Source organism: Phycicoccus sonneratiae, from assembly GCF_016887965.1.
In the GTDB taxonomy this organism is placed as follows: Bacteria; Actinomycetota; Actinomycetes; order Actinomycetales; family Dermatophilaceae; genus Phycicoccus; species Phycicoccus sonneratiae.
In genome coordinates this window covers 172,692-226,560 of sequence record NZ_JAFDVD010000012.1, presented here as the reverse complement: position 1 = coordinate 226,560, position 53,869 = coordinate 172,692, and the positions used below count along the sequence as shown (strand labels likewise).

The 53,869-nt window shown below is 73.9% G+C and carries 58 protein-coding genes (2 of these 58 only partly in view); 29 read left to right on the top strand and 29 right to left on the bottom strand.

All coding sequences use genetic code 11. The features are described from left to right. Positions 1 to 562, bottom strand: partial view of a phospho-sugar mutase gene (locus tag JQN70_RS11700; protein ID WP_204131517.1) — the 5' end (the start) only. Its footprint begins 1,115 nt before the window's first position; 562 of the gene's 1,677 nt are visible here — the first part of the coding sequence; it begins with the start codon at positions 560 to 562; its stop codon lies beyond the left edge, outside the window. An 11-nt stretch (positions 563 to 573) separates the two neighbouring features. Further along, positions 574 to 1,413 (bottom strand): purine-nucleoside phosphorylase, encoded by an 840-nt coding sequence (locus JQN70_RS11695; protein ID WP_307835937.1) that lies wholly within the window; start codon positions 1,411 to 1,413, stop codon positions 574 to 576. 179 nt (positions 1,414 to 1,592) lie between these two features. Between JQN70_RS11695 and JQN70_RS11690 the strand changes: the two genes are divergently transcribed. The 4 genes from JQN70_RS11690 to JQN70_RS11675 all read left to right on the top strand — a co-directional run bounded on the left by JQN70_RS11690 (position 1,593) and on the right by JQN70_RS11675 (position 4,195). Then, on the top strand, positions 1,593 to 2,006 hold the full coding sequence (locus JQN70_RS11690; RefSeq protein WP_204131516.1) for a MarR family winged helix-turn-helix transcriptional regulator: 414 nt from the start codon (positions 1,593 to 1,595) through the stop codon (positions 2,004 to 2,006). 2 nt (positions 2,007 to 2,008) lie between these two features. Then, positions 2,009 to 2,491 carry a DUF2306 domain-containing protein gene (locus JQN70_RS11685; RefSeq protein WP_204131515.1) on the top strand — a complete coding sequence of 161 codons (483 nt, stop codon included), beginning with the start codon at positions 2,009 to 2,011 and terminating at the stop codon, positions 2,489 to 2,491. A gap of 91 nt (positions 2,492 to 2,582) precedes the next feature. Then, complete coding sequence (locus JQN70_RS11680; protein WP_204131514.1) at positions 2,583 to 3,098, top strand: SigE family RNA polymerase sigma factor; 516 nt, start codon at positions 2,583 to 2,585, stop codon at positions 3,096 to 3,098. Next, on the top strand, positions 3,095 to 4,195 hold the full coding sequence (locus JQN70_RS11675) for a hypothetical protein (protein WP_204131513.1): 1,101 nt from the start codon (positions 3,095 to 3,097) through the stop codon (positions 4,193 to 4,195). The genes JQN70_RS11680 and JQN70_RS11675 overlap by 4 nt, the downstream gene beginning before the upstream one ends. Positions 4,196 to 4,221: 26 nt before the next feature. Here the strand turns inward: JQN70_RS11675 and JQN70_RS11670 are convergent, their stop codons facing one another. From JQN70_RS11670 to JQN70_RS11655, 4 genes are all read right to left on the bottom strand, one after another. Further along, a complete protein-coding gene (locus tag JQN70_RS11670) occupies positions 4,222 to 5,295 on the bottom strand; it encodes an ABC transporter ATP-binding protein (protein WP_204131512.1) in 1,074 nt (357 codons plus the stop codon). After that, the gene (locus JQN70_RS11665) at positions 5,292 to 6,143 is read right to left on the bottom strand and encodes an ABC transporter permease (RefSeq protein ID WP_204131511.1); all 852 of its coding nucleotides are present in this window, start codon (positions 6,141 to 6,143) and stop codon (positions 5,292 to 5,294) included. The genes JQN70_RS11670 and JQN70_RS11665 overlap by 4 nt, the downstream gene beginning before the upstream one ends. Further along, positions 6,140 to 6,958 (bottom strand): ABC transporter permease, encoded by an 819-nt coding sequence (locus JQN70_RS11660; RefSeq protein WP_307835936.1) that lies wholly within the window; start codon positions 6,956 to 6,958, stop codon positions 6,140 to 6,142. The genes JQN70_RS11665 and JQN70_RS11660 overlap by 4 nt, the downstream gene beginning before the upstream one ends. A gap of 67 nt (positions 6,959 to 7,025) precedes the next feature. Further along, positions 7,026 to 8,168, bottom strand: coding sequence for an ABC transporter substrate-binding protein (locus tag JQN70_RS11655; RefSeq protein WP_204131510.1), 1,143 nt, complete (start codon positions 8,166 to 8,168; stop codon positions 7,026 to 7,028). A gap of 149 nt (positions 8,169 to 8,317) precedes the next feature. Between JQN70_RS11655 and JQN70_RS11650 the strand changes: the two genes are divergently transcribed. Together JQN70_RS11650 and JQN70_RS11645 are read left to right on the top strand one after the other, a co-directional pair. Next, the gene (locus JQN70_RS11650) at positions 8,318 to 9,730 is read left to right on the top strand and encodes an NAD(P)H-quinone dehydrogenase (protein WP_204131509.1); all 1,413 of its coding nucleotides are present in this window, start codon (positions 8,318 to 8,320) and stop codon (positions 9,728 to 9,730) included. Positions 9,731 to 9,807: 77 nt separating this feature from the next. After that, positions 9,808 to 10,092 carry an Rv0909 family putative TA system antitoxin gene (locus JQN70_RS11645; protein WP_204131508.1) on the top strand — a complete coding sequence of 95 codons (285 nt, stop codon included), beginning with the start codon at positions 9,808 to 9,810 and terminating at the stop codon, positions 10,090 to 10,092. A 316-nt stretch (positions 10,093 to 10,408) separates the two neighbouring features. Here JQN70_RS11645 and JQN70_RS11640 read toward each other — a convergent pair whose 3' ends face one another. After that, complete coding sequence (locus tag JQN70_RS11640) at positions 10,409 to 12,202, bottom strand: acetyl/propionyl/methylcrotonyl-CoA carboxylase subunit alpha (RefSeq protein WP_204131507.1); 1,794 nt, start codon at positions 12,200 to 12,202, stop codon at positions 10,409 to 10,411. A gap of 56 nt (positions 12,203 to 12,258) precedes the next feature. Then, entirely contained in the window at positions 12,259 to 12,744 is a 486-nt protein-coding gene (locus JQN70_RS11635) for a MarR family winged helix-turn-helix transcriptional regulator (RefSeq protein WP_204131506.1), read from the bottom strand. A gap of 39 nt (positions 12,745 to 12,783) precedes the next feature. On the opposite strand from JQN70_RS11635, the gene JQN70_RS11630 reads away from it, so the two are divergent. The 3 genes from JQN70_RS11630 to JQN70_RS11620 all read left to right on the top strand — a co-directional run bounded on the left by JQN70_RS11630 (position 12,784) and on the right by JQN70_RS11620 (position 15,680). Next, positions 12,784 to 13,779, top strand: a complete 996-nt coding sequence (locus JQN70_RS11630) for a DMT family transporter (protein ID WP_204131505.1) — start codon at positions 12,784 to 12,786, stop codon at positions 13,777 to 13,779. Between the two features lie 141 nt (positions 13,780 to 13,920). Continuing rightward, positions 13,921 to 15,192, top strand: coding sequence for a DUF2157 domain-containing protein (locus JQN70_RS11625; protein ID WP_204131504.1), 1,272 nt, complete (start codon positions 13,921 to 13,923; stop codon positions 15,190 to 15,192). After that, positions 15,189 to 15,680, top strand: coding sequence for a GDYXXLXY domain-containing protein (locus tag JQN70_RS11620; protein ID WP_204131503.1), 492 nt, complete (start codon positions 15,189 to 15,191; stop codon positions 15,678 to 15,680). Before JQN70_RS11625 ends, JQN70_RS11620 begins: the two co-directional genes overlap by 4 nt. 70 nt (positions 15,681 to 15,750) lie before the next feature. On the opposite strand, the gene JQN70_RS11615 is transcribed toward JQN70_RS11620, so the two are convergent. The 7 genes from JQN70_RS11615 to JQN70_RS11585 are packed head-to-tail and all read right to left on the bottom strand — an operon-like array spanning position 15,751 to position 22,863. Continuing rightward, positions 15,751 to 16,740, bottom strand: coding sequence for an ABC transporter substrate-binding protein (locus JQN70_RS11615; RefSeq protein ID WP_204131502.1), 990 nt, complete (start codon positions 16,738 to 16,740; stop codon positions 15,751 to 15,753). Between the two features lie 56 nt (positions 16,741 to 16,796). Beyond that, entirely contained in the window at positions 16,797 to 17,849 is a 1,053-nt protein-coding gene (locus JQN70_RS11610; RefSeq protein ID WP_204131501.1) for an ABC transporter permease, read from the bottom strand. Further along, positions 17,846 to 18,610, bottom strand: coding sequence for an ATP-binding cassette domain-containing protein (locus tag JQN70_RS11605; RefSeq protein WP_204131500.1), 765 nt, complete (start codon positions 18,608 to 18,610; stop codon positions 17,846 to 17,848). The genes JQN70_RS11610 and JQN70_RS11605 overlap by 4 nt, the downstream gene beginning before the upstream one ends. After that, entirely contained in the window at positions 18,607 to 19,509 is a 903-nt protein-coding gene (locus JQN70_RS11600) for a hypothetical protein (protein WP_204131499.1), read from the bottom strand. Before JQN70_RS11600 ends, JQN70_RS11605 begins: the two co-directional genes overlap by 4 nt. Continuing rightward, the gene (locus JQN70_RS20960; protein WP_204131498.1) at positions 19,506 to 20,921 is read right to left on the bottom strand and encodes an FGGY-family carbohydrate kinase; all 1,416 of its coding nucleotides are present in this window, start codon (positions 20,919 to 20,921) and stop codon (positions 19,506 to 19,508) included. Before JQN70_RS20960 ends, JQN70_RS11600 begins: the two co-directional genes overlap by 4 nt. After that, positions 20,918 to 21,925 (bottom strand): LacI family DNA-binding transcriptional regulator, encoded by a 1,008-nt coding sequence (locus JQN70_RS11590; RefSeq protein ID WP_204131497.1) that lies wholly within the window; start codon positions 21,923 to 21,925, stop codon positions 20,918 to 20,920. The genes JQN70_RS20960 and JQN70_RS11590 overlap by 4 nt, the downstream gene beginning before the upstream one ends. Then, the gene (locus JQN70_RS11585; RefSeq protein ID WP_307835946.1) at positions 21,922 to 22,863 is read right to left on the bottom strand and encodes a 1-phosphofructokinase family hexose kinase; all 942 of its coding nucleotides are present in this window, start codon (positions 22,861 to 22,863) and stop codon (positions 21,922 to 21,924) included. The genes JQN70_RS11590 and JQN70_RS11585 overlap by 4 nt, the downstream gene beginning before the upstream one ends. A 192-nt stretch (positions 22,864 to 23,055) precedes the next feature. Here JQN70_RS11585 and JQN70_RS20675 point away from each other — a divergent pair, with 192 nt between their 5' ends. From JQN70_RS20675 to JQN70_RS11565, 4 genes are read left to right on the top strand one after another with little or no spacing between them, the layout of a single operon-like run. Beyond that, complete coding sequence (locus JQN70_RS20675; RefSeq protein WP_204131495.1) at positions 23,056 to 23,991, top strand: beta/alpha barrel domain-containing protein; 936 nt, start codon at positions 23,056 to 23,058, stop codon at positions 23,989 to 23,991. Between the two features lie 7 nt (positions 23,992 to 23,998). Continuing rightward, a complete protein-coding gene (locus JQN70_RS11575) occupies positions 23,999 to 24,553 on the top strand; it encodes a P-loop nucleotide/nucleoside kinase family protein (RefSeq protein ID WP_204131494.1) in 555 nt (184 codons plus the stop codon). A gap of 23 nt (positions 24,554 to 24,576) precedes the next feature. Then, a complete protein-coding gene (locus JQN70_RS11570; protein WP_204131493.1) occupies positions 24,577 to 25,437 on the top strand; it encodes a tryptophan 2,3-dioxygenase in 861 nt (286 codons plus the stop codon). A 23-nt stretch (positions 25,438 to 25,460) separates the two neighbouring features. Beyond that, positions 25,461 to 26,387 carry a PfkB family carbohydrate kinase gene (locus JQN70_RS11565; RefSeq protein WP_204131492.1) on the top strand — a complete coding sequence of 309 codons (927 nt, stop codon included), beginning with the start codon at positions 25,461 to 25,463 and terminating at the stop codon, positions 26,385 to 26,387. Between the two features lie 15 nt (positions 26,388 to 26,402). On the opposite strand, the gene JQN70_RS11560 is transcribed toward JQN70_RS11565, so the two are convergent. After that, positions 26,403 to 26,825 carry a MerR family transcriptional regulator gene (locus JQN70_RS11560; RefSeq protein WP_204131491.1) on the bottom strand — a complete coding sequence of 141 codons (423 nt, stop codon included), beginning with the start codon at positions 26,823 to 26,825 and terminating at the stop codon, positions 26,403 to 26,405. A gap of 100 nt (positions 26,826 to 26,925) precedes the next feature. On the opposite strand from JQN70_RS11560, the gene JQN70_RS11555 reads away from it, so the two are divergent. Further along, positions 26,926 to 28,113, top strand: coding sequence for an acyl-CoA dehydrogenase family protein (locus JQN70_RS11555; RefSeq protein ID WP_204131490.1), 1,188 nt, complete (start codon positions 26,926 to 26,928; stop codon positions 28,111 to 28,113). Beyond that, positions 28,110 to 29,693, top strand: a complete 1,584-nt coding sequence (locus tag JQN70_RS11550) for an acyl-CoA carboxylase subunit beta (RefSeq protein WP_204131489.1) — start codon at positions 28,110 to 28,112, stop codon at positions 29,691 to 29,693. The genes JQN70_RS11555 and JQN70_RS11550 overlap by 4 nt, the downstream gene beginning before the upstream one ends. 69 nt (positions 29,694 to 29,762) lie before the next feature. Here the strand turns inward: JQN70_RS11550 and JQN70_RS11545 are convergent, their stop codons facing one another. From JQN70_RS11545 to JQN70_RS11520, 6 genes are all read right to left on the bottom strand, one after another. Continuing rightward, on the bottom strand, positions 29,763 to 30,080 hold the full coding sequence (locus JQN70_RS11545; protein ID WP_204131488.1) for a winged helix-turn-helix domain-containing protein: 318 nt from the start codon (positions 30,078 to 30,080) through the stop codon (positions 29,763 to 29,765). After that, positions 30,077 to 30,562: a hypothetical protein gene (locus JQN70_RS11540; RefSeq protein ID WP_204131487.1), complete on the bottom strand. Its 486-nt coding sequence runs from the start codon at positions 30,560 to 30,562 to the stop codon at positions 30,077 to 30,079. The genes JQN70_RS11545 and JQN70_RS11540 overlap by 4 nt, the downstream gene beginning before the upstream one ends. Positions 30,563 to 30,622: 60 nt before the next feature. Further along, positions 30,623 to 31,279, bottom strand: coding sequence for a Maf family protein (locus tag JQN70_RS11535; protein ID WP_204131486.1), 657 nt, complete (start codon positions 31,277 to 31,279; stop codon positions 30,623 to 30,625). A 29-nt stretch (positions 31,280 to 31,308) separates the two neighbouring features. Next, positions 31,309 to 33,201 carry a cation:proton antiporter domain-containing protein gene (locus JQN70_RS11530; RefSeq protein ID WP_204131485.1) on the bottom strand — a complete coding sequence of 631 codons (1,893 nt, stop codon included), beginning with the start codon at positions 33,199 to 33,201 and terminating at the stop codon, positions 31,309 to 31,311. Positions 33,202 to 33,250: 49 nt separating this feature from the next. After that, on the bottom strand, positions 33,251 to 33,856 hold the full coding sequence (locus tag JQN70_RS11525; RefSeq protein WP_204131484.1) for a TetR/AcrR family transcriptional regulator: 606 nt from the start codon (positions 33,854 to 33,856) through the stop codon (positions 33,251 to 33,253). A 154-nt stretch (positions 33,857 to 34,010) separates the two neighbouring features. Beyond that, positions 34,011 to 35,699 (bottom strand): DUF885 domain-containing protein, encoded by a 1,689-nt coding sequence (locus tag JQN70_RS11520; RefSeq protein ID WP_204131483.1) that lies wholly within the window; start codon positions 35,697 to 35,699, stop codon positions 34,011 to 34,013. A gap of 70 nt (positions 35,700 to 35,769) precedes the next feature. Between JQN70_RS11520 and JQN70_RS11515 the strand changes: the two genes are divergently transcribed. Further along, positions 35,770 to 36,435, top strand: coding sequence for an MOSC domain-containing protein (locus JQN70_RS11515; protein ID WP_204131482.1), 666 nt, complete (start codon positions 35,770 to 35,772; stop codon positions 36,433 to 36,435). 103 nt (positions 36,436 to 36,538) lie between these two features. Here the strand turns inward: JQN70_RS11515 and JQN70_RS11510 are convergent, their stop codons facing one another. The 3 genes from JQN70_RS11510 to JQN70_RS11500 form a co-directional block, all read right to left on the bottom strand. Next, positions 36,539 to 37,468: a hypothetical protein gene (locus JQN70_RS11510; protein WP_204131481.1), complete on the bottom strand. Its 930-nt coding sequence runs from the start codon at positions 37,466 to 37,468 to the stop codon at positions 36,539 to 36,541. Positions 37,469 to 37,718: 250 nt separating this feature from the next. Then, the gene (locus tag JQN70_RS11505; RefSeq protein ID WP_204131480.1) at positions 37,719 to 37,934 is read right to left on the bottom strand and encodes an acyl-CoA carboxylase epsilon subunit; all 216 of its coding nucleotides are present in this window, start codon (positions 37,932 to 37,934) and stop codon (positions 37,719 to 37,721) included. Continuing rightward, positions 37,934 to 39,562, bottom strand: coding sequence for an acyl-CoA carboxylase subunit beta (locus JQN70_RS11500; protein ID WP_204131479.1), 1,629 nt, complete (start codon positions 39,560 to 39,562; stop codon positions 37,934 to 37,936). The genes JQN70_RS11505 and JQN70_RS11500 overlap by 1 nt, the downstream gene beginning before the upstream one ends. A gap of 23 nt (positions 39,563 to 39,585) precedes the next feature. On the opposite strand from JQN70_RS11500, the gene JQN70_RS11495 reads away from it, so the two are divergent. Genes JQN70_RS11495 through JQN70_RS11480 form a run of 4 tightly spaced genes read left to right on the top strand, consistent with a single transcriptional unit; the run spans position 39,586 to position 43,172 of the window. Next, positions 39,586 to 40,353, top strand: a complete 768-nt coding sequence (locus JQN70_RS11495; protein ID WP_307835935.1) for a biotin--[acetyl-CoA-carboxylase] ligase — start codon at positions 39,586 to 39,588, stop codon at positions 40,351 to 40,353. 13 nt (positions 40,354 to 40,366) lie between these two features. Further along, complete coding sequence (locus JQN70_RS11490; protein ID WP_204131478.1) at positions 40,367 to 41,488, top strand: adenylate/guanylate cyclase domain-containing protein; 1,122 nt, start codon at positions 40,367 to 40,369, stop codon at positions 41,486 to 41,488. A 13-nt stretch (positions 41,489 to 41,501) separates the two neighbouring features. Beyond that, positions 41,502 to 42,182, top strand: a complete 681-nt coding sequence (locus JQN70_RS11485; protein ID WP_204131477.1) for a response regulator transcription factor — start codon at positions 41,502 to 41,504, stop codon at positions 42,180 to 42,182. 6 nt (positions 42,183 to 42,188) lie between these two features. Continuing rightward, positions 42,189 to 43,172 (top strand): sensor histidine kinase, encoded by a 984-nt coding sequence (locus JQN70_RS11480; protein WP_204131476.1) that lies wholly within the window; start codon positions 42,189 to 42,191, stop codon positions 43,170 to 43,172. Between the two features lie 69 nt (positions 43,173 to 43,241). Here JQN70_RS11480 and JQN70_RS11475 read toward each other — a convergent pair whose 3' ends face one another. Next, complete coding sequence (locus JQN70_RS11475; RefSeq protein ID WP_204131475.1) at positions 43,242 to 43,718, bottom strand: GtrA family protein; 477 nt, start codon at positions 43,716 to 43,718, stop codon at positions 43,242 to 43,244. Positions 43,719 to 43,760: 42 nt separating this feature from the next. Between JQN70_RS11475 and JQN70_RS11470 the strand changes: the two genes are divergently transcribed. Beyond that, positions 43,761 to 44,945, top strand: a complete 1,185-nt coding sequence (locus JQN70_RS11470; protein ID WP_204131474.1) for a 5-(carboxyamino)imidazole ribonucleotide synthase — start codon at positions 43,761 to 43,763, stop codon at positions 44,943 to 44,945. Further along, positions 44,942 to 45,460, top strand: coding sequence for a 5-(carboxyamino)imidazole ribonucleotide mutase (gene purE, locus JQN70_RS11465; protein WP_204131473.1), 519 nt, complete (start codon positions 44,942 to 44,944; stop codon positions 45,458 to 45,460). The genes JQN70_RS11470 and purE overlap by 4 nt, the downstream gene beginning before the upstream one ends. 28 nt (positions 45,461 to 45,488) lie before the next feature. Here purE and JQN70_RS11460 read toward each other — a convergent pair whose 3' ends face one another. Next, positions 45,489 to 45,944, bottom strand: coding sequence for a CoA-binding protein (locus JQN70_RS11460; protein ID WP_204131472.1), 456 nt, complete (start codon positions 45,942 to 45,944; stop codon positions 45,489 to 45,491). Between the two features lie 166 nt (positions 45,945 to 46,110). Here JQN70_RS11460 and JQN70_RS11455 point away from each other — a divergent pair, with 166 nt between their 5' ends. Further along, positions 46,111 to 46,341 (top strand): hypothetical protein, encoded by a 231-nt coding sequence (locus JQN70_RS11455; RefSeq protein WP_204131471.1) that lies wholly within the window; start codon positions 46,111 to 46,113, stop codon positions 46,339 to 46,341. Between the two features lie 52 nt (positions 46,342 to 46,393). On the opposite strand, the gene JQN70_RS11450 is transcribed toward JQN70_RS11455, so the two are convergent. Together JQN70_RS11450 and JQN70_RS11445 are read right to left on the bottom strand one after the other, a co-directional pair. Beyond that, a complete protein-coding gene (locus tag JQN70_RS11450; RefSeq protein ID WP_204131470.1) occupies positions 46,394 to 47,941 on the bottom strand; it encodes an HNH endonuclease signature motif containing protein in 1,548 nt (515 codons plus the stop codon). A gap of 155 nt (positions 47,942 to 48,096) precedes the next feature. After that, on the bottom strand, positions 48,097 to 49,266 hold the full coding sequence (locus JQN70_RS11445) for a nucleotide sugar dehydrogenase (protein WP_204131469.1): 1,170 nt from the start codon (positions 49,264 to 49,266) through the stop codon (positions 48,097 to 48,099). Positions 49,267 to 49,357: 91 nt separating this feature from the next. Between JQN70_RS11445 and JQN70_RS11440 the strand changes: the two genes are divergently transcribed. The 6 genes from JQN70_RS11440 to JQN70_RS20955 all read left to right on the top strand — a co-directional run. Continuing rightward, entirely contained in the window at positions 49,358 to 50,419 is a 1,062-nt protein-coding gene (locus JQN70_RS11440) for a TIGR03560 family F420-dependent LLM class oxidoreductase (protein WP_204131468.1), read from the top strand. A gap of 1 nt (position 50,420) precedes the next feature. Beyond that, positions 50,421 to 50,969, top strand: a complete 549-nt coding sequence (locus tag JQN70_RS11435; protein WP_204131467.1) for a MauE/DoxX family redox-associated membrane protein — start codon at positions 50,421 to 50,423, stop codon at positions 50,967 to 50,969. A 1-nt stretch (position 50,970) separates the two neighbouring features. After that, a complete protein-coding gene (locus JQN70_RS11430; protein WP_204131466.1) occupies positions 50,971 to 51,795 on the top strand; it encodes a hypothetical protein in 825 nt (274 codons plus the stop codon). 86 nt (positions 51,796 to 51,881) lie between these two features. Then, on the top strand, positions 51,882 to 52,487 hold the full coding sequence (locus JQN70_RS11425) for a sulfite exporter TauE/SafE family protein (protein WP_204131465.1): 606 nt from the start codon (positions 51,882 to 51,884) through the stop codon (positions 52,485 to 52,487). Next, a complete protein-coding gene (locus JQN70_RS11420) occupies positions 52,484 to 53,020 on the top strand; it encodes a hypothetical protein (RefSeq protein ID WP_204131464.1) in 537 nt (178 codons plus the stop codon). Before JQN70_RS11425 ends, JQN70_RS11420 begins: the two co-directional genes overlap by 4 nt. Beyond that, positions 53,017 to 53,869 carry the 5' portion of an LGFP repeat-containing protein gene (locus tag JQN70_RS20955; protein ID WP_204131463.1) on the top strand. Its footprint extends 557 nt past the window's final position, so only the first 853 of its 1,410 coding nucleotides appear in the window; it begins with the start codon at positions 53,017 to 53,019; the stop codon falls past the right edge of the window. The genes JQN70_RS11420 and JQN70_RS20955 overlap by 4 nt, the downstream gene beginning before the upstream one ends.

The window sequence follows — 53,869 nt, the reverse complement described above, 5'->3', positions numbered from 1 at the left end:
TCTCGGCGGCGATGAGGCCGTCGACCGGCGGCACGATCTGCGACCCGTCGCCGACGTAGACCTTGTACCCGTTGTCCTGCGGCGGGTTGTGCGAGGCGGTGACCATGACGCCCGCGTCGGCTCCGAGGTACCGGATCGCGTACGCCAGCACCGGGGTCGGCAGGGGATGGGGCAGGACGACGGCGCGCCCGCCCATCCCGACGACGACCGCGCAGGTGTCGTGGGCGAAGACGTCGGAGTTGGTCCGGGCGTCGTACCCGACGACGACGAACGGCTCGGGGTCGAGGGTCTTCAGGTACGCGGTGAGGCCCGCCGCGGCCCGGATGACGACGGCCCGGTTCATCCGGTTCGGGCCACCCCCGAGCCTGCCGCGCAGGCCGGCGGTGCCGAACGCGAGCATCCCCGACATCGCGTCGGCGAGCTCGTCGGCGGCCGCGGCGTCCCCGGCGACGGCACCCTCCACGAGGCCCTCGAGCTCGGCACGGGTGACGGGGTCGGGGTCGTCGGCGGCCCAGGCCCGGGCGGCGGCGAGGAGGGTGTCGAGGTCGGTCGTCGTGCTCATCGCGGGAGTCCTCAGATGCGCCCGACGACGTCGGCGAGGAGGCGTCCGCAGCGCTCGGCAGCGGCGCGCCCGGCCTCGAGGACCTCCTCGTGGCTCAGCGGGTCGGGCGAGATGCCGGCCGCCGCGTTCGTCACGAGCGAGACGCCGAGCACCTCGAGCCCGCTCTGCCGGGCGGCGATCGCCTCGAGCGAGGTCGACATCCCGACGAGGTCGCCGCCGAGCACCTTGGCCATCCGGACCTCGGCCGGGGTCTCGTAGTGCGGGCCGCGGAACTGGACGTAGACGCCCTCGTCGAGGGTCGGGTCGACCTCCTGGGCGAGCGCGCGCAGCCGGGGGCTGTAGAGGTCGGTGAGGTCGACGAAGTTCGCGCCCTCGATGGGGGAGTGCGCCGTGAGGTTGATGTGGTCGCTGATGAGCACCGGGGTACCCGGCGCCCAGTCGGGGTTCAGCCCGCCGCAGCCGTTGGTGATGACGATCGTCGAGCAGCCGGCCGCCGCGGCGGTGCGCACGCCGTGGACGACGGCCCGCACGCCGCGGCCCTCGTAGAAGTGGGTGCGCGTGCCGTAGACGAGCGCCCGGCGACCGGTGTCACCGATCGCGACCGAGCGCATCGAGCCGCTGTGCCCGGCGACCGCGGCCCTCCCGAACCCGGGGACGTCGGTGTTCTCGATGGTCGCCAGGGTCTCGCCGATGAGGTCGCCGGCCTGGCCCCAGCCGCTGCCGAGGACGAGGGCGACGTCGTGGCGCTCGACCCCGGTGCGCTCGGCGATGACGGCGGCGGCGGCACGGGCGACCTCGAACGGGTCGGTCGCGGGGTCGGACAGGTCGTGGGCGGCGGCGGTGTCGGTCACGCGCGCAGCCTAGCGACGGCCGCGGCAGGCGTGCACGGCCCCCGCCCCGGCCTGTTCCGCGCACGTGCGGGGTTATCGCTGTCCGTTCTCGGTTGCGACAGCGATAACCCCGCACGTGCGCGATCGGAGCGCGAGGGGCGCAGGTTGCATCTGCAAGTTGCAGGTGCAAGTATGGGGACGTGCCCAGCCTCGCCCACGAGCTCCACGTCCTCGTCGCCCTGATGGACCGCCGCGCCGAGGCGCTGCTCGCCGCCTCCGGCGTGGGCCTGACCTACCGCCGCTTCCTCGTCCTCCTCCACGTCTCCGACCTCGACGGCCCGACCCAGCGCGAGCTCGCCGACCGGGCCGGGGGCAGCGAGGCCGCCACGAGCCGGATGGTCGCCGGGCTCGCCGCCGACGGCCTGCTCGACGTCGGGCGCGGCGTCGGCAACCGCCGCGAGCTGCGGCTCACCGCCGAGGGCGGACGCCGGCTGGCCGAGGCCGGCCACGTCCTCGGCGACCGCTTCGACCGTGCCGTGCGGTCCGTCGGCGCCGACCCGGCCGACCTCCTGCACACCGTCACCACCCTCACGACCGCTCTCCGGAAGGACTGACCGTGCACGCCTGGACCCTCCTCATCGCCTCGCACGTCGTCGCCGCCCTCGTCTCCGTGTCGCTCGGCGTCGTCCAGCTCGTCCGCCGCAAGGGCGACGCCCGCCACCGGCTGCTCGGCCGCGTCTGGGTCGTCCTCATGCTCTGGACCGCGTTCTCCTCGTTCTGGATCCGTCACCTGCGCGACGGCGCGTTCAGCTGGCTGCACATCCTCAGCCTCGTCACGCTCGTCACCGTCTCCCTCGGCGTCTGGCGGATCCGCAGCGGCGACGTCCAGGGGCACCGCGGCAACATGGTCGGCAGCTGGCTCGGGTCGGCGATCGCGATGGTCTTCGCGCTCGCGGTGCCGTCCCGGATGCTCCCGACGTTCGCGGTGGACGAGCCCCTCGGTGCCGCCCTGGCCCTCGCCTGCGTCGCCGCCACGGTGGTCGTCCTCGTGCTCGTCGGCGACCGGCTCGCCCGGCGGGCGGCCGCCGTCCCGGCCTGACCCCCATCCGCCGACACCCCCGAGGCAACCTTCCGGCCCCGCGCTGCGTACTTCCCGGTGAGACCATGTGCCGTCGACCGGAGGGGTGCCGATGGGTAGCGAGGGCAAGGCACGGCGTGACGCCGACTTCGCGCGGTTCGTCGCGGCCTCGACCCCGTCACTCCTGCGCACCGCGCGGCTGCTGACGGGGTCGAGGGATGCGGCGCAGGAGCTGGTCCAGGCCACGCTCGTCAAGACCTACCTCGCGTGGCACCGGGTGCGCGACGAGGACGCCCTGCCCTACGCGCGACGCATCCTCGTCAACCAGCGCACCGACCGCTGGCGCCGGACGCGGGGCGAGGTGGTCGTCGCCGAGCCGCCGGACCGCGTGCACGACGACGGCACCGGGTCCGACGACCGCGACCAGATCGTGCGGCTCCTCGCGACCCTGCCCGAGCGCCAGCGGTACGTCGTCGTCCTGCGGTACTACCACGACCTCTCCGAGCAGGCCGTCGCCGAGCTGCTCGGTATCTCGGTCGGCACGGTCAAGAGCGCGGCCTCGCGCGGCCTGGCGACGCTGCGTGCCGCCCACCCCAGCCCGGACCCCAGCGAGGAGAGCCTGCGATGAGCACCGCCTTCGAGGACACCCTGCGGGCCGAGCTGCACGCCGCCGTGGCGGGGGAGACGGGCGACTGGTTCGACACCGCCGCGGCCATCGGTGCCGCCGAGCGGGCGGCGCGCCGCCGTCGGCGGCGGCGCGCGACGACGCTGGCGGGACTGTGCACGGTGGCGCTGGCCGTCGGTGTCGGTGTCGGCCTGCGCGACGACGCCGGCCCCACGAGCCTCCCGGCCGGCCCGCTCCGGACGAACGCGAGCAGCGCACCGTCGGCGACGCCCACCGACGACCCGGGGACCTTCGGCTCCGCGGCGACCGTCCGGCCGACCGGGGGCGACGTGGCGTACACCGTGCGCGGGAGGGACATCAGCGGACGATCCTTCGCCGTGCTCTTCTCGTCCGACGGTCTCGTCGTCTCCGGCCTCCCGGTGGACGGGGCCGGTCCCGTGGTCGACGTCGTCGACACCGGCGGGCCGCTCGCGGTGCTCCTGACCACGGCACCGGCCTACGACCTCCGGCTGGGCGAGGGCGGGCCCCTCCTCGCGGACAGCGCGTCGGCGCGGGTCCCGGGCACGGACCGGTGGATGACCCTCGCGCTGCTCTCCCCCGACTGGCTCGACCCCTGGCCGGACCTGTACTGGACCGGGCCGCAGGGCACGCCGGGCCACGCGCCGGCCCCGGTGTCCGTGACCACGGACGTGCCGGCCAAGGATGGCGACCAGGGGTGGGCGCCGATCCACGTCCGCTTCACCTCACGACCGAGCGCGGGTGGGTCGGTCGTCACCGTCGAGCACGCCGAGGGCGGCATGCGCCCGTCGGCGACGCTGACCCTCGGTCGCGGCGCCACCCAGGCCTTCGTGCAGGGCGACGGAGGCAACTATGCCGCCGTGTACGGGCTGACGACGAGCGAGCCGGTGTCGGTGACCCCGCACGGCGACACCGCGTCCCGGTTCGCCGGCGGCTGGGAGTTCGCGACGGTCCGGCTCGACGAGGGCCTGTGGGCGACGGCCGTCCAGCTGACCGGGATGGACGACAGCAGCGTGCGCCCGTTGACCGGGCTCACGTGGACCGACCGGAGCGGGACGAGCCACGACGTCGACGTGCCCTGAGGGCGGGATCGGCGTGCGAGGGACCCTCAGTCGGCCGAGACGGCGAGCGCGGCGTCCCCTCGGGGTCCGAGGACGACCCGGTCACCGGGGCGGTACCGGGTGACGTCGGTGTTCGGCACCTGCACGGTGACCAGCTCGTCGGACCCGGTGCGCGCGACGACCCGCCCGTGCCCGCCGAGGAAGCTCGCGCTGACCACCGTCGCCGAGCCGGCGCCCGACTCGGCGTCGCCGGCCGGCCCCACGGTGACCCCCTCGGGACGGACGAGCACGACGACCTCCGGCCCACCCGCCGAGCCCTCGAGGAGCGGGACGCTGCCCCCGAGCACCTGCGCCCGCCCCTCCGACACCGTGGCCCGCAGGCGGTTGGTCAGCCCGACGAAGTCGGCGACGAACGGGGTGCGCGGCGAGGTGTAGAGGTCGGCGGGCGCGGCGAGCTGCTCGAGGCGTCCGACCGACATCACCCCGACCCGGTCGGCGACGGCGAGTGCCTCCTCCTGGTCGTGGGTGACGAAGAGGGTCGTCGTGCCGACCTCGAGCTGGATGCGCCGGATCTCGTCGCGCAGCTGCACGCGGACCTTGGCGTCGAGCGCCGAGAGCGGCTCGTCGAGGAGCAGCACCTGCGGCTCGATGGCCAGCGCGCGGGCCAGGGCGACGCGCTGCTGCTGGCCGCCGGACATCTGGTGCGCGTACTTGTCGGCGTGCTGGGAGAGGCCGACGAGGTCGAGCATCTCGGCGGCCCGGGCCCGGCGGGCCGCCCTGTCGCGGCCCCGCAGCTCGAGGCCGAACTCGACGTTCTGCCGGGCGGTCATGTGCGGGAAGAGGCTGTAGGCCTGGAAGACCATCCCCATGTCGCGCTTGTTCGTCGGGACGCCCGTGACGTCGCGGCCGCCGACCTCGATGGTGCCGGAGTCGGGGTCCTCGAGACCGGCGAGGCAGCGCAGGGCGGTGGTCTTGCCGCACCCCGAGGGACCGAGCAGGGCGACGAGCTCGCCGGGCTCGAGGTGCAGGGTCAGGCCGTCGAGGGCGGCGACGCCCCCGTAGACCCGGCGCAGGTCGGTCAGCTGGACGGGCGTGCCCTGCGCGGTGGCGGTGGCGCTCATGCGGACGGCTCCTTGCGGCGGCGGAGGCGGGCGAGGGGGGAGGTGCCGGCCCGACCGCTGCCGACGAAGGACATCGCGAAGAGGACGACGAAGGCGAACACGAGCGAGGCGAGTCCGACGGCGACCGAGATCTTCGCGTCGGACTTGCCGAGCTCGTACATCGCGACCTGGAGGTTCTTCTTGGAGAACAGGTTCGCGATGGTGAACTCGCCGAGGACGAGCGCGACGGAGAGGAACGAGGCCGACAGCACGGCGGTGCGCAGGTTGGGCAGCACGACCCGCCACATCACCGTGAACCACGACGCCCCGAGCGAACGCGCGGCCTCGGACAGGGTCCGGACGTCGATGGCGCGCAGCCCGGCGTCGAGCGAGCGGTACGCGTACGGGAGGACGAGGACGACGTAGGCCAGCGAGAGCCACAGCGTCGAGGAGCCGAGCAGGTAGTACACCCACGCGTACACCGGCGTCAGGCCGACGACGAGGACGATGGCCGGCACGGTGAGCGGCAGGAGGCAGATGAACTCGACGGTGCGGGACAGGCCCGGCAGCCGCAGCCGCACCCACGTCATCGTCGGCACGAGGACGAGCAGCATGACGACGGGCGTGATGACGGCCAGCCCGACCGAGGCGAGGAAGCCCTCGCGCAGCGCCGGGTAGTCGGTGGAGATCGTGTCGACGTTCGCGAGCGTGCGCCAGGTCTCGAGGGTGCGGCCCTGGCCGCCCGGGCCCTGGGTCGTGAAGTCGAGCATGCCCAGCAGCGGGAGGACGAAGAAGACGAGGACCACGGTGAGGACGACCCAGCGCAGCAGCCGCTGCCGGCGCCGGAACCGGGCGCGCTGGCCGGTCATCGCTGCATCCAGCGGCTGGCCCGCTTGTCGAGCCAGGCGTAGAGCGCCATGACGACCGCGACGACGACGACCATCTCGAGGGCCATCGCCTTGCCGAGGTTCTCCTGGCCGAGGAGCACCTCGGAGGTGAAGGTGCCGCCGATCTGCAGCGGGATGAGCGGCGAGCCCTGCGAGACGAGCGCCTTCGCGGTCGCGTACGCGGAGAACGCGTTCGTGAAGAGCAGGAGCATCGCGCCGACGAACGACGGGAGGAGGATGGGGGCCGCGACCCGGCGCCAGTAGGTCCACGTCGTGCCGCCGAGGGTCTCGGTGGCCTCGCGCCACTGCGGGCGCAGCCCCTCGACCGCCGGGAGGAAGACGATGAGCATCAGCGGGATCTGGAAGTAGAGGTAGACGAGCATCAGCCCGCGGTCCCACTCGTAGAGCCAGAACCCGGTACCGGTGCTGATGCCGACCTTCCCGAGCAGCAGGGTGAGCAGCCCGGTGCCGCCGAAGGAGGCGATGAACGCGAACGCCAGTGCGACACCGCCGAACTGGGCGAGCACACCGCACAGCGAGGTGACGAACCGCTTCGTGACCGACCCGTCGCGCGCGGTGCTCACGGCGTAGGCGAGCAGGCCGCCGAGCACCGCCCCGCCGACCGCCGTGACGGCCGAGAGGACGAGCGACTGCACGAGGCCCCGCACGACCGACGGCGAGGTGAGGCCGTCGAGGTTGCCGAGCGTGAACCGGTTGTCGCCGTCGAGGAAGGCGCCGATGACGACGACGAGCGTCGGGATCAGCAGGAAGACGGTCGTGTAGGCGAAGAACGGCACGACCCCCAGGAGGGCGCCGGACGGCCGCAGCCGTCGCGACGCCCCCGTGGGGCGTGCGTCCGCCGTGTCAGCCAACGGCGTTGGCCCAGTTGTCGGCGAGGTACTTCTTGCCGCTGTCGGAGTCGGCCTGGGTCGGGACGACCGGGGTGCCCTCGACGGCCGGCAGGGCTGCGGCGGCGGCCTCGTCGAGCGTGCCGGCGGTCTTCATCGCGTCGAAGCGCACCGGGCGGGCGCCGCCCTTGAGCCAGAGGTTCTGGCCGTCGTCGCCGTAGAGGAACTCCTGCCAGAGGCGGGCCGCGGCCGGGTGCGGGGCGTCGGCGTTGATCGCCTGGTAGTAGTAGCCCGCGACGACCGCCTCCTTCGGCACGACGACCTTCCAGGACGGCAGCTTCGCCGAGTAGGCGGCGTTGAGGTAGTCCCAGTCGATGACGAGCGGGGTCTGCCCCGACTCGACGGTGGCCGCGGTGGGGTCGACGGGCAGGAAGTTGCCGGCCGCCTTGAGCTGCTTGAAGAAGTCGACGCCCTTGGTGAGGTCACCGGCGCTGCCGCCCTCGGCGATCGAGACCATCTGGACGCCCGCGAACGCGGCGCCGGCCTCGGTGGGGTTGCCGTTGAGCGCGACCTTGCCCTTGTAGTCGGCCTTCATGAGGTCCTTGACGCTCGTGGGGGCCGGCACCTTGGCCGAGTCGTAGCCGATGCTCATGTAGCCGCCGTAGTCGTTGACCCACGCGCCGTCGGCGTCCTTGAAGTCGTCGCCGATGTCGCCCCACGTCGCGACCTTGTACTTGGCGTACATGTCGGTGTTCGCGAGGGCGACCGCCGCCCCGAGGTCGAAGACGTCCGGGGCGCCGGACTGGCCCTTGAGCCGCTTGGCGGTGGCGATCTCGTCGGCGCTGCTGGCGTCCGGCTGGTCGCTCGTCACCTTGATCTCCGGGTACTTGGCCTGGAAGGCCTTGATGACCTCGCCGTAGTTCGCCCAGTCCGGCGGGAGCGCGATGACGTTGAGCGCACCCTCCTTCTTCGCCGCCGCAACGAGGGCGTCCATGCCGCCCAGGTCCTCGGCGCTGGTGGCCGTCTTGGCCGACGACCCACCGCTCGACGAGGAGTCGTCCGACCCGCTGTCGGAGGGCGGGGAGCAGGCGACGAGGGCGAGAGCGGTCAGGCCGGCCGCGGCGAGCACACCGGCTCGGCTGCCGAAGGGACGGGACATGAGGACCTCCTCGACGAGGGACGGCGTGCGCCGGGGGCCGATGACGGCTCCGGTCGCACCCTAGGCGCAACCCATGTGGTTCGGAAAGGGACCTTTGCCACACCGTGACCTGCGGGTGCGTCGGAGGCCGCCGGTCGGTGGGTGGTTGGATGGGGGCCGTGAACGCGCGGTCGAGCAGAGTCGTTATCCTCGGCGGGGGTCCCGGGGGCTACGAGGCGGCCCTCGTCGCCGCCCACCTCGGGGCCGACGTCACCGTCGTCGAGCGCACCGGCATCGGCGGGGCGGCTGTCCTCACCGACTGCGTCCCGAGCAAGGCCCTCATCTCGACCGCCGACTACATGAGCGACTTCGAGACCGCCGCCGACCTCGGCGTGCACCTCGAGGACCACGAGGGCGACGAGGTCTCCGACGCGGTCGCCGACCTCCCCGAGGTCAACCGCCGGGTCCTCACGCTCGCCCGCGCGCAGAGCGCAGACATCCGCACCCGGCTCGGAGAGGTCGGGGTCCGGGTGCTCGACGGTGCCGGCTCCCTCGTGTCTCCGACGTCGGTGCGGGTCGAGGGCGCCGGCGCGGCCGAGGAGCTGACCGCCGACGTCGTGCTCGTCGCCACCGGCGCCTCGCCACGGGTGATGGACACCGCGGTCCCCGACGGCGAGCGCATCCTCACCTGGCAGCAGATCTACGACCTGCGCGAGCTGCCGCAGCGGCTCGTCGTCGTCGGGTCGGGCGTCACGGGTGCCGAGCTCGCCCAGGCCTACCTCGGGCTCGGCTCCGAGGTCGTCCTCGTCTCCTCGCGCGACCGGGTGCTGCCCGGCGAGGACCCCGACGCCGCCGCCGTCATCGAGGACGTCTTCCGCAAGCGCGGGATGGAGGTGCTCGGGCGTTCGCGGATGGCGGCCGTCGAGCGCACCGCCGACGGCGTCGTCGTCCGGCTCGAGGACGGCCGCGAGGTCACCGGCACCCACGCGCTGCTCGCCGTCGGGTCGGTTCCGCTGACCCGGGGCATCGGGCTCGAGGAGGTCGGGGTCGACCTGCAGCCGTCCGGGCACGTCGCCGTCGACCGGGTGTCGCGCACGTCGGTCCGCGGCGTCTACGCGGCGGGCGACTGCACCGGGGTGCTGCCGCTCGCCTCCGTCGCGGCCATGCAGGGACGCATCGCGATGTCGCACGCGCTCGGCGACGCCGTGGCCCCGCTGCAGCTCGGGGTCGTGTCGGCCAACATCTTCACCGACCCCGAGATCGCGACCGTGGGCATCACCCAGAAGGACGTCGACGAGGAGCGGGTCGACGCCGAGGTGCTGATGCTGCCGCTCTCGCGCAACCCGCGGGCCAAGATGCTCGGCATCACCGACGGGTTCGTCAAGCTGTTCGCGCAGAAGGGTTCCGGGGCCGTCGTCGGCGGAGTGGTCGTGGCGCCCCGGGCCTCCGAGCTGATCTTCCCGGTGACCCTCGCGGTGCAGCACCGGCTCAACGTCGACCAGGTCGCCTCGACCTTCACCGTCTACCCGTCGCTGTCCGGCTCCATCGCCGAGGCCGCCCGCCGGTTGCACCCCATCGCCTGACTGCTGCGGCCCCGTCGGGAACCTCGGCGGGGCAGAGTGGGTTGTCCCTTCACCGGACACCGACTCGAGGAGACGACATGGCCAAGGGCCGCGCTGCCGCGCTCGTCGCGGCGGCCACCACGCTGAAGAAGTACGTGCGCGAGAACCCGGACAGGGCGGCGGACGCCATCGGGAAGGTCGAGGGCTTCGTGCGCTCCAAGGCCGGACCGCAGCACGCCGACAAGGTCGGCAAGGGCGGGGCCGCGCTGCGCAAGGGCCTCGGTCTGCCCCCGTCGGGTGGCTCGACCGGCGCATCGGGCACGTCCGGCGGTGGCCAGGTGCCGCCGCCCCCGCCGCCGCCGTCGTCGGGGCCGACGTCATGAGCACGACCGACAGCGAGCCGGGACCCGACCGGCCACAGCCCCCCGACGAGGACCTGCCGCGCTCGCCCGAGGTCCCCGACCCCGTGGACCCGGACGCGCCCGACACCCTCGACCCCGACCCCGTCGAGCCGTGGCACCCCCACGACCCCGCCGACCCGTCGCCGGTCGCGCCGAACCCGGCCCCCGGGACGGGCGACGACCCCCAGCCCCGCCGCGACCTCGGCGGGGGCACACCCCGGGCGCGACACCCCCCCCCGCGGGGCCCCCCAGTGCTCACGCGGCGTGTTCTGTACTCTCGACGGCTCGTCGCGGTCGCTCAGGCCTCCGCGGGGGCCTCGGCGTCCGTGATGTCGCAGATGACCGCGCCGTTGGTGACGGTCGCGCCGACCTCGGCCTTGAGCCCGGTGACGACGCCCGCCTTGTGCGCGGTGATCGGCTGCTCCATCTTCATCGCCTCGAGGACGACGACCTGGTCGCCGGCCGCGACGGTGGCGCCCTCCTCGACGCTGACCTTGACGATCGTGCCCTGCATCGGGGCGGTGAGGGAGTCGCCGGACGCCGCGGCGCCGCCGCCCCCGCCACCGGAGCGGCGCGGGGCCTTCTTCTTCGTCGCGTGGCCGCCACCGCCACCTCCGAAGGAGAGGCCTCCGGGGACGGAGACCTCGAGGCGCTTGCCGCCGACCTCGACGACGACGGTCTGGCGCTCCTCGGCCTCGGGGGCGTCGCCGGACGGGCCCGAGTAGGCCTCGATGTCGTTGTCGAACTCGGTCTCGATCCAGCGGGTGTGGACGGTGAACGCCTCGGCGGGGTCGGCCGGGGCGAAGGCCGGGTCGGCGACGACCTTGCGGTGGAACGGCACGACCGTGGGCATGCCCTCGATGACGAGCTCGGCGAGGGCGCGGCGCGAACGCTCGAGCGCCTGCTGCCGCGTCCGCCCGGTGACGACGAGCTTGGCGATCATCGAGTCGAAGGCCCCGGCGACGGTGTCGCCCTCGACCATGCCGGAGTCCCAGCGCACGCCGGGGCCGTGGGGCACCTCGAGCCGGCTGACCGTGCCCGGCGCCGGGAGGAAGCCCCGGCCGGCGTCCTCGCCGTTGATGCGGAACTCGATGGAGTGCGCGTGCGGCTCGGGGTCCGGGTAGTCGAGGGTCTCGCCGTTCGCGATGCGGAACTGCTCGCGGACGAGGTCGATGCCGGTGACCTCCTCGGAGACCGGGTGCTCGACCTGGAGGCGGGTGTTGACCTCGAGGAAGCTGATGTCGCCCTGCGGACCGACGAGGAACTCGCAGGTGCCGGCACCGACGTAGCCGGCCTTGCGGAGGATCTCCTTGGAGGCCCGGAGCAGCTCGGTGTGCTGCTCCTCGGTGAGGAACGGCGCCGGCGCCTCCTCGACGAGCTTCTGGTTGCGGCGCTGGAGCGAGCAGTCGCGGGTCGAGACGACGACGACGTTGCCGTGCTGGTCGGCGAGGCACTGGGTCTCGACGTGCCGCGGGTGGTCGAGGAAGCGCTCGACGAAGCACTCGCCGCGGCCGAACGCCGTGACCGCCTCGCGGACGGCGGAGTCGAAGAGCTCGGGGATCTCCTCGAGCGTGCGGGCGACCTTGAGACCGCGACCGCCGCCGCCGTACGCGGCCTTGATGGCGACCGGGAGGCCGTGCTCCTGCGCGAAGGCGACGACCTCGTTGGGGCCCTCGACGGGGTCCTTGGTGCCGGGGACGAGCGGCGCGTCGGCGGCGAGGGCGATGTGGCGCGCCTTGACCTTGTCGCCGAGCGAGTCGATGGCCTCGGGACCCGGGCCGATCCAGGTGAGGCCGGCGTCGATGACCTTCTGCGCGAAGTCGGCGTTCTCGGCGAGGAAGCCGTAGCCCGGGTGGACGGCGTCGGCTCCGGCGGCCTTCGCGACCTCGATGAGCTTGTCCTGCAGCAGATAGGACTCGCCCGGGGTCGAGCCGCCGAGGGCGTGTGCCTCGTCGGCGACCTTGACGTGTAGGGCGTCGCGGTCGGGGTCGGCGTAGACGGCGACGGACGCGATGCCCGAGTCCTTGCAGGCGCGGGCGATGCGAACGGCGATCTCGCCGCGGTTCGCGATGAGGACCTTGCTGATCGGCATGCTTCGAGCCTATCGGTCCGCCCCGGGGGGCCGCCCGCGCCGCGGCGAGTCCTCGCTCACACCCCGAGCGAGCCGGCCAGCCGTCCCAGGAGGCGGGCGAGGGTGTCGCGGTCGCGCCCCGGGAGGCCGGCCAGCAGCCGCGCCTCGTTCGCCGCGTGCGCGGTCATCGCGCGGTCGATGAGCTCGCGCCCCGCCGCGGTCAGGGTCACCGGACGGGAGCGCCCGTCGGCAGCGCTCGCGTGACGCGCGACGAGGCCCCGCGCCTCGAGGCGGTCGAGCCGCTTGCTCACCGCGCCCGAGGTGACCATCGTCCGCTCGGACAGCTCGCCGGGCGTCAGGGTGAAGGGCTCGCCGTGGCGCCGGAGCGTGGCCAGGACGTCGAACTCGCCCTCTCCGAGGCCGAACTCGGCGTACACGGCGGTCAGCTCCGGGGTGAGGGCCGCGGCCAGTCGGTGGATGCGCCCGATGACGAGGACAGGCGTGGTGTCGAGGTCCGGCCTCTCGGCGAGCCACTGCTCGTGGACGGTGCTCACGTGGTCCATGGCTGAACTATATCTTCCTCGGAAGATAATATGTCTTCCATGGAAGCCAACTCCACCACCGTGCGGACCGTCCTCCTCACCGCGGTCGCCCCGGTCGCCTGGGGGTCGACCTACGCCGTGACCCAGCTCTCGCTGCCGCCGGGTCGACCGCTGTTCAGCGCCGCGATGCGCATCCTGCCGGCCGGGCTGCTCATGCTGCTCTGGCTCCGCGAGCTCCCGTGCGGCCGCTGGTGGGGCCGGTCCCTCGTCCTCGGCACGCTCAACCACGCGGTCTTCTTCGGGCTCCTGTACGTCGCCGCCTACCGCCTCCCGAGCGGCCTAGGAGCGACCCTGACCGCCGTCTCGCCGCTCGTCGTCATGGCGGTCGCCCGTATGGCGCTCGGCGAGCGCCAGCCGCTGGTCACCGTGCTGGCCGCGGTCGTCGGCATCGGCGGGGTCGTCCTGCTCGTCTGGCAGAACGACCGCTCCGGCCCGGTCGACCCGGTCGGGGTCGCGGCGTCGGTCGGCGCCGTCGTGTCGGCATCGGTCGGCTTCGTGCTCGTCAAGCGCTGGACCGAGCCCGGCCGGGTGCTCGTGACGACGGCCTGGCAGCTGGTCGTCGGCGGCGTGCTGCTCGTGCCGGTCGCGGCCGTGGCCGAGGGCGGGCCGCCCGCGCTCGACCTGCCCGCCGTCCTCGCCCTGGCCTACCTCGGGCTCGTGGGCTCGGTCGTCGGGTACGTCGTCTGGTTCCGGGGCCTGACCCGCATGGACGCCGGCGCCGTCGCCGTCGTCGGTCTCCTCAACCCGGTCGTCGGCACCGTGCTCGGCGTCGTCCTCCTGGGGGAGACGTTCGGCCCGGTGCACCTCGTCGCGATGATGCTCGTGCTCGGCAGCGTCCTCGCCGCGCAGGCCCCGGTCCGCGGAGCCGTCCTCGGACGGCTCCGGCCGCCCACCGTGCGGACATCGGCGCCGGACGAGATCCCGCGGCACGCGGAGGTCGCGCCCCCTCCGTCCGCACGCCTCGCGACCTCGACGGCGGCCGCGCGCCGCGGCTGAGGAGGCGACGGGTCCGGTGGCGTCGTCGTTCCGCCGCGCGCGTGGCGGACCTGGGTAGCGGTGCTCATGGCGTGCCGGGCACCGCTGCGGGAGACTGGAGGTGGCCCCACCGGGGTGCCCTCTCGCACCGAGGAGGACGCGATGTCCGCGCCACCCACCTCCGCCCCCTCCCACCCCTCGCCCGCTCCTGACGGACCTCCCCCCGCCGTCCCGATCCCGGCCACGCCCGGCCAGCTCGCCTGGCTCGACGCCCAGATCGAGGCCTGGCGGGCGGAGGGCCTCCTCGACGACGCCACGGCCGCGGCGGTCCGCGCGCGCTACGTCGCACACCGCCGCGTCACGCTGGCCAGCATCGTCCTCACCCTCGGGGCGCTCTTCGTCGGCGTCGGCCTGCTGTGGACCGTCGCCGCCAACCTCGACGAGCTGTCGCCCCTCGTGCGGTTCGTCGTCGTCGTGGCGCTCTGGGTCGGGCTGCTCGTCACCGCCGAGGTGCTGGCGACCCGGCGTGAGCGGCTCGGCGACGTCGCCTCGCCCGTGGTGGGCGCCGTCCGGCTGCTCGTCGCGGCCGCGTTCGGTGCGGTCGTCTTCCAGGCGGCCCAGAGCCTCCAGGTGGCGGCCTACGAGCCCGCGCTGCTCGGCGTCTGGGCCCTCGGCGCGCTCCTCTACGCCTACGCCGTCGCGGGGGTCGGACCCGCCGTCGTCGGCATCGCCCTCGGGGCCTCCTGGCTCGTCCGGCACACCGCCGACGCCTCGAACGACGTCCTCTCGGTCACCCTGGCCTTCGCGACCGCCGCCCTCGCCGCGGTCTCCGTCGGCGTGCTCCACCTGCGGCTGCGCGCCCGTGCCGACGCCTGGCGACCCCTCGGCGTCCCGTGGCGCGAGGTCGGCGGGCTGCTGACCCTCGGGGCGCTCTTCGGGGCCGCCCTGCCGTTCGCGCAGGAGACCCGGGCGGGCAGCCCGCTGCTGTGGGTCGTGCTGGGCCTGGCCGTCGTGCTGGCCGCCGCCGCGGTGGTCACGGGGCACCGCCTCGACCGGCTCGAGGTTGGCCTGGCCGCGCTCGGTCTGGTCCTCGTCGTCCTGCTGGCGCTGTGGCGACCGGAGGCCGACCCGAGCGTCGCGTCCGACCTCGCCCCCGGGGACTGGGTCCGGGCCGTCGTGGCGGTCGCCGTCTACCTCGGCGTCGCGAGCGGGTACGCCGTGCTCGGCGGCGCGCGCGACTCCGACCGGCTCACCTGGGCGGCCACCGCAGCCCTCGTCCTCTTCACGACGACCCAGGCCTTCGCGGTTTTCGTTCCGATCCTCTCCGGCGCCGTGCTCTTCCTCGCGGTCGGCGTGGTGCTCCTCGGCACGGGCGTGCTCGCCGACCGCGGTCGCCGCCGGCTGCTCGCCGAGCGGGAGGAGGGCGCGTCATGACGCCCCGCACCACCCGTGTCGTCGCCGCGGCGGCGGCCCAGCTCGTCCTCGTCGGCGTGGCCGTCTGGGCACCGCTGTCGGCCCGGCTCACCGGCGAGGAGGTGCGGCTGCGGGTGGCCGCCGTCGACCCCGTGGACCCCGGGCGCGGTGCCTACGTCGACCTGTCCTACCCCGACCTGCCCGGCAGCTCCGGCACCGGGGACTCGGTGCCGGTGGGGGAGGACGAGCGCGGTACCGCCTACGTCCCGCTCACCCGGCAGGGTGCGGTCTGGGTCGGCGGCGAGGTGCTGCGCCGCGCGCCGACCGGGGGGACGTACCTGCGCTGCGACGACTCCGGATGGCGGCTGCGCTGCGGCATCGAGAGCCTCTGGCTCCCGCAGGACGAGGCGGCCGCGGTGACCTCCGCGGTGCAGGCCGGGACGGCGGTCGCGACCGTGCGCGTGGACGCCCGCGGGAACGCGGCCCTCGTCGGCGTCGCCACCGGCTGACCCCGGACGCGCAGCGGGGCCGCCACGGCCCCTCACGGCACGTGGCGGCCCCGCGGTCGGGGGACCCGCGTCAGCAGGTCGACTTGTAGGCCGCCTGGCCACCCTCACCGGACAGGTTGTCCTTGGTGATGATGGTGAAGCCGGTCTGGATCTTCTTCTCCACCGAGCCGCCGGTCAGGGCGGCGACGGCCTGCTCGACACCGTCGGTGCCGATGGTGCCCGGCTGCTGGGCGACGAGGGCCTGGACGGTGCCGTCCTCAAGGGCCTTGATCTGGTTGGGACCGGCGTCGAAGCCGACGATGGTCAGGTCCTTGGCCCCGGCCTGGCGCACACCGGTCGCCGAGCCCTCGGCGGAGAACAGGTTCGTCGCGAAGATGCCGACGATGTCCGGGTCCTTCTGGAGGGCCGAGGAGACGAGGTTCGCCGCGGTCGCCGGGTCGTTGTGGCTGTACTGCACGCCGAGGTAGTTGAACGCGCTGTCGGCCTTGGCGGCGTCCTCGAAGCCCTTGACGCGCGCGTCGACGGTGGAGACACCCGGGTCGGTCGAGATGACGAGCACCTTGCCGCCGCTGGGCTTGGCCTGCTTGATGGCGTCGAAGGCGGCCTTCCCGCCGCCGACGTTGTCCGAGCTGATCTCGGAGACGGCGAAGGACGGGTCGTTGACGGTGGTGTCGACGAGGACGACCTTGATGCCCGCCGCGGCCGCCTGCTGCAGCGGGGCCTGCATCGCCTGGACGTCGGTGGGGGCGACGAGCAGCGCGGCGGGCTTGGAGGCGGTGACCGAGTCGACGATCGGCTTCTGCAGGGTCGGGTCGAACTTCTGCGGGCCCTGCGTCGTCACCGTGTACCCGAGCTCCTTGGCCTTGGCCTCGATGCCGCACTGCATGGTGATGTAGAACTCGTCGCCGGCGACGCCCTGGACGAAGGCGATGTTCTTGTTGTCGTTGCCGCCGCCGCTGGAGCCGCCCGAGGAGTCGGACGACGGCGCTCCGGTGGAGCAGGCCGCGAGGGCCAGCGCCGCTCCGAGCCCGGCAGCGGTGAACCTGAGGTTGCTTCGCATGGGTCGTGCCTTTCTGGGTGACTTCGTTGTCGGGTGGTGCAGGGTCGAGAGGACCGTCAGCCGCCCCGCACGGCGGCGGCCCGCCGGTGCTGGTCGACGTAGACGGCGGTGATGAGGATCGAGCCGACCGCCACGGTCTGCCAGTACGGGGAGACGCCGACGATGACGAACCCGGACTGCAGGACCGCGGGGATGAAGAGACCGACCATGGAGCCGAACATCGACCCCTGGCCGCCGAAGATGGACGTGCCGCCGATGACGACCGCCGCGATGACGTTGAGGTTGGTCAGGGACTGGCCGGCGATCGTCGTCGTCCCGTACTGGGCGAGGGAGAGGATGCCGGCGATGCCGGCGAGGAAGCCGGACAGCGCGTAGATCTGGACGAGCTTGCGGTCGACGTTGATGCCGACCCGGCGCGCCGAGGTCTCGTTCGACCCGATCGCGTAGGTGTAGCGACCGAACCGGGTGCGGTGCAGCATGATCCCGCCGAGCACGACGACCACGAGCGCGATGATCGTGATGGCCGGGATGCCCGCGAGCCGTCCGTAGCCGATGTTGTCCTGGAGGACCTGCGGCGCCGAGCGGATGTCGAGCCCGCCGGTGAGGATCTGGGCCACGCCGAGCGCGACCGACAGGGTGCCGAGCGTGACGATGAGCGGCGGCACCTTGGCCCTGGCGACGAGGAAGCCGTTGAGGGCGCCCCAGAAGATGCCGACGACGACCGCGAGCGCGAGCCCGACGAGCGCCGTCGTCCACCCGCTGTCGCCCATCGACTCCATGACCTTGGCCGAGACGACGGACGAGACGACGAGGACCGAGCCGACCGACAGGTCGATGCCGGAGGTGATGATGACGAACGTCATCCCGACGGCGAGCACGGCCCAGATGGACACGTTCTGCGCGATGTTCGTCAGGTTGCCGGTCGTGAGGAACGTGCTCGGCGACATCACCCCGAAGACGGCGACGATGACGACGAGGACCCCGAGGATCCACACCGACTGCATCGCCTTGACGCGGTCGGTGAGGTTGCCGTGGGCGGCCGTCGTCTCGATGGTCGACGCCGTCGGGGCGGTGCTGGTGCCGGTACCGGCTCCGGTGCTGGTGCTCATGCGGCTCCCTCCTTCGGGTCCAGGGCTCCGGTCATGGCGCCCACGAGCTCCTCGACGCTGGTGTCGGCGCCGCGGTAGGTCGCGACGCGCCGGCCGAGGCGGAGCACCTGGACCCGGTCGGCGACCTCGAGCACGTGGGGCATCGAGTGCGAGATGAGGACGACCGCGATGCCCCGGTCGCGGACCTTCTTGATGGTGTCGAGGACGTTGCGGGTCTGCACGACACCGAGGGCGGCGGTGGGCTCGTCGAGGAAGAGCACCTTGTCGGCCCACGCGACGGCCCGGGCGATGGCCACCGTCTGCTTCTGGCCGCCGGACATCGACCCGACGGGGACGACGACGCTGCGCACCGCGGACCCGAGCTCGGTGAAGGCCTGGGCCGAGCGCCTGCGCATCTGCGGGGTGTCCATGAAACCGAGGTGACCGAGCACGCCGGGGCGCATCACCTCGCGGCCGAGGAACATGTTCTGCGCCGCGTCGAGGTGGGGGGCGAGCGCGAGGTCCTGGTGGACGACCTCGATGCCGAGCCGCGAGGCGTCCTGCGGCGTGGCGAAGTGCACCGGCTCGCCCTCGAAGCGGACCTCGCCCGCGTCGAGGTCGAGGTTGCCGGTGAGCGCCTTGACGAGCGTGGACTTGCCGGCGCCGTTGTCGCCGATGAGGGCGACGACCTCGCCGGCGTCGACGTCGAAGTCGGCGTTGTCGAGGGCCTGCACCCGGCCGAACCTCCGGCTCAGGCCGGTGGCCTCGAAGCGGGGGCTCATGCCGCCGCCTCCCGGTACGAGCGGGCCCGGCCCTCGATGATCGAGCGGTACTCGTCGAGGCGGCGGCGCCCGGTGTCGGAGAGGAAGGCGACGCGCTCGGCGTGGTCCATCGCGACGGCCTCGCGCCACACGGAGCGGCCGGCGATGAAGCCGCTGGCGCCTCCCTCGTCGCAGCTGACGCGCAGGACGTCTGCGAACTCGTCGGAGGAGACGCCGGCCGACAGCACCGCCCAGGGGGCCGAGATGCGTTCGGCCAGACGGCGGCACGCCTCGGGACTGCCCGGGTACTCGAGCTTCAGCAGGCTCGGGTTCAGCTGGTCGATGAGCACCGCGGCCTCGATGATGGCGTCGGCCCGGGCCTCGGGGGAGAGGGGCTCCTCGCCGGACAGCGGGAAGACGAGGTTCTCGACGACCGACGGGATGCCGACCGAGGCGCAGTCGGCGACGAGGGTGCGCATCACCTCGACGGCCTCGGCCGTCGTGTCCCGGCCGTCGGCGCCGGCGGGGCGGTCGGCCCGCACCTGGACGAGGAACTTCATCGCGTGGGCGCCGCTGTCGCGCACCCACGCCGCGTCCTGGGCGGGGTCGAGGGTGACGACCGGCTCGCCGTCGTGGGTGAGCCGGTTCGGCGGCTCGGCCGCGAGGAGCAGGCCGAAGTGCTCGGTGGTCTCCGCGGCGCGGGCGCCCGGGAGGCCGAAGGTCGGGTCGACGAGGAAGGCCGAGGCGCTGCCGGCGAGCGAGGCGATCTTGTCGCGCTTGAAGGCGACGATCTCCTCGTCGGGGGTGTCGGCGCGGTCGACCGCGGCGAGCATGCGGCGCAGGGTGCCGCGCTGGTCCATCGCGAGGACGGCGAAGGTCCCTGCGTCGGTGGCGATGGCGTCGAGTCCGGTGGTGGTCATGCGGGTGCCTCCTGGGTGGGCTGCGGGGGGACGGGGGCGAGGTGGGCGGTGAACCACCCCGCGGGGGGTCGGGGGTCGGGGTCGGTGGGGTCGGCGTGCTGGGCCGCCCAGGCGCCGAAGCGGGCCGCGCCCCACGTGCCGGGCTGGTCGACGGCCGACACCTCGACGACGGGGGCGAGGTCCTGGCGGGCGGCGAGGACCGAGCGCATCCGGGTCCAGCCGCCCGCCACGACGAGCCGCTCGACGGGAACGCCCGCCTCGCGGAGCGTGCCGAGCAGGGCCCGGCCGCGGGCCGTGCCGCCGTCGATGGCCGCGCGCCAGACGTGGGCGGGCGTGTGGGCCTCGGACCCGAGGTGGATGTCGACCGCGTGGTCCTCCATCGCGTAGCCCGTGACGCTGACGTCGGCGGTGTCGCCGGGGGCGAGGGCCAGCGTGGCGGCGTCGAGGGCGGAGCGGGCGGGGTCGTGCTCGGCGCCGAGCACCTGCTGGACGCGCTTGAGGACCAGGCCGGTGCGCGTGCCGCCGATGAACCCGGTGGCCCCCCGCACGGTGTGCGGGTACACGGAGATGCCGCGCACCGCGAGGTCGCGCACGACGGCGGGGTCGGGGACGTGGGACGCGGACGCGAGGTAGGCCTCGGCGGTGCCGAAGCTGTCGAGCGCGGATCCCGGTGCGCCGCAACCGGTCGCGGCGGCCGCGACCGCGTGGTCGTGACCGGCGACGGTGAGCACGGCGCCGCGCAGGGCGGCGACCGGGTGGTCGGCGCGGACCGTGCCGGCGGGGGAGCCGGCGGCCACGACCTCGGGGAGGAGGTCGGGGCCGACCCCGAGGTGCTCGAGGGCCGGGAGCCACGGGCGGTTCGTGTGGACGTCGAGGAGGCCGGTGCGCCCGAGGAGGGAGAGCTCGGCGACCCGCCGGCCACCGAGGCGCAGGACGACGAACTCGGGCACCGAGAGCCACTGGAGCCCGCGCAGGTCGAGGCCTGCGTCGCGCAGGTGCAGCAGCTTGAAGAGGGAGGCGACGTGGCTGACCGGGAGCCCTGTGCGGGCGGGGAACTCGTCGCGCAGGGCGGCGGGGAGGGCTGCGGCCTGCTCGGTGCCGCGGGGGTCGTACCAGGCGATGACGGGCGACTGCTCGCGGCCGGCGGCGTCGACGAGGACGCCGGCCTCGGCCATCGAGGTGAAGCCGACGGAGCGGACGGTCGTGCCCGGTCCGAGGTCGGCGACGGCCCGGGCGAGGAGGAGCTCGACGGCCTCGACGACGGATGCCGGGCTCCGGTCGACGCGGCCCTCGCCGGTCTCGCGCCAGTCGGTGGCGACGGAGTGGTCGGCCAGCCGCCGGCCGTCGTCGGCGACCGCGCTGACCTTGGTGACCGTCGTGCCGAGGTCGAACCCGAGGTCGACGACGCTCACGACTCGGCCCTCGGGGCGAGCTCGCCCGAGCCGCGCGGCACGAGCAGGGTGGGCAGGACGGTGTCGAGGACCTCGGCGCCCGGGTCCTGGATGCGACGCGCCAGCAGGTCGAAGGCGGTGTCCGCCAACGCGGTCGGCCGCTGGTCGATGACCGTGGTCGGCGGGGTCATCAGCTCGGCGACGGGGTAGTCGCCGAAGATGACGAGGGCGACGTCCTGGCGGTGCAGCCGCTGCTGGGCGCGCAGCACCCCGAGGCCCATCATCGGGCTGGCGGCGAAGACGGCGGTGGGGGCGTCGGCGGTGGCGAGCATCGCGAGGGCGTAGGGGTAGGCCTCGTCGGCGGTCCACGCGCGCGTCTCGACGAGCCGGGCGTCGACCTCGATGCCGGCCTCGGCGAGCGCCTTCTCGTAGCCGGTGTACCGGTCCTGGAGGGTGTTGAACGCCGAGGTCTTGCCGAGGAACCCGATGCGCCGGTGGCCCCGCGCGACGAGGTGGCGCACGGCGTCGGTGGCCCCCTGCTCGTCGGTGACCCGGACGACGTCCTTGTCGGTGACGCCGCACTTGCGGTCGACGACGACGACCGGGACGTCGTCGGGCAGCGCGGCCGCGACGGTCCCGGGGTCGCCGAACGGTGCGACGACGAGGCCGGCGACGCCGCGGCGGGCGAGGCGCTGGATCTGCATCCGCATGCGCGTCTCGTCCATGCCGGTGGAGGCGACGAGGACGTCCATCCCGACGTCCATCGCGCGGGCCTCGATGACCGCGACGACCTGGGCGAAGAACGGGTCGTCGATGGAGTCGACGAGGACGCCGATGGTCGGCAGCTTGCCGCCGCCGAGGCGCTGCGCCGCGGGGTCCGGGTGGTACTGGAGCAGCTCGATGGCGGCCCGGACCCGGTCGACGGTCTCCTTGCGGACGTTCGGCGCCTCGTTGATGACGCGCGAGACGGTCTTGATGGAGAAGCCGGACTCGCGGGCGACGTCGTAGATCGTCGGGCGGCTCATGCGGGCACCGCCTCGGGGAGGGCCGCGAGGGCGGGCGCGACGAGCGCGGGGTCGAGCATTCCGCCCTGCTCGTGCTGGACGGCCGCCGCGGCGACGGCCATCCCGTAGCGGACGGCGTCGACGTCGGTGGCGCCCCCGACGAGGGCGGAGGAGGTGCCGGCGAGGAACGAGTCGCCCGCCCCGATCGGGTTGGCGACGGGGACCCGGGCGGCCCCCAGCCACCAGGTGCCGTCGGCGGTGGCCAGGGCCGCGCCGTGCGAGCCGGCGGTGACGACGGCGCGCCGGGCGCCGCGGGCGTGCAGCTCGAGGGCGGCCCCGAGGCAGCGCTCGGCGAGGTCGTCGCCGGACTCCTCGACGTGCTCGTCGGTGCGGCCGTGGAGCAGCGCCTCGGCCTCGCCGACGTTGGGGCTCACGAGGTCCGGGCCGCTCGACAGGGTGGCGGCGAGCACGGCGGGGGCGGCGTCGACGTAGGCCTCGACACCGTGCTCGTGGGCCGCCGCGACGACCTCGGCGTAGGTGGTGTCCGGGAGCCCGGGGGGCAGCGAGCCCGAGCAGGCGACGGCCGGGGCGCCGTCGAGCTCGGCACGCACCCGGGGGAGGAGGGTCGTGGGGTCCCAGTCCTCGGGGGAGGGGCCGCGGCCGTTGACGACGGTGACCCGACCGCCCTCCTCGAGGAAGATCATCGCGATCCGGCCCTGGCCGCGGTGCGCGACGGGGACGAAGGCGGTGCCCTCGGCGGCGAGCAGCTGCTCGAGGCGACCGTCCTCGACGGGCGAGAGGCCGACGAGGCGGGGCGTCCCGCCGAGGGTCCGCAGCGTGCGGCAGACGTTGACGCCCTTGCCGCCGGCGGTCGAGAGCGTGCGGGTCGAGCGACTCACGGTGCCCGGCGCGAGCGTGGCGAGCCACGTCGTCACGTCGATGCACGTGTTGGGGGTCACGACCAGCAACGGGGGCCTCCTCGCCCTGCGACAGCGCTGTCAACTCATGCCGACTCTTGTCGGCGAACCTGCTGTCTCGTAAGGTATGGCGGTATGACAGCGCTGTCAACACCCCGAGTCCCGACTCCGTCCACGATCGGCCTGCACCGGCGGATGTCCCGCCTGTGCGACGCCGCCGGCCACATCCGTACCATGGCCATCGACCACCCCGAGAACTACCTGAAACTCTTCGACGCCGACCTCGACGCCGTCTCCTTCGAGGAGGTCGTCGAGTCCAAGCTCGACATGGTGCGCGTCCTGTCGCGGCACGCGACCTCCGTTCTCCTCGACCCGATCTGGAGCCTCGGCCAGTCCGTCGCCGCCGGAGCGGTGCCCGGCGACGTCGGGGTGATCAGCGGAATCGAGGACCTCTACTACCGGCCCGACAGCGCCGTCGGCTTCGACACCGGGCTGCGGCTCAAGGAGGGCTGGGACCCCGCGGTCCTCGCCACGCTGGGGGTCGACGCCGCCAAGCTCGTCGTCTTCCACCGCGAGGACCAGGACGAGGCGGTCGTCGCCCAGCAGCACGCCGTCGTCGCCGAGGCGGCCGCGCAGTGCCGCGCCCAGCAGATGCCCCTCGTCGTCGAGCCACTGTGGTTCCCGGTCGGGGACGAGGACACCGCCGACCCCGCCGTGCGGGCGGTGCGTCGGAGCAGCGTGCTGGCGTCGGCCCGGTCGTTCCGCCAGGCGGGCGCCGACATCATGAAGGTCGAGTTCCCCGTGCTCGACCTCGACGACCTCGACGCGGCCCACGAGGCCTGTGCCGCACTGGACTCCGCCATCGACGGACCGTGGGTGCTGCTCTCGGCGGGGGTCACCTTCGAGGGCTTCCGCACCCAGCTCGACGTCGCCGCCGACCACGGCTGCAGCGGCTTCATGGCCGGCCGGGCCATCTGGGGCGACGCCGTCGGCCGGATGGACGCCGCCGCCCGCGCCGCAGGTGCCGAGCTCGCCGCCCGCCGCCTCGACGAGCTCGCCGAGGTCCTCGAGGGGCGTGGGGCGCCGGCGTGGACGCCGGTCGACCCCGGTGAGGTCGCCGCACTCGTCGGCCCCGACTGGTACCGGGGCGCGGTCGGCTCGCCCTCGTGAGCCGGTGATGGCCGCCGACGGACCGGGGCGGCTGCTCTGCGTGGGCGGCCCTCCGGGGTCGGGGAAGACCACCGTCGGCGCCCTCGTCGCGCGGGCGGCCGGCGTCGCGCTCGTCGACCTCGACAGCGTGACGACGCCGCTCCTCGAGGCCGTGGCCGCTGCGGACGGCCTGCCGGTCGACCTCGACTCCCCCCGGTTCGCTGCACTGCGCGAGGCCCGGTACGCCTGTCTCGCAGCGGTGGTCGCCGACTGCGTCCGGTCCGGGGTCGACGTCGTGGCCGTCGCGCCGTTCACCCGCGAGGCCGCGGACGGGTCGTGGTCGGCGTGGGGCGCGGCGGCCGGCGCGACCTCGGTCACGACCTGCTGGCTCCACGTGCCGGCGGACCTGCTCGCCACGCGGGTCCGGGCGAGGGGTCTGGCCCGTGACCTCGCCAAGGCCGGCGCGCCGGTCCCCGCCGCCACGGTGGCCCCCGCGTCCGTGGACCTGCTCGTCGACGCGGCGGGCGCGGGCCCGGACGACCTCGTCGCGCGGGTGCTCGCCGGGTGGTCGGCGCGTCCCTGAGGGGCGGTGGCACGATGGCCGCCATGAGCGACGACGCGGTCGACCGGGCCCAGCGGGCGCTGGAGGAGGGCATCTCGCGCGACTTCGGGTCGGCGATGTCCTACGGCGCCTACCTCGACCTCGACACGCTGCTGTCGGCGCAGCACCCGCGCAGCGAGCCGGTGCAGCACGACGAGCTGTTGTTCATCGTCCAGCACCAGGTGTCGGAGCTGTGGCTCAAGCTGCTGCTCCACGAGCTGCGGTCGGCCCGTGCGCTGCTCGCCGCCGACGAGCTGGCGCCGGCCCTCAAGCGGCTGGCCCGGGTCAAGCACGTGCAGCGCCAGCTCGTCGAGATGTGGGACGTGCTGGCCACCCTGACGCCCAGCGAGTACGCGCTCATCCGGCCGTTCCTCGCGACGAGCTCGGGGTTCCAGAGCGACCAGTACCGCGCGGTCGAGTTCCTCCTCGGCAACAAGAACGCCGAGATGGTGCGGGTCTTCGAGCACGACGAGCGCGCGAGGACGGGGCTGGAGACGCTGCTCGCCGAGCCCACGCTCTACGACGAGTTCCTCCGGCTGCTGGCGCGACGCGGCTACCCGGTGCCGGCCGCGGTCCTCGAGCGGGACGTCCGCCAGCCCTACCGGCTGGTGCCCGAGCTCGTCGAGGTGATCGCCTCGGTGTACGCCGCGCCCGACGAGCACTGGGGCGTGTACGAGACCTGCGAGGAGCTCGTCGACGTCGAGGACCTGTTCCAGCAGTGGCGGTTCCGGCACCTGCAGGTCGTCACGCGCACCATCGGGCACAAGACCGGTACCGGCGGTTCGAGCGGGGTCGACTTCCTCCGCAGGGCGCTCGACCTCACCTTCTTCCCCGAGCTCTACGAGGTCCGCACGGCGGTGGGCTGACCGAGCGGCACTAGGGTCGGCGCATGGCCGCCCCCCGCGTCATCCACACCGCCCAGGCGCTCGTCGACGCGGTGCTCGAGGTGCCGGTGCTGCCCGCTCGTGGCGGCAACGTCATGGCCGGCTCGTACCACCGGTACGCCGGGGGAGCGGTCACCATCCTCCTCGCGGCCGCCCGCTCGGGGGCCCGTGCCGTGCACGCCGGCGCGGTCGGTACCGGCCCGAACGGGGACCTCGTCCGGGCCGCCCTGGCCGCCGAGGGCGTCGAGCTCTCCGCACCGCCGGTGCCCGACCTCGACACCGGCGTCTGCGTCGTCCTCGTCGAGCCGACGGCCGAGCGGACCTTCGTGACGACGCAGGGCGCCGAGCGCGAGATCAGCATCGCCTCGCTCGCCACGAGCGACCCCGGCCCCGGCGACCTCGTGTGCGTCAGCGGCTACAGCCTCCTCGGCCGGACGCGGGACCCCCTCGTCGAGTGGCTCGGCGCCCTCGGCCCTGAGGTGGTCGTCGTGCTCGACCCCGGAGCGGCCCTCGTCGAGGTCGAGGCGCGGGTGCGCGACGCCGTCCTCGACCGTACCGACGTGTGGACCGGCAACGCCGACGAGGCCGACGCACTCGCCGGCGTCCGTGGCATCCGCGAGGCCGCCCAGGTCGTCGCGGCGATGCTCCGGCCGGGCGCCGTCACCATCGTCCGCGACGGACCGCGCGGATGCCTCGTGCGCGAGGGGGACGAGCAGGTCTTCGTCCCCGGCCACCCGCGCCGACCGGTCGACACCAACGGGGCGGGCGACACGCACACCGGCGTGCTCCTCGCCGAGCGGGCGGCGGGGCTCCCGTGGGCCGACGCCGCGGCCCGGGCCAACGCCGCGGGGGCCCTCAAGGTCACCCGGCGCGGCCCCGACACCGCCCCGACCCGCGCCGAGATCGACGCCTTCCTCGGCGCCCCGTCCTGAGCGGTCCCGGGACGGTCAGGCCATCCGCTCGAGGTCGGAGCGGCAGCGGCGCTCGAACTCGGTGAGCTCGGAGAGGGCCGCCTCGAGGTCGCGACGCCGCTGCTCGAGGTCCTCGCGGCGCTCGTCGATCTGCGCCAGGACGTACTCGAGCTGGCTGCGCCGGCCGCGCGGGGCGTCGTAGAGGTCGATGATCGTGCGGATCTCCTCGAGCGGGAAGCCGAGCCGCTTGCCGCGCAGGATGAGCCCCAGCCGGGTGCGGTCGCGGCGGTGGTAGACCCGGGTGGTGCCGCGGCGCTCGGGGGAGATGAGCCCGAGGTCCTCGTAGTGGCGGACCGTGCGGTGGGTGACCCCGAACTCCTCGGCGACCTCGGCGATGGTCCACGTGGGGCTCGCGGGGTCGACGGCGCCGGGTGCGGCGGTGGTGCTCGGGCTTGTCACGGGGCCGAGTATTGCTTTACGTTGACGTCAACGTCAAGAACGTGACCACCAGCCGGCCACCGCGACCCGGGGCCGGAGCCACGAGCGCGAAGGGGCGCCCATGTACGAGCTGAGCAAGGACCACGAGGACTTCCGGTCGGTCGTCCGCGAGTTCGCCACCGAGGCCGTCGAGCCGCACGTCGCGCAGTGGGACGAGGACCACCACTTCCCGGCCGACCTCGTGCCGCGGATGGGCGAGCTCGGGCTCTTCGGGCTCGTCGTGCCGGAGGCCTTCGGCGGCTCGCTCGAGGACGCCGACGGCGGCGCGTTCACCAGCCTGTGCATCGCCATCGAGGAGCTCGGCCGGGTCGACCAGTCCATCGGCATCACGCTCTCGGCCGGCGTCGGCCTCGGCATCAACCCGATCCTCACCTACGGCAGCGAGGAGCAGAAGGAGCGCTTCCTGCCCGACCTCGTCGCCGGTCGCGCGCTCGCCGGCTTCGGCCTCACCGAGCCGGACGCCGGGTCGGACGCGGGCGCCACCCGCACCAAGGCGGTGCTCGACGGCGGCGACTGGGTCGTCGACGGGGCGAAGGCGTTCATCACGAACTCCGGCACCGACATCACCTCGGTCGTCACGGTCACGGCGCGCACCGGCACCCTCGAGAACGGCCGCCCCGAGATCAGCGCCATCATGATCCCGTCCGGCACAGCGGGTTTCACGGTCGAGCCGGCCTACCGGAAGATGGGCTGGAACATCTCCGACACCCACGGGCTCTCGTTCGCCGGGTGCCGCGTCCCGGAGGCCAACCTCCTCGGCGAGCGTGGGCGGGGCTTCCACCAGTTCCTCAAGACCCTCGACGACGGGCGCATCGCGATCAGCGCGCTCGCCCTCGGCCTCATCACCCGGATGCGCGAGGAGGCCGCCGCCTACGCGAAGACGCGCACCGCGTTCGGCCGCCCCATCGGCGTGAACCAGGGGGTCGCGTTCCCCGTCGCCGACCTCGCCGTCATGGAGGACGCCGCGCGGCTGCTCACCTACCGCGCCGCCTGGCTCAAGGACGAGCACGAGGCCGGCCGCCGCTCGGTCGAGGAGGTCAAGCAGGCCGCCGCGAAGGCCAAGCTGTACACCTCCGAGGCCGCCGTGACCGCCACCCGAATCGCCACCCAGGTCTTCGGGGGCAACGGCTTCATGGAGGAGTACCCCGTGGCCCGGTTCTACCGCGACGCGAAGATCCTCGAGATCGGCGAGGGCACCTCCGAGGTGCAGCGGATGGTCCTCGCGAAGGGCCTCGGCCTCCCGGCATGACCACCGACTCCGTGACCCCGGACGCCCAGGGCACCGACCCGCGCGTCGCCGACGTCCGCGCCCGCCTCGAGGCGGCCCGGGCCGCCTCGGCCGCACCCACCGAGAAGGCCGCGGCGAAGCTCGCGAGCCAGGGCAAGCTCTACGTCCGCGACCGCCTCGCCCTCCTGCTCGACGAGGGCTCGTTCGTCGAGGACGGCCGGTACGCCAGCGCGCTGGCCGCCGGCCTGCCCGCCGACGGCGTCGTCACCGGCCGCGGGACGGTCGACGACCGACCGGTCGTCGTCATCGCCAACGACCCCACCGTCAAGGCCGGGTCGTGGGGTGCGCGCACCGTCGAGAAGATCGTCCGGGCCACCGAGACCGCCCTGCGCGAGGAGCTGCCGGTCTTCTGGCTCGTCGACTCGGCGGGAGCCCGCATCACCGACCAGGTCGAGATGTTCCCCGGCCGGCGCGGCGCCGGGCACATCTTCCACAACCAGGTGGCGCTGTCCGGCAAGGTGCCCCAGATCTGCTGCCTCTTCGGCCCGTCGGCGGCCGGCGGCGCGTACATCCCGAGCTTCTGCGACCTCGTCATCATGGTCGAGGGCAACGCGTCGATGTACCTGGGCAGCCCCCGGATGGCCGAGATGGTCGTCGGCGAGAAGGTCTCGCTCGAGGAGATGGGCGGCGCGCGGATGCACTGCACCGTCTCCGGCGTCGGCGACCTGCTCGCCGCCGACGACACCGAGGCCATCGAGCTGGCCCGCCTGTACTTCTCGTACGTCCCGGACTCGTGGCGCAGCACCCCGCCGAGCTACCACGCCGAGGAGCCGGCCGAGCCGCTCACCCGGGCCAGCGTCCCCGAGCGCGAGAGCCAGCCGTTCGACGTCCACGACCTCATCGAGGGGCTCGTCGACGACGACAGCTTCTTTGAGCTCAAGCCGCTCTTCGCCCCTGAGCTCGTCGTCGGCTTCGGCCGGATGGCGGGCGAGACGGTCGGCGTCGTCGCGAACAACTCGGCGGTCAAGGGAGGGGTGCTGTTCACCGACTCCGCCGACAAGGCCGCCCGCTTCATCTGGCTGTGTGACGCCTTCTCCATCCCGCTCGTCTACCTTGCCGACGTCCCGGGCTTCATGATCGGCTCCGAGGTCGAGCGCGGCGGCATCATCCGGCACGGGGCGAAGATGGTGTCCGCCGTCGCCTCCGCCACCGTCCCGCAGTTCTGCGTCGTCGTCCGGAAGGCCTACGGCGCAGGGCTGTACGCGATGGGCGGACCGGGGTTCGCGCCGGACGCCACGATCGCGCTGCCCACGGCCCGGATCGCGGTCATGGGTCCGGAGGCCGCGGTGAACGCGGTGTACGCCAACAAGATCGCCGAGGTCGAGGCCGCCGAGGGAGCCGAGGCGCGCGACGCGTTTGTGGCGGCGCGCCGCGCCGAGTACCTCGAGGACGTCGACCTCGAGCGGCTGGCCGCCGACCTCGTCGTCGACCACGTCGTCGAGCCCGAGGAGCTGCGTGCCGAGCTGCTGCACCGGCTGCGGTACGCGGCCCGGCGCGACCGGCACTTCGCGACCAAGCGCCGGGACGTCCCCCCGGTCTGAACCCGTCGAAGGTACAGAACACGCCGTCGGGCCCTGGCTCGCACGGCGTGTTCTGTACTCTCGACGGGGTCAGGCGCCGGCGATCTCGCGCAGCGCCGCCAGGTGCGCGTCGTACGCCGCGCGGCCGGGCCGGGTCAGCGACAGCCACGTGCGCGGACGCTTGCCGACGTACCCCTTGCGGACCCGGACGTAGCCGGCCTGCTCGAGGGTCGAGACCTGCTTGGAGAGCACCGAGTCGGAGACCTCGACCTCGTCACGCACGAGGGCGAACTCGGCCTCGTCGACGGCGGCGAGGGTGGCGACGATGCTGAACCGCACGGGTGCGTGGATCACCTCGTCGAGCCGGTGCCGCGCGTGGACCGGACGGGTCGCGCCGTCAGCGCTCATGCCCGCGGCCCGCGGCGGACGACGATGCCGGCGAGGACCATCGGCAGCGCGGCCAGCACGCCGGCCAGCACGAGGAGGACCGGGTCCTCACCGGCCGCGAGCCCGGCCAGCTCGCGCTGGTGCTCGCGGTAGTTGAAGGTCATGATCCCGGCCATGAAGAGGACGACGGAGCCGGCGAGGCCGCTGTAGCAGACGGCCCGGGCCCGGCGCGGCCAGCTGCGGGTCGCCCGCGTCTGCCAGAGGGTCAGCAGCACGAGGAATCCCGCGTAGGCCGCGAGCAGTGGTGTCTCCCAACCGGTTCCCTGCCCGAGTCGCGAGAGGGTGAGGTAGGCGCCCATGAGCAGCCCGAACCCGGCCGTGGCGAGGCCGTGCACGTGGCGGTCGCCGCTGCGGCGCTCCCTCGCCTCCTCGGCCCGGGCCAGGCGCTCGCGGGCCTCCTGCGGCGTCAGGTCGTCGGTCGTGGTCCCCTCGGTGGTGTCCATACCCCTACCGTAGGCAAGTACTTTCCATAGTGTCAAGTACTTGCCAGTCGCGCGCTGAGCTCAGTCGGTCCGCAGGTCGTGCCACGCCACCCCCAGCTCGCCGACGAGCTCGCGCAGCAGCGGCAGGGAGACGCCGACGACCGTCCCCGGGTCGCCCTCGATGCCCCGGACGTACGGACCCCCGAGCCCGTCGATCGTGAAGGCGCCGGCGACCCGCAGCGGCTCACCCGTCGCGACGTAGGACGCGACCTCGGCGTCGGAGAGGTCGGCGAAGTGCACGGTCGTCGAGGCCGTCCCCCCGACCATCCCGCCGGTGCCGCCGTTGTCGGGCCCCCGCAGGTCGAGCAGCCAGTGGCCGGTGTGGAGGACCCCCGACCGTCCCCGCATCCGGCGCCAGCGGGCGACCGCCTCGGCCGCGTCCGCGGGCTTGCCGTGCACCTCGCCGTCGAGCTCGAGGACGGAGTCGCACCCGAGGAGCAGGTCGGTGTCCGGCCCGTCCTCCGACCCGACCCGCGCGGCGACGTCGTCGGCCTTGGCGCGGGCGAGGAGCAGCGCGACGTCCTCGGGCGCCAGCGACCCGTGCTCGGCCTCGGCGGCGGCCACGGCCGCGTCCTCGTCGACCCGGGAGACGACGACGACCGGTTCGACCCCGGCCGAGCGCAGGGTGGCGAGGCGGGCGGGGGAGGCGGAGGCGAGGAGCAGGGTGACCGGCGGCATGGCGTCACCGTAGACGGCGGCCGGGCGCGTCAGCCGAGGACCTCGTCGACGAAGCACCAGCGCCAGGCCTCGCCCGGTTCGATCGAGCGCATCACCGGGTGGCCGGACCCGTGGAAGTGGGCGGTCGCGTGCTTGCCGACCGAGGAGTCGCAGCAGCCGACGTGACCGCACGTCGTGCACGAGCGCAGGTGCACCCAGGTGAGGCCCTCCGCCCGGCACTCGGGGCAGCCGTCGGTCTCCGAGGGCGGATGGGGTGCACCGTCGTCGGCGAGGTGGTCGCACGCGCCGGCCACCCGCTCGGGGGGTCGCAGCTCGGACTCGCGGACGCCGGCCGTCCGGGTCGCCGACCACGCGAGCGCGGTCTCCTCGGCGTCCAGCTGCCCGAGCACGCTCGTGAGGACCGCGTGGTCGACCTGGCCGGCGGCCCGGATGCGCAGCAGCTCCTCGCGCTCGTGGTGGATCATCTCGACCCGCAGCCGGGCCCGGGCCTCCGCCGGGCTCTCCCGGTCGCCGGGGCCGAGGGTGCCGAGCCGCTCCCAGCTGCGGTTGACCCGGTCGTCGGCCTGCTGACGGATGACCCGGACGACGTCGGGGTCGGCGTCGGGGTCGTCCTCGAGGGCCCGCAGGCCGGCGCCGGTCGTCGCGCCGAGCACCGTAGCCTCCTGGAGGGCGTCCTCGCGCGGGTCCGGTCCGCGGACGTCGAGCCACCGGGCCAGGGCCGGGAGCGTCGTGCCCTGGAGCACGAGGGTGCCGACCGTGACGACGAGCGCGATGAGGACGAGCTCGGGGCGCATCGGGGTGTCCTCGGGGAGGGTGAGGGCGGCGGCGAGCGTGACGACGCCCCGCATCCCGGCCCAGCCGCTGACGAGCGACCACCCGAGCATCGCCCGGCGGTCGGCCTTCCCGCGCAGCACCTGGAGGGCGGACTGCGCCACGAGCCACACCGGGCGCAGCACGAGGACGGTGAGGAGGACGGCCCCGGCGACCGCCAGCGTGCGCCCGGTGCCGAGCTCGCCGTCGCGGGTGTCGCCGACGAGGCTCCACACCTGGAGGCCGATGAGGAGGAAGACGGCGTTCTCGAGGACGAAAGTGACGCTCGACCAGTTGATCCGCTCGGCGAGGCGCGACGGGGCGGACTGGAGGACCGGCGCGCGGTAGGCGAGCAGCAGGCCGGCGGTGACGACGGCGAGGACGCCCGAGGCGCCGACGACCTCGGCGGGTGCGTACGCGACGAAGGGGGCGATGAAGGACAGGGCGGTGTCGGCCGGCACCTCGGTGAGGCGGCGTCGCAGCCACCCGACGACGAGGTAGGCCACGACCCCGACCGCCACCCCGCCGACGGCGGCGACGAGGAGGTCGAGCCCGACCGAGCCGAGGCTGATGCCCGCCGCCGGTGCGCCGGCACCGTGGGCGGCGAGGCCGGCGGCGGCGAGCGCGGTCCGGAGGGTGACGAGCGCGGTCGCGTCGTTGAGGAGCGACTCGCCCTCGAGGATCGTCGTGATCTTGCGGGGCAGGCCGATCCGCCGGGCGACCGCGGTGGCGGCGACGGCGTCCGGCGGGGCGACGATGGCCCCGAGCGCGAGGGCGAGGGCGAAGTCGACGTCCATGAGGGCCGAGACGACGAGGGCCACCCCGACGGCCGTGAAGAGCACCAGGCCGACGGACAGGCTGAGGATCTTCGAGCGGTAGGTGCGGATGTCGACGAGCGAGCTCGACAGCGCCGCGGAGTAGAGCAACGGGGGGAGCAGGCCGTAGAGGACCACGTCGGGGGAGAGGCGGACCTCCGGGACCTGCGGGATGACCGACAGGACGGCGCCGACACCGAGCAGGGCGATGGGGACCGGCACACCGCGGGGGGCGGCGAGTCGGCTGACGACGATGACGACGAGCACGAGGGCGACGACGAGCGCGGCGGGCTGCACGTGGCCGATTGTGTCCCACCCCCGAGGTCGGACGGGGGCCGGGCGCCGGTCAGACGGGTCCGGACGACCCGAGGCGCCCCGTGAGGTAGTGCTGCAGCACCGGTCCGACCACCTCGCCGAGCTCGTCGGTGTCGGCGTCGGCCAGCCCGGGGAGGGCCACGACGTACCGCGCGAAGAGGTAGCCGGTGAGCTGCGCGCCGATGAGGGCGGCCCGCAGGTCGGGTCGGTCGCCACCGAGCAGGCGGGCGAGCGGGCTGAGCATCCGCTCGGTGAGGATCCGCTGGACGAGCACGGCCGCCTCGTCCTCGGAGGCCGCGGCCCGCAGCAGCCCGGTCATCGGCTGGCGGGTGGCGGCGTCCTCGAGGGTGCGGATCGTGAGGTCGGCCAGGCGCCGCCCGGCGTGGTCCGGGCCCTGGGCGAGGACGCCCTCGGCGAGGGTGTCGGGGTCGAACGGGAAGTCGACGACGCTGATGAACAGGTTCTGCTTGGTGCCGAAGTAGTGGGTGACCAGCCGGGTGTCGACGTCGGCCTCGCGGGCCACGGCGCGCAGCGTGGTGCGGGGGTACCCGTGCTCGGCGAACTGGTGCTTCGCGGCGGCGACGATCGCCTCCCGCGTGTTGCTGCCCGCGGGTCGTCGGCCTCGTGCTCTCGGCACCCGTCCTCCTCCGTGTCCGATCCGGCCACGGCTCCCGGGACGAGTATCCTCCCGCGACGGTCCGGCGTCACCCCCCTGCGCCGGGCACCACCCTAGGGCCTCGGGATGCCCCGCGGGCCCGAGTGGGGACATGGCGTCCGGCGCGCCGGCCGGGTCAGTCCTCGGCGAGCACGGCCTCGCGGAGGACGTCGAGACCCACAGACCCCACGTCGAGAGCTCGGCGGTGGAAGTCCTTGAGCGAGAACGCATCTCCGTCGCGAGCGGCGACCTCGTCGCGCATCTGCAGCCAGAGCCGCTCGCCGACCTTGTAGCTCGGGGCCTGCCCCGGCCAGCCGAGGTAGCGGTCGAGCTCGAACCGCAGCGTCGCCTCGTCGTTGCTCGCGTGACGGGTGAGCAGCTCCCAGGCCTTGTCGTACGTCCACGCGCCGCCACCGACCTCGGCGGGGGCCTCGAAGCCGCAGTGCACCCCGATGTCGATGACGACCCGGGTGGCCCGCAGCGACTGCGCGTCGAGCATCCCGAGGAGGTTGCCGGGGTCGTCGAGGTAGCCCAGCTCGCCCATGAGGCGCTCGGCGTAGAGCGCCCAGCCCTCGCCGTGGCCGCTGACCCAGCACATCATCCGGCGCCACCGGTTGAGCAGCTCGCGGCGGTAGACCGTCTGCGCGACCTGGAGGTGGTGGCCCGGGACGCCCTCGTGGTAGACGGTGGTCAGCTCCTTCCAGGTGCCGAACTCGGTGACGCCCTTGGGCACCGACCACCACATCCGCCCGGGTCGGGAGAAGTCGTCGCTCGGGCCGGTGTAGTAGATGCCGCCGGTCTGGGTCGGGGCGATGCGGCACTCGATGGCGCGCACGGGGTCGGGGATGTCGAAGTGCCGGCCGGCCATGTCGGCGATGACCTCGTCGGCCTTGACCTGCATCCACTCGCGGAGGGCGTCCGTGCCGTGCAGGAGGTAGGCCTCGTCGCGGTCGAGGTGGGCGACGGCGTCGGCGACCGTGCCGTCGGGGACGATGCGGCGCGCGGTGGCCTCCATCTCGCCGGTGATGCGGGCCAGTTCGGCCTGGCCCCAGGCGTAGGTCTCCTCGAGGTCGACCGTGGCCCCGAGGAAGGACCGCGACGCCAGCTGGTACCGCTCGCGGCCGGCGGCGTCGGACTCCGGCGCGCGGTCGAGGAGGTCGCGCGCCAGCCACTGCGCGGCGTCGGCGTACGCGGCGGCCGCGGCCTCGACCCCCCGGCGCAGGTCGGCGGCGACGGCGTCGTCGAGCGGGGCGTCGCCGGCGCGGGCCCCGGCGAGGAAGGTCGCGAAGTAGCCGTCGGGGGTCGTGAGGTCCTCGCACTGCCGGATGCACGACTCGACCTGGCGGCGCGGCGTGACCATCCCGCGCTCGGCCGACTCGCGCAGCGTGGCGGCGTACTGCCCGAGGGCGCGGGGCACCTCGGCGAGGCGGGCGGCGATGGTCGCCCACTGCTCCTGGGTGTCGGTGGGCATGAGGTCGACGACGTCGCGGCAGCCCTGGAGCGGGGAGGCGATGACGTTGAGCTCCATCCGGTCGTAGCCGGCCTCGTGGGTCTCGACGACGAGGCCGAGCCGCTCGCGCATCGCGGCGACCGTGACCCGGTCGACGGCGTCGACCGGCTCGGCGGCGTCGAGCCGGGCGAGGGTGTCGCGGGCCAGCGCGGCGTGGGCGGCGTAGCCCTCGGGGGAGAGGTCGTCGAGCTCGTGGTCGTGCCCCGGGACGCCGAGGTAGGTGGCCTCGATGGGGCTCAGGGCGACGACGGCGTCGAAGTGGGCGTCGGCCACGGCGTCGACGGCGGTGGGCTGGCGGCTGGTGGTCTCACTCACCCGCGGGACGCTACCGGAGGGCCCCGTCGCTCTCCTCCGGATTCCTCCGCGGGATGTCTACCCTCGGGGGATGGGTGCGCAGGTGCGGTCGGTCAACGTCGGGGCGGGGCGGACGGGGATCGGGGTCAAGGGGCGGAGGACCGGCATCGACAAGCGACCGGTCGGGTCGGTCGAGGTCCGCGACCCCGGACCCAAGGGCACCGGGCTCGGCAGCGGCGTCGTCGGCGACGACGTCCTCAACGGTCGGCACCACGGGGGCAGTCGGCAGGCGCTCTACGCGGTGGCGCGCGAGGAGCTCGACCACTGGTCGCGCGAGCTCGGGCGCGAGCTGCCCGACGGCTGCTTCGGCGAGAACCTCACCACCGAGGGGCTCGACGTCGACGCCGCGCTCGTCGGCGAACGCTGGCGCGTCGGGGAGACGCTGCTCGAGGTGACCGGGCCGCGCGTCCCCTGCGCGAACTTCGCGGCGTGGATGGGCGAGAAGGGCTGGGTCAAGCGGTTCGTCGCGCACGGGCGCTCCGGGGCCTACCTCGCGGTCGTCGAGCCGGGGACCATCCGGCCCGGCGACGGGGTGGAGGTCGTGCACCGACCCGGGCACGGCCTGGCGGTGCCGGTCGTCCTCGCGGCGTGGTTCGGAGACGTCGCGGCCGCGCGCGCGGCGCTGGACTCCGGGGCCCTGGAGGGCCCGGACCTCGCCGAGCTCGAACGCGTCGTCGCCCGCCGCCGCACCCCCTGACCGGACCGCAGTATTCGACGAATGTGTCAGTTGTCGTCGTCGGTCCTCGGGAACAACCGGAGCCAGGGTCACCGCAACGCGGACACGGCGCGGCCGGGAGCCCTCACGCCGCGACGCGTTGCACACGGAAGTGAGCGCGCCAGGCATCCGACGGCCGAGGCGGCACGGCCATCCCGGCGGCTCGCAGCTCGTCCCACACGCGAACCAGCAGCTCCTCGGGGTCGCCGTACAGCTCGTCCGACGTGACCACGACGAAGGTCCAGCCCTGCGACCGGGTCAGCTCGTCGCGTCTGGCCGCGTCGCGCACCCTCTGCTCCGGGTCGGCGTGCCAGCGTCCGTCGTACTCGATGGCCACCAGGACCTCCTCGAAGGCGAGCTCGATCCTGAACCGCACGCTCCCGTCCGCACGCCGGATCCGGACGTCCACGGTCGGTTCGGGGAGACCGGCGAGCATCAGGAGCAGACGGAGCGCGGTCTCGGGTGAGGAGTCGACGCCCGCACGCACCAGGCGCGCGGCGTCGAGGGCCTCGGCCCGGCACTGACCCGGCCAGTCCTCGGCGTACGCGACCAGCTCCTCGGTGGTGATGCGGCTCTTGCGCACGAGGCTGTCGCCGAGGGCGACGAGGTCGACGAGACCGAGGAAGCGCGCCAGGTGACAGAAGGTCTGACCCGGGGAGGTCACGGGCAGTCCGTGCCGCCGGAGGACGTCGAGTCGGTGGGTGAAGCAGTGGGGCTTGATGCCCCGAACTCGCCACCTCACCCGGCGCATGAACGACACGTGGACGAAGTCGTTGTCGGGGACACGCCCTCCCCAGAGGCGCGCGGCGGTCCAGTGGCTGACGACGGCCCCCTCGGGGGCAAGCAACAGGGCGGCGCGGGCCCGGGTCACGACGGTGTCGGGGACGCGGGCATCGACGAAGACCCCCCGGAAGATCGCTCTGAACCGCGTCCCTCGGAGCTGACCGGGAGTGATCGCGAACGCCGGCGCCTCGGTGCCGAGGAAGGGCCAGGTCGGCCGAGTCGGGTCCTCCATCCGAGCACTGTGGCACTCCGCCGGGGGTCGGCCCGGGTCATCCACAGGTCCATTCGCCCGGTCAAGGGTCTTGTGGACGACGACAAGTGACACCTTCGTCGATTGATGTCGTGTCCCGGGTGGTGGGGGAGCATCGATCGACACTTTCGTCGATTGATGTCGTGTCCCGGGTGGTCGGGGAGCATCAATCGACACTTTCGTCGATTGATGTCGTCCCCGGGGCGTCAGGTGGCGAGGAGCCGGGAGGGGGTCAGTGGCGGTAGGTGGACTGCCAGGCGCCGCGGCCGTGGGGGAGCGGGCCGCGGGTGGCCGCCACCCGGGACGCCCACGTCGAGGTGGCGGGGGCCGGCTCGGGGTCGCCCCCACCGCCGGCCGCCGCGAGCACGGCGACGATCGCCGCGACGTCCTCGGCGCTCGCCGGACCCGTGATGCGGATGGCCGGGGTCACCGGCTCGTCGGCGGCCATCAGAGCGGGATGTTCCCGTGCTTCTTCGGCGGCAGCGACTCGCGCTTGGTGCGCAGCGCCCGCAGCGCCTTCGTGACGTTCATCCGCGTGTTCGACGGGGTGATGACGGTGTCGATGTACCCGCGCTCGGCGGCGACGTACGGGTTGGCCAGCGCGTCCTCGTACTGCTTGATGAACGCCGCGCGCGCCTCCTCGACCGAGTCGCCCTTCTCGGCAGCCTTCTTCAGCTCCTTGCGGTAGAGGATGTTCACCGCCCCCTGCGCGCCCATGACCGCGATCTGCGCGGTCGGCCAGGCGAGGTTGATGTCGGCGCCGAGGTGCTTGGAGCCCATGACGTCGTACGCCCCGCCGTACGCCTTGCGGGTGATGACGGTGACGAGCGGGACGGTCGCCTCGGAGTAGGCGTAGATGAGCTTGGCGCCGCGGCGGATGATGCCGTCCCACTCCTGGTCGGTGCCCGGGAGGAAGCCCGGGACGTCGACGAGGGTGAGCACCGGCACGTTGAACGCGTCGCAGGTGCGGACGAACCGGGCGGCCTTCTCGGAGGCGTCGATGTCGAGCGTGCCGGCGAACTGCATCGGGTTGTTCGCGACGACGCCGACCGAGCGGCCCTCGACGCGCCCGAACCCGGTGATGATGTTCGGCGCGAACAGCGGTGCGACCTCGAGGAACTCGCCGTCGTCGACGATCTTCTCGATGACCGCGTGCATGTCGTACGGCACGTTCGGGCTGTCCGGGATGACGGTGTCGAGGAACCTGTCGTCGTCGGTGACCTCGAGGTCGAGCTCGTCGCCGAAGACCGGCGGGTCCTCCATGTTGTTGCTCGGCAGGTACGACAGGAGCGCCTTGACGTACTCGACGGCGTCCTCCTCGTCGGTGCCCATGTAGTGCGCCACACCGGACTTCGTGTTGTGCGTGCGCGCGCCGCCGAGCTCCTCGAAGCCGACGTCCTCGCCGGTGACGGTCTTGATGACGTCGGGGCCGGTGATGAACATGTGCGACGTCTGGTCGACCATCACCGTGAAGTCGGTGACCGCGGGGGAGTACACCGCGCCGCCGGCGCACGGGCCCATGATCAGCGAGATCTGCGGGACGACCCCGGACGCGTGGACGTTGCGCCGGAAGATCTCGCCGTACAGGCCGAGCGAGACGACACCCTCCTGGATGCGCGCCCCGCCCGAGTCGTTGAGTCCGACGACCGGGCAGCCGACCTTCATCGCGAAGTCCATGATCTTGACGATCTTCTCGCCGAAGACCTCACCGAGCGAGCCGCCGAAGACGGTGAAGTCCTGGGCGAAGACGGCGACCGTGCGGCCGTCGACCGTGCCGTAGCCGGTGACGACGCCGTCGCCGTACGGCCGGTTCTTGTCCTGCCCGAAGGAGACCGACCGGTGCCGGGCGTACTTGTCCATCTCGACGAACGACCCCTCGTCGAGCAGCAGCTCGAGGCGCTCGCGGGCGGTCTTCTTCCCGCGCGCGTGCTGCTTCTCGACCGCCCGCTCGGAGCCGGCGTTCGCGACCTCCGCCACGCGGCGCTTGAGGTCGGCCAGCTTGCCGGCGGTGGAGGTGGTGTCGATGTCGGCGGGGACGTCCGTCCCGCCGATGCCGTGCAGGTCGCTCGTCGCCATGCTCCGAGCCTAGCCTTGGCGCCGTGAGCGAAAAGCCCCCACGGCGCCCGCTGGACGCGGCGTCCGTCACACCCGGAGACCCGTGGCTGCCCGTCGAGGTCTTCGACCGGCTCGGCTCGACGAACGACGAGCTGCGGCGCGACCCGCGCCCCGGCCGCGTCGTCGTCGCCGACGTCCAGGAGGCCGGGCGCGGACGCCTCGGCCGGGCGTGGACGACGACACCGGGCACGGCGCTCGCGGTGTCGGTGCTCGTCCCGGTGCCGGCGTCCGGGGCCGGATGGGTGCCGCTCCTCGCCGGCCTGGCGCTGCACCGCGCCGTCACCGAGGTCTCCGGCACCCGGACGGCCCTCAAGTGGCCGAACGACGTCCTCGTCCCCGGCGACGGCGACCGCAAGCTGGCCGGCCTGCTCTGCGAGTGGACGCCGGAGGGGGGCGTCGTCGGCTGCGGCGTCAACGTCGACACCGAGCGCGCGGACCTGCCGCTCGACACCGCGACCTCGCTGCGGGCCGCGGGCGCCCCCGGCGTCGAGCGCACCGCCCTGCTCGAGGCCTACCTGCACCACCTCGCCCTCGTGCTGCGCGAGGACACCGGCCCGGCCGGGCCGGCGGTCGCCGCCTACCGCGACGCGTGCTCCACCGTCGGGCGCGACGTCGAGGTGCACGCCCCGGACGGAACCGTCCGACGGGGGAGGGCGACAGGGGTCGACGCGGAGGGCAGACTGACCGTGCGCACCGACGGCGCGAGCACGAGCGTCTCCGCCGGGGACGTCGTCCACGTCCGGCCGCGCTGACCGAGGAGGTGGGATGTCGGACGAGCAGCCGGGCGGGACCGCCCCGGGCGACGAGGACGTCCCGGCCACCACCCCGGCGGCCGACGACGCCGACGACCTCGCCGGCCGCGTCGAGCGCGCCCTCCTCGGCCGCTCCGCCTCGATGGCCCGGGCCGAGGTCAGCGAGGGTGCCGGCGTCGACCCCACCGAGGCCCGCCGGTTCTGGCACGCGATGGGCTTCCAGGTCGTCGAGGACGACGAGGCGATGTTCACCGACGCCGACCGCGAGGCCCTCGCCCGGGTCACCGAGCTGGTCCGCCGGGGCCGGGTCAGCGAGGAGCTCGCGCTCGGGATGACCCGGGCCTTCGCCCGCACCGCCGACCGGCTCGCCGTGTGGCAGACCCAGCTCGTCGCCGAGTCGCTGACCGCCGACACGCCCGACGAGCTCGAGGGCAAGGACACCCGGTCGGTGCCCGAGCCGCGCATCGCCGCCGACGCCGCGAACCTCCTCGCCCGCACCGTCGACGAGATCGAGCCGCTCCTCGTCTACGTGTGGCGGCGGCACCTCACCAACGCCATCCAGCGCATGCTCGCCGACGCCGACCCCGCGCTGCGCTCGGACCCCTCGGCGCCCTTCCGGGCGGTGGGGTTCGCCGACCTCGTGTCCTTCACCTCCTTCGTGCGCCGGATGAGCGAGCGCCAGCTCGCCCGGCTGGTGCAGCACTTCGAGCTGCTCGCGAGCGACGTCGTCGCCGAGCACGGCGGACGGGTCATCAAGACCGTGGGTGACGAGGTCCTCTTCGTCCACACCGAGGTCGCGGCGGCCTCGGCCATCGCCCTCGACCTCGTCGACGCGATGGCCGGCGACGACCTGCTGCCCCCGGTGCGGGTCGGGATGGCCCACGGCCGGGTCATCTCCCGGCTCGGCGACGTCTTCGGGGTCACCGTCAACAAGGCCAGCCGGATCACCGCCGTCACCCCGTCCGGGACGGTCTACGTCGACGAGGACATGGCGCGGGCGCTCGGCTCGGTGTCGGGGTTCACGGCGGTCGAGCGGCGGCGCCGGATGCTGCGCGGCATCGGGGTCGTCACGCTCCACGAGCTGCGACGCGCGCCCCTCGGGCGGCGTCCCGCCGTGCCGAACGCCTCTTCGTGACTACGATCGCCGCATGACGAAGGTGCTGCTGGCCGAGGACGACCCCGCCATCTCCGACCCGCTCGCCCGCGCCCTGCGGCGCGAGGGCTACGAGGTCGAGGTGTGCACCGACGGCGAGTCCGCCCTCGAGCACGCCCTGCGCTCCCCGGACCTGCTGGTCCTCGACCTCGGGCTGCCGAAGATGGACGGCCTCGAGGTCTGCCGCCGGCTCCGCCAGGAGGGCAGCACCGTGCCGGTGCTCGTCCTCACCGCCCGGGCCGACGAGGTCGACACCGTCGTCGGGCTGGACGCCGGCGCCGACGACTACGTCACCAAGCCGTTCCGGCTCGCCGAGCTGCTCGCCCGGGCCCGGGCGCTGCTGCGGCGCGGCGTCGTCGAGCCCACCGAGAACGAGGAGGACCCGCTCCTCGACATCGACCCCGACGGCCGGCGCGTCTTCCTGCGCGGCGAGGAGGTGCAGCTCACCGGGAAGGAGTTCGAGCTGCTGCGCGTCCTCGTCGCCAACGCCGGCAAGGTCGTCTCCCGCGAGAAGCTCATGCGCGACGTCTGGGACAGCGCCTGGTACGGCTCGACGAAGACCCTCGACATGCACATCTCGGTGCTGCGCCGGAAGCTCGGCGACGACGCCGCGCACCCGCGGTACATCACGACGATCCGCGGTCTCGGCTTCCGGTTCGACGCACCGGAGGACTGAGCGCCGGTGCGTCGCATCGTCCTCGAGGTCGCGGGACGGGTGGCCGTCCTCACGGCCGTCTGCGCGGCCACCGCGGCGGTCGTCATCGTCTTCGGTCCCCGGGCCCGGGCCGACGACCCGCAGACCTGGGTCGTCCCCGGGATCGCCCTGCTCGCGGCGCTCGGCGTCGCCGGCCTCGGCACGGTCTGGATCGCCGACCGGTTCGCCGCCCGCCTCGCCGAGCTGCTCGGCACGCTGCGCCAGCGGGTCGAGCGGCTCAACCAGGGCGACCGGCCGGTGCCCCTCGGCTCGGGCATCGAGGAGGTCGACACCCTCGACGCCGCCCTCATCCGGGGCGCGCAGCAGGGCGCCAAGCGGCTGGCCTCCGAGCGCGACTTCGCGGCCGACGCCTCGCACCAGCTGCGCACGCCGCTGACGGCGCTGCTCATGCGCCTCGAGGAGATCAACCTCACCGACGACCTCGCCGTCGTCGCCGAGGAGTCGACGATCGCCATCGGGCAGGTCGAGCGGCTGAGCAAGGTCGTCGACGACCTCATGACCCGCACCCGGCACGGCGCCGAGGCCAACCCGTCGGTCTCGCTCGACTCGGTCCTCGCCTCGCTCCAGCGCGAGTGGCAGCCCGCCTTCGCGGGCGCGCGCCGCAGCGTCAAGGTCAGCGGCGAGCGCGGCCTCGTCGTGCGGGCGACCCCGGTGGCCCTCGGCCAGATCCTCACGACGCTGCTCGAGAACTCGCTCGCCTACGGGCGCGGCACGGTCGAGGTCAACGCCCGCCGGGCCGGGCCGTCGGTCGTCATCGAGGTCACCGACGAGGGCGACGGTGTGCCGGCGACGATGGCGCCGCACATCTTCGAGCGGTCGGTGTCGTCGTCGGGGTCCGGGCTCGGGCTCTCGCTGGCGCGCGACCTCGCCGAGGCCGCCGGTGGGCGCCTCGAGCTGGCCCGGGCCACCCCGCCGGTCTTCGCGCTCTTCCTGTCGGTCAGCCAGACCTGAGGGCGCCGGGCAACGACGCCGACGAGCCGCCTCGCGCCGGACGAGCCTCCTGCAGGAGGCTCGATCGGCTCAGAGCGGCTCGTGCGAGAAGACCCAGCGCCGGTAGGCCCAGAACCGGAACAGCGTGCCGAGGCCGATGCCGACGACGGTGGCGATGTTGTCGGCCAGCCGGGTCGTGAAGCCCAGCCCGTAGTGCGACACCGCGAGGGTGACCGCCGAGATGCCGAGGGCGATGAGGTTGACGCCGAAGAACAGCCCGACCTCGTGGTGCACGGGCCGGCTGCGCCGGTGCCGGAAGGTCCACTGCCGGTTGCCGAGCCACGCGACGAGGGTGGCGACCGCGCCGGAGATGATCTTGGCGGTCGTGACCTTGTCGGCGAGCGGGCCGTGCCAGAGGAGGTTGGCGAGGCCGAGGTCGATGACGAACGCGACCGCGCCGACGACGCCGAACTTGATGGCCTCGCGGTACAGGACGTCGACCGCGCCCCGGACCCCGTCGAGGGCCCGGCTCACGCGTCCCCGGCTCGGGGCGTCCTGGGCGGTCACCCACGCAGCCTACCCACGCACCCCTGTCGATATCCTCGCCCGGTGACGACCCCTCGCCGCGCCCCCGGAGGATTCCCCGTCGTCGGCATCGTCGGCGGTGGCCAGCTCGCCCGCATGTGCGCCGGCCCCGCCGCCGAGCTCGGCCTGACCCTCAGCGTGCTCGCCGAGGGCCCGGACGCCAGCGCCGCCCTCGTCGTGCCGAGCTCGCCGGTGGGCGAGCACACCGACGCCGAGGCCGTGCTCGCCTTCGCCGCCGCCTGCGACGTCGTCACCTTCGACCACGAGCACGTCCCGGCCGACGTGCTCGCCGAGCTCGTCGCGAGCGGCGTGCCGGTGCACCCGACCCCCGAGGCGCTGCGGTTCGCCCAGGACAAGCTCGCGATGCGCGAGCGGCTGACCGCGCTCGGCGTGCCGTGCCCCCGATGGGTGCGCGCCGACACCGCGGCCGACGTCGAGGCCTTCGCGGCCCAGGTCGGCTGGCCACTCGTCGCGAAGACCCCCCGCGGCGGGTACGACGGCAAGGGTGTCGCCGTCGTGGCGTCGGCCGCCGAGCTCACCGGCTGGCTGGCCCGCGCGCAGGAGGCCGGCACCGGGCTGCTCCTCGAGGAGAAGGTGCCGTTCCGCCGCGAGCTCGCGGTGCTGCTCGCCCGCAGTCCCTCCGGGCAGGCCGCCGCGTGGCCGGTCGTCGAGACCGTCCAGACCGACGGCATCTGCACCGAGGTGCTCGCCCCGGCGCCCGACCTCGACCCCGACCTCTCGGCGCGGGCCGTCGAGGCCGGCCTTCGGGTCGCCGGCGAGCTCGGGGTCACCGGCGTGCTGGCCGTGGAGCTCTTCGAGGTCGTAGGCGCCGACGGCGAGGCCTCGTTCGTCGTCAACGAGCTCGCGATGCGGCCGCACAACTCCGGGCACTGGACAATGGACGGCGCCGTCACCGGGCAGTTCGAGCAGCACCTGCGGGCCGTCCTCGACCTGCCGCTCGGCGACCCGACCCCCCGCGCCCCCTGGACCGTCATGGCCAACGTCCTCGGCGGCGAGTACCCGGACCTCTACCCGACCTACCGGCACGTCATGGCGCGAGACCCCGGGGCCAAGGTGCACCTGTACGGCAAGGACGTGCGCCCCGGCCGCAAGATCGGCCACGTCAACGTCTCCGGCGACGACCTCGCCGACCTGCGCGAGCGGGCCGGCCACGCCGCCGACTACATCCAGGGAGTGGTCACCGAATGAGCAGCAGCAGCACGCCCGTCGTCGGCGTCGTCATGGGGTCGGACTCCGACTGGCCGGTCATGGAGGCCGCCGTCACCGTTCTCGACGAGCTCGGGGTGGCCTGCGAGGTCGACGTCGTCTCGGCCCACCGGATGCCCGAGGAGATGGTCGAGTACGGCCGCACCGCCGAGGAGCGGGGGCTGCGGGTCCTCGTCGCCGGCGCGGGCGGGGCCGCCCACCTGCCGGGGATGCTCGCCTCGGTCACCTCGCTGCCGGTCGTCGGCGTCCCGGTGCCCCTGAAGTACCTCGACGGGATGGACTCGCTGCTCTCCATCGTCCAGATGCCGGCCGGCGTGCCCGTGGCGACGGTCTCGGTCGGCGGTGCGCGCAACGCCGGGCTGCTGGCGGCCCGCATCCTCGGGGCGGGAGAGGGCGCCGAGGCGCAGCGGCTGCGCGCCGCGCTCGCGACCTTCCGCGAGGGGCTGCGCGACGAGGCCCACCGCAAGGGGGCGGCCCTGCGCGAGCGGCGGGGCTGAGCCCGCCGCGGACCAGCCCGCCGGCGGCTCAGCGCTGCATGCCGTCGCTGCGGATCTTCGGCCACTCGATCTTCGGGCAGGTGTCCATGACGACGTCGAGCCCCGCCGCCCGGGCCCGCTCGGCCGCCGCCTGGTCGACGACGCCGAGCTGCATCCAGATCGCGTCGAGCATCAGCCGGTCCTTGTGCTCGATCGCCTCGTCGACGACCGCGCCGACCCGGGAGGAGTTGACGAAGCAGTCGACGACCTTGAGGTCCTGGTCCGGGATGTCGGCGATCGAGGCGTAGCCCTGCGCGCCGTGCACCGTCTCGGCCTTGGGGTGCACGGGGATGATCGGCTTGCCGAGCTCGTAGGTGAGCCAGCGCGAGACCCCCCACGCCGGGCGCTGCTGGTTGCCCGAGAGCCCGACGACGACCCAGATGCCGGGGTCCATGAGCAGCTCGCGGACGAGGTCCGGGTCGTTCTGGTGCGTGAGGGCTCCCATGGCGGCCATCATGCTCCTCCGGTGCGCGCGCCGGGGGGAGGACGGCAGGTCGACCGGGGACGGCGGAGCGTCGGCCCCGTGACGGCACGGATGTTCGGGCAGTCCGCACGCTCACAGCAGCCCCATGTCGGGTGGCAGCGCGTCCAGCGAGCCCTACCATCGCCGCATGGCTGACTCTCATCGGAGTGTGCGTGTCGACGTCGACGAGCCTGAGGACATCCGGGTGTACGGGATCGGGTGGATCGGTCTGCTGGCCGCTGCTGCGGGCGTGGTCATCGGTGTCGTCAGGATGTTCTCCGAGGGGGAGTCGACCCTTGCGGGCGCAGCGACCGTTGCCGTGTCGGTCGCTGTTGGTGTCCTGATCTACCTCGTCACGAAGGTCCTCGACCGCCACTGACGCGGTCGACGGCGGCCTCATCTGCCGCTACGCGGTGAGCTGACGCGTCGGATCAGAAGGGAGGCCGGCCGCTCGTGCTCGTCCGGCACCGGGGCGGCGGGTGGGGTCGGGCGTCATGGGCAACCGGGACGGAGGGGCGGACGACGTGGGCGCGGCAGGTGGTGGGGCCGGCGGCCTCGTGCTCGAGGTGGTGCTCGAGGGCGGAGTGCGGCCCGTCGGGCACGACGAGCGAGTGGTTCGTCGGCGGTGGTGGACGGTTGGTTCCGGTGTCGGGGAGAGAGATCGGATGGAGGGCGTCGGGTGGGTGGGTGATCCGGGTGCGGCCGGTGGGGTCGGTCCAGGTCATCGTGGCGTCGGGGTGGAGGGTGGCTCGCCAGGCGGGGCGTTGCTTGACGCGGTGGTGGCGGCGGCAGAGGCAGGCCAGGTTCGCCACACTGGTCGGGCCGGCCGGGGAGGGGCGGACGTGGTCGAGATCGCAGAAGCGGGCGGCGACCGAGCAGCCGGGGAAGCGGCAGTGCTGGTCGCGGGCGCGGACGAACGCGACGAGCCGGGCCGACGGCCGGTAGGCGGTGGTGCTCAGCTCGCCGGTGGGATCGACGGGGGCACCGGTGCCGGGATCGCAGGGCAGGAGCCGGGGCCGCCCGAGCGGGTCGCGACCGGAGACGACGGTGCGCTCGATCGCCCGGTCGAGCCAGGCGCGGTGGACGAGGACCGGTTCCCCGGCCCGTGCGCCGCTGACCTCGACGAGGTCGGCGGGGCGGCCGGCCTCCGCGCCGGGTACTGGGTCCCCGGCCGCGGTGGTGAGGACGACCTGGAGGTCGATGGTGGCGTTGCTCGTGACGAGGTCGGTCAGGGCCTTGGCGCGCGCCCGGTCGACCCGCTCGCAGGTCCCGTCGGTGAGGTACTGCTGGGCGAGGGCGTCGATCGCGGCCCACGCGGTGCACGCCTCCTCGGAGGGGAAGGTCCCCAGCCAGGTGTCGACTCCGGGTTCGTCGACCCACCGCCGCAGCCCGGAGGCCTCCCGGGCGCGGACCGCTCGCTGGCGCAACAGGTCCGGGCTGATCCGGGCCAGCAGCCGGCGCGTCCTCCGACGCAGGTGGCTCGCGTCCTCCCTGTCGAACCACTCCGAGAGCGAGACCACGATGGTGGCGGCGATCTCGGCCGGGACCTCCTCCAGCTCGAAGGCCACGACCCCCGCGCGGTAGGGATCGAGACGCCCCGCCGCCATCGCCGCATGCAGACCACCGAGCCCCGTACAGGTTCCGGTCCCCTCCGGACCGTCGGCGGCCCGCCGGACCGCGTCCCGCACCCGCCGCTCCGCGTGGACGGCCGACACGCACATCACCCCGGAGACGACCGCGGGCGCATCGAGCGCGACGTGACCGTTGCTGTGCCGCACCTCGGCCAGGGTGCCGTCCTCGGCGACCTCCGTCTCCACCGCGGCCAGGGCCACGACCGCGGTGTCCTGGAGGGCGGTCGCCACGTTCACGAGGGCCTGAAGCTCACCGAGCAGCTCGGCGCACTCGGCGAGCGAGCCGGTGGGCGGAGGGGTGTCCGTGGACTCCGCGAGGAGCGTGCGGGCCGCCCGCGCGACGTCCACCAGTTGCACTGTCCTGGCCATCGGCTCCCCCTCCCCTGCGAGGGCTCAATCGTATCGAACCGACGTTCGAATGACAAGAGAAGACTGCGGAATTCTGCTGCAGCGCAAGACTTTCGAGAATCCGAGGGGTTGGACCCGTCGGCGGGGGCCTGGGGTCAGTCGCCGCCGAAGAGGTCGCGCGTGTACACGCGGTCGGCGACGTCGGCGAGCTCGTCGACGAGCCGGTTGGCGACGATGACGTCCGAGCGTTCCTTGAGCTCCGCGAGCGAGACGATGGGGGAGCCGTAGAAGGAGTCCTCGTGCAGCTCGGGCTCGTGGACGATGACCTGGACGCCCTTGGCCTTGAGCCGCTTCATGACGCCCTGCACGCTGCTGCTGCGGAAGTTGTCCGAGCCCGCCTTCATGATGAGCCGGTGGATGCCGACGACCCTCGGCTCGCGGGCGAGGATGTCGCTCGCCACGAAGTCCTTGCGCGTCGTGTTGGCGTCGACGATGGCCTGGATGAGGGTCTGCGGCACGTCGGCGTAGTTGGCGAGCAGCTGCTTGGTGTCCTTGGGCAGGCAGTAGCCGCCGTAGCCGAAGCTCGGGTTGTTGTAGTGGGTGCCGATGCGCGGGTCGAGGCCGACGCCGTCGATGATCTGGCGCGTGTCGAGCCCGTGCGTCGCGGCGTAGGTGTCGAGCTCGTTGAAGTAGGCCACCCGCATCGCGAGGTAGGTGTTGGCGAAGAGCTTGATCGCCTCGGCCTCGGTGCTGTCGGTGAGGAGCACGGGCACGTCGTCGTCGAGGGCGGCGTCGGCGAGGAGGCGGGCGAAGCGCTCCCCGGCCGGCCCGCGGTCGCCGACGACGATGCGCGAGGGGTGGAGGTTGTCGTGCAGCGCCTTGCCCTCGCGGAGGAACTCGGGGCTGAAGACGACCCGGTCGGTGCCGAGCCGCTCGCGCAGGGCGCGGGTGAAGCCGACGGGGACCGTGGACTTGACGACCGCCGTGGCCTCGGGCGCGATGCGCCGGACGTCGCCGACGACCTGCTCGACGCTGCTCGTGTCGAAGTAGTTGGTCCGCTCGTCGTAGTTCGTCGGGGTGGCGACGACGACGAACTCGGCCCCGCGGTAGGCCTCCTCCTTGTCCGTCGTCACGGTGAGCCGCAGCCCACCCGCGGCGAGGTGGCTCTCGATGTCGGGGTCGGAGATGGGGCTGCGTCCCTCGCGCAGGGTCGCGACGCGCGACTCGTCGATGTCGTAGGCGACGACGTCGTGCTGCCGGGCGAGGAGCACGGCGAGGGAGAGGCCGACGTAGGAGGTGCCGACGACGCAGATCGTGTGTGCCACCGGCCCAGCCTACGGTGGCCCTGCACCGCGCCGGAGCCGGGCGGGGCCCGCTGGGGCATGATCGGTGGCACCACCACCGCAAGGAGCGCGCATGAAGTTCGGACTGTTCATCCCGCAGGGCTGGCGCCACGACCTCGTCGGCATCGACCCGGCCCAGCACTGGGGCGTCATGGCCGGCCTGGCCCGCCGCGCCGACGGGATCGAGGACTGGACGTCGATCTGGGTGTACGACCACTTCCACCCGGTGCCGCGGCCCACGGAGGCCGGTGTGCACGAGGCGTGGTCGCTCATGGCCGCGTTCGCGGGGGTGACCGGCCGGGTGCGGCTCGGCCAGATGTGCACCTGCATGTCCTACCGCGAGCCGACCTACCTCGCGAAGGTCGCCGCCACCGTCGACGTCGTCTCCGAGGGGCGGCTCGAAATGGGCATCGGCGCCGGCTGGTACGAGCACGAGTGGCGCGCGTACGGCTACGGCTTCCCGCGGGCCGGCGAGCGCCTCGCCCGGCTGCGCGAGGGCGTCGAGGTCATGCGCCAGATGTGGACCACCGGGCGGGCGACGCTCGACGGCGACCACTACACGGTCGACGGCGCGATGTGCTTCCCGCAGCCGCTCCAGGGGACCTCGCTCCCCGGCAGCCGGGCCAACGGCATCCCGATGTGGGTCGCGGGCGGCGGCGAGAAGAAGACGCTGCGCATCGCGGCCGAGTACGCCGACTACACGAACTTCGACGGCAGCCCGGAGGGGTTCAGCGCCAAGAGCGCGATCCTCGAGCAGCACTGCCGCGACGTCGGCCGCGAGTTCGGCGAGATCGTCCGCAGCGCCAACTACAACGTCGTCATCGGGCGCGACGAGCGCGAGGTCCGGGAGCGGCTGGCCTGGATCCGCAACCACTACGAGTCCGCGGGGCTGCCCGCCGACGTCGTCGAGGAGACGGTGCGCTCGTTCGAGACCGGGCCGCTCGTCGGCACGCCGGAGCAGGTGCTCGAGCGGCTGAAGGACCTCGAGTCGCGCGGCATGACCTACGCCATCACGTACTTCGTCGAGCAGGCCTACGACCTCAGTGGCGTCCAGCTCTTCGAGCGCGAGGTGCTCCCCGAGCTCGGCGACCGCGAGCAGCACGGCCACCTGTGGCACCTGCTGCGCGGGGAGTGACGTGACGGGCGGCGCCTGGGGCGTCCTCGGCGTGCCGTTCCTCGCGGCGGCGGCCCTGCTCGTCCTCGCCGGCGCCCCCAAGGTGGTGCGACCCGGGGACCTCCGGCGGGCGCTGCGCTCGGCCGGCCTGCCCGCCCCGGCGGCCGGGGTCCGGGCCTTCGCGGCCGTCGAGGTGGCCGTCGGGCTCGCGGCGCTGCTCGTCCCGGGTCGTTCGACGGCCGTGCTCGTCGCGCTGCTCTACGCCGGCTTCACCGCGTTCGTCGTCCGGGCGCTCGGCCGCGGGGGCGTGCTCTCGAGCTGCGGCTGCTTCGGGAAGGCCGACACCCCGCCGACCCGGGTGCACGCCCTCCTCACCGGGCTCGCCGCCCTCGTCGGTGCGGTCCTCGCCGTCGCGCCTCCCACCGACCCGTGGCAGGGTGTCGGTCCGGGCACCGCCGCGGGGGTCGCGGGGCTCGCCGCCCTCGTCGGCTTCCTCGCGTGGCAGGTGATGGCGGTCCTGCCGTCGGTCGACGTCCGGGCGGTCCGCAGCGCGAGCACGAGGAGGGTCTGAGATGGTCTGGGTCGTCGTCGCCGAGGGGGTGGCCATCGCGCTGCTCGGGGTCCTCGTCCTCGGGCTCCTGCGCAGCCACGCCCTCATCCTCAAGGCGCTCCACGAGCTGGGTGCGGGCCTCGACCTCGAGCGCGAGGCGGCCGCGGACGGCGGGGGCCACGACGGCCCGCCCGGCGCCGTCCCCGTGCAGATCGAGCCGGGTGTGGTCCCGGCGACCCGGTCCTCCTCGAGCACCTCGCACGACGTCGTCGGCACCGACCTCGAGGGCCGGCACTCGGTCGTCGAGGTGTCCGGGTCGGGGGCGCCGGCCACCCTCTTCGCGTTCCTCACCTCGGGGTGCAGCGTCTGCCTGACCTTCTGGAACGAGCTCGACGGCGACACCGAGGCCCCGGCCGGTGCGCGGGTCGTCGTCGTCGTCAAGGACACCCCCGACGAGTCGCCGGCCACCCTCGCGCGGCTGGCCCGTCCCGGCACCCGGGTCGTCGCGTCGAGCGCCGCGTGGGCCGACTACGACATCCCGGGCTCCCCGTACTTCGTCCTCGTCGAGGACGGCACCGTCACCGGCGAGGGGTCGGCGACCTCGTGGCCGGCCGTCAGCGACCTGCTCGCGCAGGCCGTCGCCGAGAGCGCGCACGCCCGCGCCGCGGCCGGGCGCAGCGGCCCCGGCTCGGTGGGTGCGGCCGGGGCGGCGGGCATCGTCGACCGCGGCGAGCGCGACGACCTCAGCCGGATCGACACCGAGCTCCTCGCGGCCGGCATCACGCCCGGCCACCCGAGCCTGCACACCCCGCCGGACCCCGACGACGCGGCGGACCCCCGGTCGTGACCGCGCTCGCCGTCGTGCTCGCCGTCGGGGTGCCGATGGCGGTGCTCGCGGCGGTCCGGGCCACCTGGAGCCCTTGAGGCGAGTCGATGCTCACGAGCATCAGCCCGTTCGGTGAGCGGGCCCGCGCCTCCCGCTGGTGGCTGACCACCACGGCCTACGTCCTGTCCTCCGCCCTCGGCGGCACCGCCGTCGGGCTGCTCGCCGCCCTCCTCGGCACCCTCGTCCCCGAGCGGTGGCGCTGGTCCGGGGCCGGGTTCGGGCTCGCCGCGCTGCTCCTCGTCGTCGGCCTGCTGCTCGACCTGGGCGTCGGCGGCGCACGGCTCCCGTCGTGGCGCCGGCAGGTCGACGAGGCGTGGATCGGGCGGTACCGGGGCTGGGTCGTCGGGGTCGGGTTCGGTGCCCAGCTGGGGCTCGGCGTGGTCACCATCGTCACCAGCTCGACGACCTACGCCGTGCTCGTCCTCGCCGCCCTCGGCGGCACGCCGTGGGCCGGGGCGCTGCTCGGGCTGGTCTTCGGGCTCGTCCGCGCCCTGCCGCTCGTCGGCATGGCGGGCGTGCACTCGCGCGAGCAGCTGTGGGCGGTGCTGCGCCGCGTCGAGCTCGGCGCGCGGGCCGCCGAGGTCGTGGCTAGGGTGGGCCTCTCGACGGGGGCCGCGGCCCTCGTGTGGACGGCCATGGGTGGAGTGTCATGAGGCGGACCGGGTACGGCATCACCCTCGACGTGCCGGCCGGCTGGGCCTCGAGCATCGCCCGCCGACCCACGGACGCCGGGGCCGACGCCGCCGCGCGGGGCATCGCCCCGCCGGACGCCGCGGACGGCGGGCCCGTCGAGCGCACGCTCCCGGTGCTCCACGTCTGCTCGCGCGCCATCCCCACCGGCACCGGTGACTTCGGCTCCGGGCTCGTCGAGGAGCTGGCCTCCGAGGACGTCTTCGTCGCGCTCGTCGAGTACGGCTCCGACCTCGCCGGCACCGGCCTCTTCGCCCGCTCCGGCTGGCCCCGGCTCGCGCCCTCGCAGTTCTCGCCCGGCCGGATGCCCCGGCAGCTGCCCGGCCGCTCGGCGAGCCAGCACTTCTTCAGCGTCGGGGGGCGCGCCTTCTGCCTGTACACGGTCATCGGCAGCCACAGCCGCCGGATGGCCACCGTCCCGCGGGCGGCCGGGGTCGTCCGCTCGATGGGTGTCGAGTCCGCGGTCGCGATGCGCCGCAAGGGAGTGGTCCTGTGACGACGACGAACCGCACGACCCTCGACGAGGTCCTCACCCGCCCCCGCGGTCTCGCCGGGCTCGTCGACCGGCTGGCCCGCGGTCGGGGCGTCAGCCGGCGCGGCGTCCTCGTCGGTGCGGCCGTGGCCGGCTCGGCCCTGGCCACCGATCCCAAGGCCTACGCCCTGCGTCCCCAGTCCGCGTACGCGACGATCTGCGGCCCGTCGAACACCGCCGCCGGCGGGTGGACGATCTTCTGCGCCACGATCAACAAGGGCGTCAACGGCTGCCCGCCCGGCAGCTTCACCGCCGGCTGGTGGAAGGCCGCCGACTCGTCGTGGTGCGGTGGCGGGTACCGGTACATCGTCGACTGCAACGCCAAGTGCACGAGGTGCACGAGCGGATGCTCGGACCACATCTGCGACAGCAAGTGCTGGAACTGCTCGTGCGGCGCGGGCTCGAAGGCCACCTGCGACCAGCGGCGCGTGTGCTGCAACGACTTCCGCTACGGCCAGTGCAACACCCAGGTCAAGTGCAGCGGGGGCGTGCACTGCCGCGTCGTGTCCTGCGTCCCGCCGTACCGGTGGGACAACTGCTCGACGACGTCGCTGCGCTCCGACGCCACCGCCGAGCACAGCTCGCCGTACCTGCCGCAGTGGGGACCGATGGAGCAGCTCTACACCGCGATGGGCGGCCAGCGCTCCTACCTCAAGGCCTCGACCTCGCCGATCAAGAACACCATCGACGGCCGGGCGAAGTACGTGAACTACCAGGGCGGACGCATCTGGTGGACCAGCGCCACCGGAGCCGCGGCGATGACGAGCTTCGTGCTCTCGAAGTACGCCGAGTACGGCGGCCCCGACGTCATCG

What these genes read in the sequence shown, in the direction of transcription:
- JQN70_RS11680 (WP_204131514.1), top strand. Translation starts at nt 2,583, where the DNA reads ATGGGTAGCGAGGGCAAGGCACGGCGTGACGCCGACTTCGCGCGGTTC.
- JQN70_RS11675 (WP_204131513.1), top strand. Translation starts at nt 3,095, where the DNA reads ATGAGCACCGCCTTCGAGGACACCCTGCGGGCCGAGCTGCACGCCGCC.
- JQN70_RS11670 (WP_204131512.1), bottom strand. Translation starts at nt 5,295, where the DNA reads ATGAGCGCCACCGCCACCGCGCAGGGCACGCCCGTCCAGCTGACCGAC.
- JQN70_RS11665 (WP_204131511.1), bottom strand. Translation starts at nt 6,143, where the DNA reads ATGACCGGCCAGCGCGCCCGGTTCCGGCGCCGGCAGCGGCTGCTGCGC.
- JQN70_RS11655 (WP_204131510.1), bottom strand. Translation starts at nt 8,168, where the DNA reads ATGTCCCGTCCCTTCGGCAGCCGAGCCGGTGTGCTCGCCGCGGCCGGC.
- JQN70_RS11650 (WP_204131509.1), top strand. Translation starts at nt 8,318, where the DNA reads ATGGGGGCCGTGAACGCGCGGTCGAGCAGAGTCGTTATCCTCGGCGGG.
- JQN70_RS11645 (WP_204131508.1), top strand. Translation starts at nt 9,808, where the DNA reads ATGGCCAAGGGCCGCGCTGCCGCGCTCGTCGCGGCGGCCACCACGCTG.
- JQN70_RS11640 (WP_204131507.1), bottom strand. Translation starts at nt 12,202, where the DNA reads ATGCCGATCAGCAAGGTCCTCATCGCGAACCGCGGCGAGATCGCCGTT.
- JQN70_RS11635 (WP_204131506.1), bottom strand. Translation starts at nt 12,744, where the DNA reads ATGGACCACGTGAGCACCGTCCACGAGCAGTGGCTCGCCGAGAGGCCG.
- JQN70_RS11630 (WP_204131505.1), top strand. Translation starts at nt 12,784, where the DNA reads ATGGAAGCCAACTCCACCACCGTGCGGACCGTCCTCCTCACCGCGGTC.
- JQN70_RS11625 (WP_204131504.1), top strand. Translation starts at nt 13,921, where the DNA reads ATGTCCGCGCCACCCACCTCCGCCCCCTCCCACCCCTCGCCCGCTCCT.
- JQN70_RS11620 (WP_204131503.1), top strand. Translation starts at nt 15,189, where the DNA reads ATGACGCCCCGCACCACCCGTGTCGTCGCCGCGGCGGCGGCCCAGCTC.
- JQN70_RS11615 (WP_204131502.1), bottom strand. Translation starts at nt 16,740, where the DNA reads ATGCGAAGCAACCTCAGGTTCACCGCTGCCGGGCTCGGAGCGGCGCTG.
- JQN70_RS11610 (WP_204131501.1), bottom strand. Translation starts at nt 17,849, where the DNA reads ATGAGCACCAGCACCGGAGCCGGTACCGGCACCAGCACCGCCCCGACG.
- JQN70_RS11605 (WP_204131500.1), bottom strand. Translation starts at nt 18,610, where the DNA reads ATGAGCCCCCGCTTCGAGGCCACCGGCCTGAGCCGGAGGTTCGGCCGG.
- JQN70_RS11600 (WP_204131499.1), bottom strand. Translation starts at nt 19,509, where the DNA reads ATGACCACCACCGGACTCGACGCCATCGCCACCGACGCAGGGACCTTC.
- JQN70_RS11590 (WP_204131497.1), bottom strand. Translation starts at nt 21,925, where the DNA reads ATGAGCCGCCCGACGATCTACGACGTCGCCCGCGAGTCCGGCTTCTCC.
- JQN70_RS20675 (WP_204131495.1), top strand. Translation starts at nt 23,056, where the DNA reads ATGGCCATCGACCACCCCGAGAACTACCTGAAACTCTTCGACGCCGAC.
- JQN70_RS11575 (WP_204131494.1), top strand. Translation starts at nt 23,999, where the DNA reads ATGGCCGCCGACGGACCGGGGCGGCTGCTCTGCGTGGGCGGCCCTCCG.
- JQN70_RS11570 (WP_204131493.1), top strand. Translation starts at nt 24,577, where the DNA reads ATGAGCGACGACGCGGTCGACCGGGCCCAGCGGGCGCTGGAGGAGGGC.
- JQN70_RS11565 (WP_204131492.1), top strand. Translation starts at nt 25,461, where the DNA reads ATGGCCGCCCCCCGCGTCATCCACACCGCCCAGGCGCTCGTCGACGCG.
- JQN70_RS11555 (WP_204131490.1), top strand. Translation starts at nt 26,926, where the DNA reads ATGTACGAGCTGAGCAAGGACCACGAGGACTTCCGGTCGGTCGTCCGC.
- JQN70_RS11550 (WP_204131489.1), top strand. Translation starts at nt 28,110, where the DNA reads ATGACCACCGACTCCGTGACCCCGGACGCCCAGGGCACCGACCCGCGC.
- JQN70_RS11545 (WP_204131488.1), bottom strand. Translation starts at nt 30,080, where the DNA reads ATGAGCGCTGACGGCGCGACCCGTCCGGTCCACGCGCGGCACCGGCTC.
- JQN70_RS11540 (WP_204131487.1), bottom strand. Translation starts at nt 30,562, where the DNA reads ATGGACACCACCGAGGGGACCACGACCGACGACCTGACGCCGCAGGAG.
- JQN70_RS11535 (WP_204131486.1), bottom strand. Translation starts at nt 31,279, where the DNA reads ATGCCGCCGGTCACCCTGCTCCTCGCCTCCGCCTCCCCCGCCCGCCTC.
- JQN70_RS11515 (WP_204131482.1), top strand. Translation starts at nt 35,770, where the DNA reads ATGGGTGCGCAGGTGCGGTCGGTCAACGTCGGGGCGGGGCGGACGGGG.
- JQN70_RS11510 (WP_204131481.1), bottom strand. Translation starts at nt 37,468, where the DNA reads ATGGAGGACCCGACTCGGCCGACCTGGCCCTTCCTCGGCACCGAGGCG.
- JQN70_RS11505 (WP_204131480.1), bottom strand. Translation starts at nt 37,934, where the DNA reads ATGGCCGCCGACGAGCCGGTGACCCCGGCCATCCGCATCACGGGTCCG.
- JQN70_RS11500 (WP_204131479.1), bottom strand. Translation starts at nt 39,562, where the DNA reads ATGGCGACGAGCGACCTGCACGGCATCGGCGGGACGGACGTCCCCGCC.
- JQN70_RS11490 (WP_204131478.1), top strand. Translation starts at nt 40,367, where the DNA reads ATGTCGGACGAGCAGCCGGGCGGGACCGCCCCGGGCGACGAGGACGTC.
- JQN70_RS11485 (WP_204131477.1), top strand. Translation starts at nt 41,502, where the DNA reads ATGACGAAGGTGCTGCTGGCCGAGGACGACCCCGCCATCTCCGACCCG.
- purE (WP_204131473.1), top strand. Translation starts at nt 44,942, where the DNA reads ATGAGCAGCAGCAGCACGCCCGTCGTCGGCGTCGTCATGGGGTCGGAC.
- JQN70_RS11460 (WP_204131472.1), bottom strand. Translation starts at nt 45,944, where the DNA reads ATGGGAGCCCTCACGCACCAGAACGACCCGGACCTCGTCCGCGAGCTG.
- JQN70_RS11455 (WP_204131471.1), top strand. Translation starts at nt 46,111, where the DNA reads ATGGCTGACTCTCATCGGAGTGTGCGTGTCGACGTCGACGAGCCTGAG.
- JQN70_RS11440 (WP_204131468.1), top strand. Translation starts at nt 49,358, where the DNA reads ATGAAGTTCGGACTGTTCATCCCGCAGGGCTGGCGCCACGACCTCGTC.
- JQN70_RS11430 (WP_204131466.1), top strand. Translation starts at nt 50,971, where the DNA reads ATGGTCTGGGTCGTCGTCGCCGAGGGGGTGGCCATCGCGCTGCTCGGG.
- JQN70_RS11425 (WP_204131465.1), top strand. Translation starts at nt 51,882, where the DNA reads ATGCTCACGAGCATCAGCCCGTTCGGTGAGCGGGCCCGCGCCTCCCGC.
- JQN70_RS11420 (WP_204131464.1), top strand. Translation starts at nt 52,484, where the DNA reads ATGAGGCGGACCGGGTACGGCATCACCCTCGACGTGCCGGCCGGCTGG.